Raw genomic sequence first — 57,671 nt, 5'->3', positions numbered from 1 at the left:
ATATCTCGGACAAAACGGTGAAGAAGCAGATCAACAACGCCCTAAAATACCTTCGGAGCGTTCTGGATGAAAAACATATGTGGACTACAATCCTGCTCTGTGCCACCGTTTTTAAGTGATAGTTTAAAAAAATAAAAAATATTTGAGGGACAGGTACTACCTGTCCCTTTCTTTTTGCACTTATAGGCAAAAGGGCCATCTGCCTGTAACAGAATAACACGCTTTTTCCGGCTCTTCAATAAATCAGCATGAATGAAAATGAATTAGAAAAACTTTTGCAGCGCTTTCGGGATGGCACCTGTACGCAGGAAGAAAAGGAGTTGCTGGAGCTATGGTTTGAAAAAACAGCTGGAGAGTCGGAATGGAACTGGGAAAGTAAGCTCCAAAGAGAACTGGTAAAACAGCAAATACTGGCTAACATCCATCAGGAAACCCAAAATGGCCTCAGCCAGCCAAGGCGATTATGGTCAATCATGCGTGTTGCGGCTTCTGTGGCAATCGTACTTTTTGCAGGCTGGTATTTCCTGATCCGTAGCACTTCGGACCTCCTGCAAAAGCAGGATTATCGGGAAGTTGCAGTTACTCCCGGCTCCAATCAGGCGATGCTGATCCTGAGTGACGGATCCTCTGTTCTCGTTGGAAGTGCCGCAAGTGGTGTATTGTCCAAAGATGGAAGCGCAGAGGTAGTTAAGACAGAGGAAGGTGGTCTGGAATATAAGAAATCAGGAATACCTGCTTCAGCAAACATAAGAAATACCCTCTTCATCCCTAAGGGAGGTACTTTCAACGTGACCTTACCTGATGGAAGCCGGGTGTGGATCAACTCCGCCACGCGCATAACCTACCCCGCTGATAACTCAGGTACCGAACGCCTCGTAGAATTGAGTGGAGAAGCCTATTTTGAAGTCAGGCCGGATAAGGAAAGACCATTCAAGGTACTATCCGGTAATACAGAGATTATCGTTACAGGTACCCACTTCAACGTCAGCGCTTATGAAGATGAGAAGATGGTAGCCACCACACTGGCCGAAGGGCAGGTAATCGTAAAAAAGGATGAGGCCAGTTTGATACTGCGCCCCGGCCAGCAGGCTTTGAGTAGTGCAGAAGCGCCTCTGGTAGCCAGAGAAGTTGACGTAGAGAGTATGCTTGCCTGGAAGGAAGGCTACTTTGTATTTGATGACATGGACCTCCACTCCGTCATGAAAGTAGTCGCGCGCTGGTACGATGTGGAAGTAGAATATGAAGCAGGACTGCCTTCCCGACGCTTTGGTGGGACATTTTCCAAGTCAAAAGACCTTGATGGCTTGCTCAGCTATCTGGAACAATTAGGTACTATTCACTTTAAAAGGCAAGGCAAAAAAGTTATGGTCACGAAATAACGACACTCCATCTCCTGGCCGAAAAAAGCCGGAAGTGGTGGAACACTTCCGGCGAGACAGCTTGGAAAGCTGTGCTAGGCCCATCAAAAATGCAGCGAACATTTTCAATTTCAAGGTAAACCTATAGCAAACAAATGTACAAAGAAAGGTTGTTACCCTGGCGCCGAAATGAGATTCCGGCGTGGAGGAAATTTATTTTCATAATGAAACTAGGTCTAATCGTGGTGCTGTGTGGGATTTTGGAAGTGACTGCCTCGGCTGTTTATGGACAAAGTGCCAGTATAAAGGTTAGAAATGCTCCGATGAAAGAGGTCTTCAGGCTTTTGAAAAAACAGACCGGAGTTGATTTCTTATACGTTTCAGATGACCTGAAAGACACCAAACCTGTGACGATCAGCCTGAATAATGCGCCACTTGTGAAGATTCTCGATGCCTGCATGGAAGGCCAGCCGCTGTACTATACCATTGATAACTCTACGGTACTGATCCGTAAGAAACAGACCGTACAGCGTCAGCCAGAAAAACAGGCGTCTGCGGTAGAAATCATACGCACACCAGTGACCGGAAAAGTGTTTGACCAGGAGGGAGGCCCGCTCGTGGGAGCATCAGTCGTAGTAAAAAACAGCAAGGGTATCGGCACGACCACGGATGCCAGCGGTTCATTTTCGGTACAGGCAGAAAAGGGGGATGTACTGGTGATTTCTTTTATAGGTTATGTGTCAAAAGAGGTGGTTGTAAAAGAGCAGGATAACTTACGGGTCACGCTGGATGTGGAGAATAATCTGCTTAATGATGTGATTGTTCTGGGTTACGGCTCTACGACAAAGCAGAGTATTGTTTCGTCAGTGGCTCAGGTGAGTTCGGCTGAGTTAAAAACAGCTCCTACGGCTAATCTTTCTTCCATGCTTCAGGGCCGCCTGCCGGGTCTTGTAACGCGTCAGTCCAGCGGTCAGCCCGGATCGGATGGGGCTTCGCTGCTTGTCCGCGGGATCAATACGTTGAGTGGTAGCAGTCCGCTGGTCATCGTAGATGGCATCGAACGTGAATTTCCGAACATTAATCCCGACGAAGTAGAGACCATTACCGTTCTGAAAGATGCCGCTTCGGCTGCAGTTTACGGTGCCCGCGCCGCGAATGGGGTTATCCTGATTACTACCAAAAAGGGGACTATCCAGAAGCCGACAATTACCTTTAACTCATCCCTTGGGATCAGCTCCAACACCCGTTTCCCAGAGTTTTTGAACGGACCTGAATACGCTTACTGGTATAATAAAGCGCAGGAAATGGATGGGGTGGCCGAAAATGCACGACGCTTTACCCCCGAAGAAATCAACCGAATAAACAATGGAGATCCGGAAGGTACTTTCGGAAATACCGACTGGTTCGATCTGCTCTTCAGGAAATCAGCACCAATCTATATCAATAATCTGTCGTTGAACGGTGGCTCTGATAAGTTTAAATATTTTGTATCGCTAGGATCCTACAACCAGCAGGGCATTATCGCCAGGACCAGTAATACTCGTTATAATTTCAGGGCTAATATTGATGCACAGGTTTCCGAAAACTTCAAAGCCTCGTTTGGTCTGGCTGCACGTGACGAAACTACGGAGCAGCCTGGCCTATCAGCCGGTCTGGGCAACTCCTATGCTTCTATATTCAGTCAGGCCATGATGTCGTACCCATTTCTGCGGCCCTTCAATAGCGAAGGCAAGCCAGTTGGTAGCTTTAATACGGGTAACGGAAACCAAAATCCACTGGCGGCCCGAGATCTATCCGGCACACATGATACCCGCTCCACCGCTATGCAGGGCAATATATCGCTGCAATATGACTTTTACTTCCTGGAAGGGCTGAATGTAAAGGTAAACGGGGCTTACGATAAAGGGTATAGCATGCGTAAAGCTGCGGTTCTTCCTTATCTGCTTTCAGTCTATAACAATGCCAACCGCACCTTCACTGAAACCTACGCCCGACACGCGCTAAATGGTAATGCCACCATTAATCAGTGGTTTGCCGACACCTGGCAGACTACACTTCAGCCCTCCATCAACTTCAACCGGACAATCGGTGCTCACAAAGTGGGAGGGATGCTATTATACGAATACATCCGTAATAGTGGAACATCCATGTCCGCCGGCCGACGCGGTTTCCCCATCACTGAGATCATGGATTTGAATTACGGAGAGGAAGTAATCAATGATCTGGTGAGAGGGGGGCATTCGATGTTCCACCGGGCCGGCTACGTTTCCCGATTGACCTACGATTACAAAGGTAAGTACCTGGCCGAATTCACAGGTCGCTACGATGGATCCACACGGCTACCTTCCCATACCAGATGGGGCCTTTTTCCCGCGGTTGCACTGGGATGGCGGGTATCTGAGGAAGACTTCTTCAAGCAGAATGTTGGCTTTGTCAATGATCTGAAAATACGCCTTTCTTCCGGACGCCTTGGTAATGACGCAGTGGGTAATTATTCCTATCTGAGAACTCTTTCGATGGGAGCTAACCCAGTTGCTATAATTGGCGACAGACTGGTAAGGTCTCTGAGTGTAAGCAACGTTCCTAATAAGGATATCAAATGGGAAACTACTACGACCTATAACGCTGGTTTCGAAAGTACCATGTGGAATGGCCTACTGGGTGTTGAAGCTGATGTTTTTTATAACGTAACCAAAGATATACTGCAATCCCAAAGCGGCCTGATGCCCCCTTCCATTGGTGGATACTTCCCGCAGATTGTTAACTCCGGTATTGTAGATAACCGCGGCTTTGAGCTCATCCTTACCCATCGCAGGAGCCTCGGCGACTTTTATTACAACGTACGGGGTAATGTAAGCTGGGCTCGCAACCGGATCATCCAAACTACTGAGAATGTGAATGTACCGGATTATCTCCGACGCACTGGTCAGCGAATTGGAATGAAATATGGCTTTGTGGCGGATGGTCTTTTCCAGAGTGAGGAGGAGATTGCAAATAGTGCCTTATTCGGACCATCCAAAGTAGGTGAGGTGAAGCTCAAAGACCTCAACGGCGACGGCCGCATCACCTGGGATCAGGACTGGACGGCTATCGGGCGCAGCAGCACGCCGGAGATGATCTTTGGGATGAACGTAAGTGCCGGGTACAAAGCCTTCGACTTTAACCTGTTCTTTCAGGGAGCAGCTATAACCGATGTGGCACTCTCAGGCCTGTATGCTTCGAGTGGCGTGTATGACAATACATTCTACACCATGGCCTTCTACCAGGATGGGAATTCTCCGAAATACCTGGCAGAGGGTGCCTGGACACCCGAGAACCCCAATGCCCTATATCCACGATTGAGTACCATGTCGGCTCAGAGTGGCGGCAAGTTTTCGTCCTGGTGGATTCGGGATGCCTCCTATGTACGACTAAAAAGCGCGCAGATTGGATACACCTTGCCGCCCATGCTCACCCGAAGGCTGAACATTGATAATCTGCGGCTCCACATTTCCGGCAGTAACCTGTTCACCTGGACGGGCCTCGAGTACCTGGATCCGGAAATGCCCGATGTGAACCAGGGGTACTATCCTCAGCAAAAGCTTTTTGAAGCGGGTTTAAGCCTGTCGTTCTAGATAGCTCTTGTCTAACCACAAAATGTAATCATCATGAAATACTATACAAAATTAACCTTTCTTATCTCTTGCTGCGTAGCAATGCTCTGGAGCTGTAATATTGATCCGGAACTCACCGATGTATACGGCGAGGAGATAGCCTGGTCCAGCGAGGCCAATCTGGAGCTCTCGCTGAATAAGTTTTACCCACTGATCGGTCATACGTATTATACACCTCATGTAAATCAGGATGCATTCTCAGATATCCTGAAAATGAATACTCCTTCTGCCAACGCTAACCTGTTCACCTTGGGATCATCAGTAATCAGTCCAGGAGAAAACCCTCTAGGAAACTGGGAGTGGGGCTACACCTGGATACGTACCTGTAACGAGTTCCTGGATGGCATGCAGAATTACGGCAGCAAGCTTCCCGAAGCCACTCGCCTAAGGGCAGAAGCAGAAGTACGTTTCTTTAGGGCCTACGTCAATTTCGAACTGGCCAAGCGCTATGGGGCCAGTATTATACTCTTTGATAAACTACCCGATGGTTCGCAGCGGGCACGAAGTACTCCCGAAGAAGTGTGGAACTTTATAGCCGCCGATCTGGATTTTGCTGCTCAGCATCTGCCCGTGACTGTTCCGGCTACACGTACCGGTAAGCTTACCAAAGGAGCTGCGTATGGCCTGAAAGCCCGTGCCATGCTGTACGCTCAGCGCTGGAAGGAAGCTACCGATGCAGTAGCTTCCCTGGATGCACTGGGCTTGTATGATCTGTATTCGGATTATGATAAGCTTTTTCAGATGAAGCGTAAACAACAGGTTGTTAATAAAGAAAGCATCCTTGAATTCGGCTATTCATCTCCCAACTTTGGCTATTCATTTGATTATTTCTTCAGTCCTCCCGGTGATAAAGGCTACTCCCAGATCAGTCCCACAGAAAACCTGGTATCTGCGTATCAGATGGCCGATGGTACTGACTTTAGCTGGTCCAATCCAACGCATGCGGCTAAGCCCTACGTAGGCCGTGAGCCCAGGTTTTATGCCTCAATACTCTATCACGGAGCCCCCTGGAAGGGACGTACCATTGATACACGTGAAGGTGGTGTAGACGGGTATGCCATTGGCGGAGGTACTACCTCCACGGGCTACTACATGAGAAAGTTTTTTGATGGTTCTGTCAAAACGCAGGATGAAGGATTCCAGCCCGGAGAGCTTACTTTTTACTTTATGCGGTATGCCGAAGTACTGCTTATCAAAGCGGAGGCCATGGCCGAGCAGGGCAATCTGTCCGAAGCCCTGGCAGCATTAAATCGGGTACGAAAAAGAGCCGGTTTTACGGAGGAGGTTACCGCAGGCAGCAAGGAGGACTTTATGAAGCTCCTACGCCATGAACGGATGATTGAACTGGCGTTCGAAGGCCACAGATTCTGGGACCTGCGACGCTGGGATCTGGCCCGAACGGTCCTGAATGGAACCAGCGTAAAGGGGCGGGTGCCGGTTATGGTTGCGGATACGGTGGCCAGCTACCGGGAAGTGGACGCAGATAATAACCGAAAGCGGGTATACCTGCCTAAATACAACCGCTTTCCTATTCCTTCGGTGGAGATACAGCGTAATGCACTGATCGAGCAATTCGATGAATGGAAGTAAAACAACAAGCCAGTCGAACATCATTAATGTACTGAAAAATGAAATTATCATATCTATATCGATTGACGTGCTGGCTCCTGATGCTGGCGCTTACAGTAGCCTGTGAGAAGGTGGATCTGGACAAAGGGGTAGTAACACGTCAGGGCCTTCTCAACTTCGCCGTTTCCATACCGGGTCAATCCATCGAATATGCGGCCACAAGTGCAGGGCCTTATCGCGAAGGAGACACCATCATCATCAAAGTACCTTCTACCGAAGAGAGTCCATTGAACCTGAGCCAGCTAAAGCCCTTTGCCAGCCTGGGACATAATAGTGTGATCGAACCGGCGTTGGGTAAAATAATGGATTTTAGTAAGCCAGTTACCGTTACAGTGACCGATGGAGCGGGCAAAGTCACCACGCATATTGTCAAAGTAGTACCCACCTTGCCAAAGACCGTCTTTTCCAAGCTGTGGTTCAAGACCTCAGAAGCCATAGGCATCAAGCGAACAAATATTTCAGGTCTCGCTGTTGTGGGAGAACATTTGTTGGTAGCTGACTTTAACGGAGGAAATGTAGGAATTGACAACGGGGTCAGGGTGCTGGACAAAAATACCGGTGAACTGGTTCGTTCGATCGCACCACCTACCACCTTCTGTATGCAGGTCGTAGCGGATGACGCCAACCACTTCATTATTAATCGCTATAATGTCTACTCGGCTGGTTTCGTCGTATATTACTACGATAATATTGACAGCGAGCCTAAAATGATTCTGAATTATACGGCTGCCGCGGGATGTCCGGTTAACCTGGGAAGAAAGGTAAGTGTGATCGGAAATCTTAAGTCAGGAAAGGCATTTATCTATGCTACTACCAACGGTAATAACAACGTATACTACTGGGAGTTCATGGATGGCGTACCCCTGAAGGAGGAGCCAACCATCATCCGTTATGCTGCTGCTGAGCCCTGGACATTTGCCCATATCCAGCGTAAGTCGCTCGATCCGCTTTCGGAGCATTACTTTACCTATTGCAATTACAATGCTTCTGACCCTAATCTTACCCAGGGCAGCCGGTTTGTATCCTTCAACAACGACATGGAAATTACCAACATTGCCAGACAGAACCACTACTACAAGGTATTGGGCTTTGACGTGTTCCGTGTCAATGGAGAAGAGTTTACTACGATGCTTACCCAGGGATATTACGCCTGGGATGCCACGCATGTAAAAGTTCTGGAGACGACAGACCCCTCAAAGTTCAACCTTACTCCAGGCGCAGCGGGTCATAAGGACTTTATGCTTTTTGAATCAGATGCCTACGGCGGTATAAATTATAACCGCTATGGCGATATAGTAGCCGATGTGCGAGGCAACGAAGTATATCTGTACGCTACCATGGCTACCAACGCGGCCAATACTTCGGGTATCATGGTCTATAAAATGAAGTACAACAAGCAGTAAACTACACTACTACCCTGGTTGACTCTTTGGGCCAGGGTAGTAGATACTCTCAACATTGGCCTGATGAAATTCAATCTATCATCAGGTATTCTTCCTGGACAGGCTGTGGTTTGATCAGTATCCAGACCTTTCCTGATTGCTAACCTTAACTTCAATGATTTTGAAAGCATACCAACTATGGGCAGTTGGGCTACTAACTCTGAATGCCTTACTTTTCATCCCCGAGTCAAAAGACTACCACCTGCCTGCCAGTACTCCCGACAGCACGCGCTTTACGTATACTACTCTGGCGTCAGGGTTCGACGAGCCGATGCAGATGGCTATTCTGCCGGATTTCAACGTAATTGTAGCCGAGCGCAAAGGGGCACTCAAACTTTATAATGTCAAAGAAAAAAAGCTATCGACAATGGCGCACCTGAATGTATTCAGCGGAATAGAAGATGGCTTGCTGGGTGTGGCTATAGACCCCAACTTTGAAGCTAATCACTGGATATACCTATATTATGGACTGGGTGGCGATAAAAATGTGAGTGAGCTTGCCCGCTTTGTGTACCAGAATGGTGTACTGGATATGTCCAGTAAAAAAGTACTACTGGAAGTACCCACCCAAAGAACGTACTGTTGCCATTCGGCCGGTTACCTTACATTCGATACAAAAGGTTTACTATACCTTTCCATCGGGGATAATACCAATGCGGAAGAAATTGAGGGGCATAACCCCACCGATGAGCGTCCCGGCAGAACACTTTCAGATGGTCAGGCTACTTCGGCCAACACCAATGATCTTCGTGGTAAGATTATCCGGATCAAACCCGAAGCCGACGGCAGCTATAGCATACCCGACGGCAACCTTTTTGCAAAAGACGGCTCTGAGGGAAGACCCGAAATCTACGTAATGGGCTGTCGTAATCCGTTCCGGGTATCCGTGGACCCTAAAACAGGCTTTGTATACTGGGGTGATGTTGGACCGGACACAGAAGTTCCGGCCTCCGAAGGAAAGCTTAGTTATGACGAGATCAATCAGGCCCGAAAGCCTGGTTTCTTTGGATATCCCTACTTTTTAGGAGCCAATGAGGCATTTCCCAAATATGATTTTGCTACCAAAAAAGAAGGTCCCGGGCAAGATCCTGCCGCCCCGGTCAATCTATCCCCAAATAATACCGGCCTGAAAAAACTGCCACCTGCACAGCCCGCTTATATCTGGTATGGTAAGGGCCCTTCTAAGCGCTGGCCTGAAGTAGGTACGGGTGGGGCGAGTGCAATGGCAGGGCCTGTATATTATAGCGACCTTTACCCCAACGCCCCCTATAAATTGCCGGACTATTACAATGGCAAACTGCTGATCTACGACTGGATCCGTAAGTGGATGATGGCCGTTACCATGGACCAGCAGGGTAACTTTGTTAGTATGGAGCGGTTCCTGCCCCAGTTACAGGTGGTTGCTCCCATGGACATGCAAATCGCCAAAGATGGAGCCATTTATATTCTGGCTTACGGTACCAACTGGTTTGCCAAAAACACCGATTCGGGTATCATTCGGGTAGAATACAGCGAGGGGAACAGGCGGCCTATGGCAGTGGCGACGATCAGTAAAACAGTCGGTGCAGCCCCCCTTAAGGTGTCTCTTTCGGCCGCCCAGTCCAGTGATTTTGATCCCGGTGATCAATTGCGATACGAGTGGAGCATTGGAAAAGAGAAGATCAGGGGAAAAGAAATTAGCTATTCATTTACCAAACCCGGTGTTCATGATGTGCTACTGACTGTTACCGACTCTCATGGGGCCGAAGGGACTACTACCACACAGGTTCGGGTTGGAAACGAGCCACCCCAGGTTGCAATCAAAAGTCGTTCAAACCAGAGTTTTTACTGGGACAATGGCAGCTTTGATTATCAGGTCATCATCTCAGATAAGGAAGATAAACCTATATCAAAAGAGCGTACCAGCGTACATTTTGACTATTTACCCTTTGGGAAAGATCTGGCCAGTGTTCTGTCGACTGGTAAAGGTGAGGATGTGAAGTACCTACAAACCCGAAAGCTTTACGAAACCCTGAACTGTAAAGCCTGTCATACTCTGGAGACTAAATCCATTGGTCCGGCCCTCAAAGAAGTGGCTAAAAAATATGCTACTCAAAAGAATGCCCAAACGCTGCTGGCTGATAAGATCATCGCGGGAGGCAGTGGTACCTGGGGATCATATCCAATGCCTCCTCACCCGGACCTTTCGAGAGAACAGTCCTTAGAAATCACTGAGTATATCCTTAGTCTCAATACAGAACATCGTACATTACCTCTAACAGGTAGTCTTTCCCTAAATAAACATGTCGTCGGTAAGGGCAAAGAGGGTGCTTATGTATTAATGGCCAGATATAAAGACGGCGGTACAAAAATGATGGAGCCCTTAGACGCCAGCATGCATGTAGTGCTACGGAACCCCCAGGTTGAGATGGAAGATTATTCAGAGGGTAATGTAAGTGTGGCGATAGCGACAGCGAACACAGGTTACGTATCGTATATCACCAACATCAGAAACGGAAAGTATACTGCATTTGACGACATAGATCTCACTGGAATACAGGCGGTGAAGGTAAGATGGAGGGAGCACGGAGCAGGAGGTACCATCTCTGTACACCTTAACTCTGTGGATGGGCCTGAAGTAGGAAGTGTTTCTCTGCCCGCAGGTCAATTGAAAGATCCCAAGGGGGAATGGCACGAGTCAGACATCATCTTCAAACCTACCAGCAGCAAGCAAAAGCTCTATTTCGTCTTCAAAAACCCAGGCTCTAATCAACCTTTATTCGATGTAGATAGAGTGACTTTTGTGCCTGCCCGCTAAACTTAGAACTATTCCTAACCTTTACACTTTACTATAACAAGTATGTTGACCTACATAAAACTCAGCCTGATATTGTCACTATGGCTGAGTAGCTCGGTACCGACAGGACCCGGATTGGCGCAAGTCAAGCCAGGTAAAGAAAAAGATAAGTATTTATCTATATCCAAGCAGGAGCTACTTGATAAGATCAAAGGTGGCTGGGCTGGTCAGACTATCGGTGTGACTTTTGGCTGGCCCACCGAATTTGTGTATCAGGGTACTTTTATACAGGATTATCAGCCGATTAAGTGGCATGATGACTATGTCTCTGAGGCCATGCGTACTTTCCCCGGCTTATTTGACGACATATATATGGACTTAACCTTTGTAGAGGTATTCGAACGGCATGGACTTCAGGCACCCGTTGATTCTTTTGCTCAGGCCTATGCGAACGCAGGATACGAGCTCTGGCATGCCAATCAGGCAGGCCGTTATAATATATTGCAGGGAATGAAAGCTCCACAATCCGGCCATTGGCTACATAATCCGCATGCAGATGACATTGACTTTCAGATTGAGGCTGATTTTGCCGGACTCATGAGCCCGGCCATGCCGAATGTGGCTTCATCCATATCTGATAAAATAGGGCATATCATGAATTATGGTGACGGATGGTATGGGGGAGTATTTGTAGCCAATATGTATGCACAAGCTTTTAGGAGTAAGGATATTAACTTCATAGTAACTGAGGCGTTAAAAGCCATACCCTCCCAGAGTACCTTCTATCAATGCATTGCTGATGTCATCAAATGGCATCAACTTTATCCTACCGACTGGAAAAGGACCTGGTTTGAAATTCAGAAAAAATGGACCGAGGAAGTAGGCTGTCCCGACGGGGTTTTTCATCCGCTTAATATTGATGCCAAGCTAAATGCCGCTTATGTGGTTCTGGGGCTTCTATATGGGAAGGGAGATTTTACGAAAACAATGGAAATATCAACGCGGGCCGGACAGGATTCAGATTGTAATCCTTCTACCGCGGGCGGAGTATTAGGTACAATGCTTGGTTACAGTGCCATTCCCGCGTACTGGCTTGACCCGCTAAAAAAAGCGGAGCACCTAAACTTCAGCCATACTTCCCTCTCGCTTAGTAAGGTCTACGAACTGGGATTTAAACATGCGTTGGAAAATATATTATTCCACAAAGGTAAAGTGAGTAATACCAGAGTTGACATACCCCTGGAACCGGTTAGAACGGTGGCATTGGAACAGAGTTTTACCGGCCACCATCCCCGGTCAAAGCAGGCTATCAAACAAAGCAGCAGTACTGGTATCAGTTTCAAAACTAAAGGAATCGGATTTGTACTGCGCGGTTATGTACAAAAAATGAATAAGGAAGCCCCTAACAATCCCATTCAGGTTGAACTGTATGTTGATAACAAATTAGTGGAAGTAGCCAATCTGCCGGTGATATCTGCTCACCGTCGAACAGAACTGTGCTGGAGATACCAACTCTCGGACAAAGAACATGATGTACAGCTCAAAGTAGTCAATCCTGATAAAGATTATGAGATTGTTGCCATTGAGGTAGTAGAATACGCCGGTTCTAAATAAGAATAGATATATACACACCGCATGGAGAGGTTTCGTAGAATGTTTGATTACAAACTGCGGAACCTCTTCTTTGACTTTCAGCACTTTATCACTCAAGAAGAAATCTTTTTGAAGCTCATCCTATCTACTTCCGATAACTCTTAATTATCAGAAGTGATATTTTAAATAGATTCTGCTTAGTTGCCCTTCGGCTGATATAAAGAAATTGGCCCAATGGGGAGGTGAAAGTCTGTTTCTGTTGCTAACCAGTAGCCTCTGTAAGAGCTTTAGGGATTACAAGGGAAGGGCAAATACCGAGGTTACAAGATTTTTTTGTTTAACTCTTCCTGATTTTAGTTTACAAGCCAACGCTCTCTGCTTATCCACCGGCTTACTCCAAGATTTCAAAGTGATCCGGCTGATTATGCATCGGACATATTTTAGATTTCACAGTAAGTGCTGCCAGGCCATACATCCGAAAGATATATTTATAGCTTTTTCGGCATTCGGTTAATTTCCGCTTCTGCTATGAGCAAATTCTTTAGAATCATAACCCACTAATCCACTCTCTATTAATGATGGCATCATGCCCTCGCTTTCAGGGCTAGTTGAATCATCTAATTTTAACAAAAATTTGTTTACCCAAAAGATATTTAGCCTTATATACGCCTTATAGATAGATAAATTATTCTTAATAATGTTACCTGGTAGATTTTTATATCCTATTTTATAGCTTTGTGTAATTATTTGACTATTGATAGGTTTTGTATATCATCAATTAAAAGATAGCTTTTCGATGAAAATCGGAAGTAAAGGGAATCTAGCCATAATTCAAACACATCATGTTTCTACAAAAGATTAAATCGGCAGAATCTGGCGTGATGCTTTACGGCATTACGCCTCCTAAGGCGGGTACCAGCCCCGAAAAGGTCGCAGAAATTGCACAGAGAACCGTTGAACGTTTGTCAACTCTCGATATTGATGCACTGGTCGTTTATGATGTGCAGGATGAGTCGGCGCGGACCTCAGAGGAAAGACCTTTTCCATTCATCAATGCCCTGGATCCTTTTCAGTTTGCTTCGCAGTATCTGACGGGGTTGGATATTCCGAAAGTCATTTATCGACCCGCGGGAAAGTTCACTGCTACTGAGCTTTCTGAGTGGCTGGAAGCACTGCACAATCATAAATTCTATCCGGTCTTTGTTGGTGTGCCTGCGCCGGATTTTCCGGTTAAAACCAGCCTTCCCGAAGCATACCGAATTTGGGAGCAGCATAAGGAAACATCGGTGATCGGTGCGGTGACCATCCCGGAGCGGCATGAGGTTTTGAGAGATGAAGATGTCAGGATACTCGACAAGATGAGCTGCGGCGTATCCTATTTCATTTCGCAATGCATTTTTAATATTGATTATGCCAAACAGGTTATTGAAGACCTAGCAGCCACTTGTCAACGCAAGAAGATGGTCCCGCCAACGATCATTTTTACAATCACGGCCTGTGGTTCAGCCAAAACGCTGGATTTTATGGAGTGGCTGGGTATACACATTCCAGAAAAAACAAAAGAAGACCTGAGAGCGGCGGAAGACATGCTGGAAAGATCGGTCAATATATGTCTTGAAATTGCTTCACAGCTTACTGCATTTTGTATGGAGCGTTCCATTAAATTCGGCTTCAACGTCGAAAGCGTTGCCATTCGCAAAGCAGAGATCGAAGCATCGATCAATCTGGCGCATTCGATTGGACAGATGCTGAAAGATAAAGGGGTGAGAAAATCATCTGAGGGTGTTATTGTGGAAGCAGCGAATACCTGATATAGATCGGCACAACTACAGCCCGAGATGCAATGGCAGCTTTACCTGCTGCACGGGTGATGTGATTAATTGTCAATTTTACCCGGTGCTTTAAAATATCCATGGGCTTCTTCCCGGACGCCAGATGGCCAGTACCATCCAGCTTCCATACCACAAGGGTATAAACCGGTCGGACATACATAGTAGCTTTTCAAAGCGGATAGAGTATGTCTGACCAGTACAAAAAGCAGATCAACTTTATCCAGTCTTTTACTGCAAGTTCAGTACGTGCCACTCTGCATAGTAGGAGTGACACGTACTTTTATACTCAATTTAGGTTAGGACGAAAAATCTGGCCAAGATGTGATCCAGTAATCACTCCCATCCACCACCCAGTGCCCGGTAGATATTCACCACGGCATTCAGCTGCTGCATTTTGGTTTCTACCAGTTGAAATCTGGATTCCTGCGCATCCCGCTGGGTCAGCAGTACCTCCATGTAGTCGGCCCGCGCGGAATTGAACAAGCTGTTGGAGATCGTAATTGACAGCGTAAGTGCCTGTACCTCCCTTGACTTGACATCGTAGCTCCTTTCCAGGTTACTGATCTTCGCCAGCTGATTAGCCACCTCAATATAGGCGTTCAGGATGGTACGCTCGTAGTTATAAACGGCCTGGATCTGGCTGGAGTTGGCATTGAAGTACGCGGCGGTGATCGCGTTCTTGTTGATCAGGGGAGCCGCTACATCACCCGCCAGGGAAAAGATCAGCGACTGAGGCGTCTTGAGCAGGTAGGCCGGATTGAAAGCCTGGTACCCCAGCCCCGCCGATATACCCAATGAAGGATAAAACCGCGCTTTGGCTACCTGGACATCCAGCTTAGCCGCTGCCAGCTCCTGCTCGGCCTGCCGGATATCCGGACGGTTGGCCAGCAACTGCGACGGAATACCCGTCTGAACGGTAGCCGGTACCAGATTATTGAAATTCTGAGAGTTTCTAACAATAGTCTGCGGATAGCGACCTACCAGGAAGTTGATCCGGTTTTCGGTTTCGGTGATCTGCTGCTGAATGCCGTACTGCAGGTTCTGGGTATTCAGTACCTGGGCCTCAAACCGCTGTACGGCCAGTTCGGTCACGCGGGTAGCTTCTTTCTGCAGCCGCACCACTTTCAGCGCATTGTTCTGAATCTCAATGTTCTGCCGTACTATTTCCAGCTCATTATCCAGCGCCAGTAGTTCATAGTATGAGGTAGCGATCTCGGCGATCAGATTGGTGGTCGTGAAGTTTCTTCCTTCCACACTCGACAGATACCGGTGTACCGCTGCCTTTTTAGCATTACGCAGCTTATGCCAGATATCCACCTCCCAGGTAGCCACGGCTCCCCCCACAAAATTAGGTAGCGGCTCAGGTATTTCCTTGCCCGGCTTCATTTCAGACGAGGCCTCCGTAGCCCCCAGCAGCGTGTAGCGGCCTACCTTATCCACACCCACTCCACCACGCAGCCCTACCGAGGGCAGGTACTCCCCTTGTCTGACCCGGATCTCGTTGCGGGCAATCTCTATCTCCTGTCTGGTGATATTCAGCTCCTGGTTATTGGTCAGCGCGGTATCAATCAGAGCCACCAGATTGGGATCAGTAAAAAATTCCCTCCATCGGATCCGGGCTGAGTTGGTGGTGTCCTGCGAGCCGTTGAAGCTCGCAGATACTACCCTATTCTCTGTTTTGGTAACGATAGCCGGGGTTTTACAAGCCGCAAAAGCGAACGTCAAACCGGCTACTACCAGGCATCTGTTTATGATCTTTTTATACATGATTATTGCTACTTTCTTCGGTTACAGGAAATGCGTCCGCACGGCGGTCTGACAATTGGTGAACCAGACCTTCGGTCAGCGATTCATCCTCTTCATCTTTGATCATCTTGCGCCCATCGGCCAGGTGGGCGAATATGTAGTACAACCCTGGGATGATGATCACCCCGAAGATGGTACCGAATAGCATACCTCCAAGGGCGGACGCACCGATGGTACGGTTACCGATAGCCCCGGCACCGCTAGCAATGATCAACGGGATCAGCCCGGCAATGAAGGCGAATGAGGTCATCAGGATGGGACGGAAACGTACCCTGGCTCCTTCAATGGCGGCGTTCAGAATGGTTTCGCCCTCGTGGCGCTTAAGAACCGCAAATTCTACGATCAGTACGGCATTCTTACCCAGCAGACCGACCAGCATGATGAGCCCGATCTGGGCATAGATGTTGTTCTCCAGCCCCATGAGCTGGAGCACCAGGAACGAACCGAATACCCCAACCGGCAGCGAAAACACAACCGCCAATGGAATGATGAAGCTCTCGTACTGGGCAGCTAACACAAAGTAGACGAAAGCCAGTACGATCGCGAACACGTACAGCGACTCGTTGCCACGGGTAGACTCGTCGTACGATAGACCTTCCCAGGCAATGTCATACCCTTTGGGCAGGGTTGTGGCGGCTACTTCCTGAATGGCCTTGATGGCATCAGCCGTGGTATATCCCTTGGCCGGAAGTCCCTGAATGGCAGACGAATTATACATATTGAAACGGGTAATCTCGTTAGGCCCCTGCGACTTTTTGAGCCTCATGAAGGCGGAGTAAGGTACCATCTCGCCGGCGTCGTTCTTGACATACAGGTTCAGCAGGTCAGAGGGGAGTCTTCTGAATTTAGGATCCGACTGCACATACACCTTAAAGAACTGGTTGAACTTTGTGAAGCCTTGCTCATAGGTACTACCAATCATAATGTTGAGGTTATCCATCGCCTTGCCGATCGACACGCCCTTCTGCATCGCCAGATTATTGTCTATCTCCAGTTCGTACTGCGGATAGTTGGCCGCGAAGAAGGTGAACAGCCCCGTGAGCTCTTTGCGCTTGGTCAGGTTGTCCATGAACTCCTGATTGATCTTGTCAAACTCGTGGTAGTCGGTCTCGGAGTTCTTATCCAGTAAGCGCATCGAGAAACCACCCGAGGTCCCAAAGCCCGGAATAGCCGGTGGCTCAAAGAACTCTACAACCGCCCCAAGACCTTTAGACTTCTCTTCCAGCTCTTCCATGATTTCCTTTACGGTATGGTGGCGATCCGACCAGTCTTTCAGGTTGATCAGACAGGTACCTGCATTGGACCCCCGTCCTTCGGTCATGATCTCGTAACCGGCCAGCGATGATACTGATTCTACTCCATCAATCTCTTCGCATATTTTCTGGAGCCGTTGGGATACCTGGTTGGTTTTTTCCAGGGTCGAACCCGGAGGCGTCTGGATAATGGCGTAAATGGTACTCTGGTCTTCGTTAGGGATAAATCCGGAAGGCACGATCAGGTTTTCGTAGAATATACCCGCACCAAAGGCCAGTAGTACCCCGAAGGTAAGCCATCTGCGGCTGACGATGGATGTTAACAGGCGTACGTACCGGCCGGTCAGTCTGTCAAAACCACGGTTAAAGCTATCGAGCGAGCGGGTCAGTATATTAGACTTCCTTGCGTGTCCGTGGTGGCCATGTCCATGGTGGTTTTTTAACAACATGGCGCACAGTACCGGCGTAAGCGTAAGGGCGATAATGGCCGAGATCACGATGGAGCTAGCCATGGTAATGGAGAACTGACGATAAAAAGTACCTACCGGACCCGACATAAACGAGATGGGCAGGAACACCGACACCATGACAGCCGTGATGGCGATGATAGCACCACTGATTTCACCAAGTACTTTCTTGACTGCACTGTAAGGCGACAGGTGCGGCTCTTCCTCCATCTTGGCGTGCACGGCCTCCACCACCACAATCGCGTCGTCCACCACAATACCAATCGCCAGTACCAGGGCAAACAGTGTAACCAGGTTAATAGAGAGTCCAAAGAACTGGATTACGAAGAATGCTCCGATCAGCGATACCGGCACCGCCAGGATCGGGATCAGGGTAGAGCGCCAGTCGCCCAGGAATATGAATACCACCAGAGCTACCAGAATGAACGCATCGCGTAGCGTATGGATCACCTGCTCGATGGAAGCGTCCAGGAACTTGGAAACGTCGTAGCTGATCTTGTAATCCATGCCCGGAGGGAAGAAAGGCCGCATTTCCTCGAGCTGCGCTTTCACATCGGCAATTACATCGCTGGCATTACTACCGTAGTTCTGCTTCAGTACTATAGCCGCCGACGGTCGGCCATCCAGATTGGAATAGATGTCAAAGAATTCACTGCCCAGCTCTACCGTGGCGATATCCTTCAGGTGGATGCTTTCCCCCTCGGAATTGGCCCGGATGATAATCCCCTCGTACTCTTCGGGCTTGTTGTACCGGCCTTTGTAAGTAAGCACGTATTCCAGCGACTGGGCCGCAATACCCGAGCTTTGACCCAGGCGGCCCGGACGACCGATGATACTCTGCTCTCCCAGCGCCTTCATGACTTCCTCGGTCGAGATGTTGTAGGCCCGCATGCGGTCGGGATTCAGCCATACGCGCATGGCGTACCGGCGGCTACCTAGTATCTGCGCCCGGGCTACCCCTTTGATCCGCTGGATTTCGGGGATCATCTTCACGGTGGCGTAGTTGAACAGGAACTTCTCGTCCATGCTCTTATTCTTAGAGAAGAGGTTGACGTACATCAACATACTGGGCTGGATGGGCGTAATCACCACCCCCTCGCGCTGCACCAGTTCGGGTAAGAGCGGCATTACCTGATCCACCCGCGTTTTTACCCGGATCACCGCGTCGTTGGGGTCAGTACCCGGCTCGAAGATCACCCTCAGGGTAGCCTCACCGGCACTGGTGGCATCCGTAGCGATATAGCGCATATCCTGTACCCCGTTGATCGCGTTTTCGAGGGTGATCAGCGTTGACTTTACCAGTACATCGGCACTGGCACCAGGGTAGGCAATGAAGATATTTACGGTAGTAGGGGCAATTTCGGGGAATTGCGAAATGGGCAGCTTTTTGATCGCTAACGTACCCACGAAAACGATCATGACCGATATTACAATAGCGAATACAGGTCGGCGTATGAACTTATTGAACATGTCTAATGACGTTTAGGATACCTGATTATTCTGCGTACAGATCCAGTTGGGACAGGACAGTACCAGGCTCCACGAATTTTGAGTGTATCTTTTCATTTTCCCGCACCAGGCGCAAGCCTTCCAGCAGGATCTTATCCTCTTTACTCAGACCCTCCTGAACCACAAAGATGTGTGGCAGTTCGGCGGCTATGGTGATCTCCCTTGAGCGTATTACATTGTCCTTGTCCACCACGTACACATACTTCTTATCAAGTACCTCAAAGGTGGCTTTCTGCGGGATGATCAGGGCATTACTCAGCGGTACCTTCATCTGTACGTTACCCGTTTCGCCATGCCTCAACAGTTTATCGGGGTTGGGGAAAGTGGCCCGGAAGGCAATGTTTCCGGTCTCGTTGTTGAAGTCCGCTTCGATCGTTTCTACGACACCTCCCTGGTTGAACAACTTGTTATTGGCCAGGAGCAGATCAACTTTTGTTTGTCTTTCATTTTTAACCTGCGCTTTATAATCCAGGTACTCTGCTTCGGGTACATTGTAGTACACCCACATTTTGCTGTTGTCCGATAGCGTGGTCAGCAGGTCTCCCTCATCCACGAGGCTTCCCAGCCGTACCTGGAAGTGGTCCATAATGCCCGAAAAAGGCGCTCTGATCTGGGTGAACTGCAGATGGGTTTCGGCCAGGGCCAACTCTGCCTTGGCTTTGTCAAGCTTGGCCTTGGCCAGCGCCAGCTCATTTTTGGATACGACGTTTTCATCGGCCAGCTTCTTGGTGTTCTGGTACTCAATATCTACGAAGTTCACCTCTGCCTCCGCTTTTTGGCGTTCGGCCTGGTAGAGCATAGGCATGATCTGAAACATGAGCTGCCCTTTCTGTACATACTGTCCTTCGTCCACGTAGATCTTCTGCAGGTAGCCTTTTTCCAGCGCTCTGAGCTCAATATGCTGTATGGACCGTACCTGAGCTACGTATTCTTTGATAACGGTGGTGTCTTTCTGCAGGGGGCTGGTCACCAGGAAGCTGGTTTTTTCTTCCTTGTGTGCTTCCTCCTCTTTGCCGGCATAGCTCGAGCAGCCCAGCATAGCACACAAGCCCATAAACATGAGTATTTGCTTCATAATAACTTTATTTTTGACAAGAGTTTATAGTGACGATTTGTAGTGTCAGGCCTGCGCCTGGGTGATCTGCGGCCGGGGCTAGTCTACCTTTTCCGGCGGTGCATGAGAGACCTGCTCCAGGTGACGAATCAGACTATCTTTCTGCCCGATAGCCCATTTGCAATCCGAAAGTTGCTGTTGAAAAGCCTTATTATCCGCCTGCTGGTGTGAGATCCGTAGTCCAGCGACATAGAGGCTCCGCTGACGGATCAGGTTATAGAGCAGGTACCCGTTGAACACCAGTGAAAGAGCCAGTGCCAGCCCAAAGCCATAGAGCAGTATAGAAGCGGAAGAATGACGACGTTGCATAGCCTGTGTCTGTAATGAGTGACACAAAGCAACCACCGTAACATTAAAACGGTATGAGAAGGAAATTAGAAGATATTAGAAGCTCTTAGGCCTGACGGGGTAAGCGTATGATTACCGTGGTACCCTGGTTGAGGCTGGAATTGATCTGGAGGGTACCCTGGTGCAGGTCAATGATCTTCTGCGTGACGGCCAGACCAATGCCATAGCCAGGTACCCCCTCCACATTGGTACCCCGGTAGAGCGGATCCAATATGTGCGTGGCATCATTCTCAGCAATACCGCGCCCCCGGTCGGCTACTGTCACTGTGACTTGGTCGTCCTTTGCCTGCAACTCTACCGACACCGGCTCGCCCGAGTACTTGCAGGCGTTATCCAGCACGTTCAGCAAAGCCGTGGTGAGTAAAGTAGGGCTGCCCTTTACCGTAAAGGATGCTTCCTCCGTGGTCATGAACTGGAGCGGCAGGCTCCGGCCCGGGTACTTGGCCTGCACCTGCTCAATAGCCGTCAGCAGGCAATCATCCACTTGTACGGCGGTGAGGGTAACGGCTCCGTCGGTAACCTTGGCTAAGCCCAGCAGGCCATTGGTCAGGGCGATTACTTTCTTGAGCTCTTCCACGGCTACTTCCATACTTTCGCGCCAGTCGGCGGGGTCTCTATCGTACCGTAGCGATGTTTCCAGGGTGCCCAGGGTATTGGTAAGCGGGGTGCGCAGCTCGTGCGAGGCGTGGGAAACAAAGCTGCGCTGGGAGACAAAGGCATCTTCCAGCCGGAAAAGCATCTGGTTAAAGGTCATGGCCAGTTGAGCAATTTCATCCCGTCGGTTGCCTTCGTGGACCCGCTTGTGCAGATCCACGGCTGTGATCTGCTCCACTTCGTGCACGATCTGGGAAATGGGCTTCAGTACCCGCCCCGAAAAGTACCAGCCCGCCAGCACTGTCAGGGAAAATCCCAGCAGATTGGCCAGCAGCAGTATCTGTTGCAGAGTACCCTGCTTGGCAAAGCCAATGCGGTCGTAGCCGGAAGCAAATATGTAAAACAGCTGCCCCCGGTCCCGGTAAGGTAGTACGATCGACTCCAGATGCCCACTCCTAAACTCGAACAGGGACTCATTAGTAAGCTTCGGTATCTTTTCTTTGAAATAGTCCGATTCTTTGAGGTTACGGTTGGTAAACAACAGGTTGTGCCGGTTGTCATAAATGTTGATCTGCTCCTCCACAATGGTAAGCAGGTCGGTGCGTACCATATTCTCGAAGAAATTATCGTGCAGATGCCGCTGGGAAATCAGGATCCGACCGGCCAGCCGCGCTTTTCCTTCCAACATACTGTAAAACTCCTCCTGCCGGTACAGCGAGTAGAAGTACCACACCAGCAGCGACAGCGTGACCTGAATGGCCATGGTCAGCAGCGTAAAAGTAAGCGTCAGTCGGTTTCGGATCAGCATGGAGGTAGTAAGTACAAGGCCGGGGATGTGAGAGATAATCTATTACTAACCTTTGGGAAGCTTAGCTCTCACGAAGTACGTACCCCATGCCCACGATGGTATGCAACAGTTTTGGCGAAAAATCCTTGTCGATCTTCTTGCGCAGGTAGCTGATGTACACGTCGATCACGTTGGTATTGCTGTCAAAGTTGAGGTTCCAGACGCGTTCGCTGATGTCCACCCTTGAGATGATCTTTCCTTTGTTGAGCATCATGTATTCCATCAGGGAGTACTCCCGGGTAGTGAGGTCGATGCGCTGGCCGGCCCGGGTTACGGTCTTGGTGTCCAGGTTCAGTTCCAGGTCGGCCAGCCGGAGTACCTGCTTATGCTTGGGGCTGTTGCGGCGCGTCAGAGCCCGGATGCGCAGCAGCAACTCCTGAAATTCAAAGGGCTTGGCCAGGTAATCGTCCGCTCCGGCATTAAAGCCATCGGCCTTGTCGGCCAGGCTGTCGAGCGCGGTGAGCATCAGCACGGGTACCGTCTCATTTTCCTGACGGATCAGCCTGCACAGCTCGAAGCCATTGATCTGCGGCAGGTTCACATCCAGTATGATAATGTCGTAGGGATCTTTTCGAAACAGCGACAGACCGATACGTCCATCGAAAGCAACGTCAACTTCGTACCCCTCGGCAGATATCCCTTTGCGGATAAAAGAAACCATCCGCTCTTCGTCTTCAACTAAAAGTACTTTCATGAAACACTATGGGTTGCTTATGGGCCTAACGCTTGCAATAGCTTAGACTAGTATATCCAAATATTGTTTTATCCGGTAGAGACTTTGGTCGGCACAGATCATATTAGCTTCGATTATGACTTGTCTTTACCTGGCCAGCATGCAAATGTACGCAGTATTTGCCTTCTGCCCGATTTGACACCATAACAAGCGCTTTGAGACGTACGCGCCTTCTGCCTGAATCGTTGATTAAAATACCTAACCTGCTAGCTGACTGGCCTTGATAGTAAAACACAAGCCAGCACCTGAAAAATCTAAGATCTTGTAGAGCGTCGGCTGGCTTTGATCTGAAATATCTCCCGGAGGGCCACTGTGCTACAAGTGTTACGCTCATACACTTGCAGTACTTCTGGTGAAACCTTCTGGTATCTTTAGCGGCTTCTGTTGATTTCCGCTTGTCCATTGAGCGATCCCGGTAGAATTAGTATGTGCTAAACCTACCATTTATGTATATATCGAACTGTACAGGAGGTAATACACCATTGTCTGAGGATACAACTTAGCCTGTTAAGTAGCCAGGGCTATCAAGCACTCGCCGGTAGTAGGATAGCAAGGAGCCATAGAAGCAGATCTCAACAAAAACGCTCCCTACTATCAAACATACTGATTTGCAGGAGAAGCAAAGCTTGTAGAGTTTCAAAAATAATATTTATAAAATATAATTATATATTAGTTTTAATTATATATTATTTGTATTCTTGGTAGGATCATTCTCTTACGCCTTCTATACTTTCCTACTATGAAAAAGCTACTACTACTGATATGGACCAGTACATGCCTGAGCACCCTGACCCTGGGCCAAAGTAAATCTACCCAATTCGACAGCCTTTTCACTCAGCTGCATCGTCAGGGTTCTTTTAATGGTAATGTACTCATTGCCGAACATGGAACTCCCATCTTTGAGAAAAGCTACGGTAAAGCGGATGAGCAGTCTCATCGAATGCTGAACCCGGAGTCCGTTTTTGAGCTGGCCTCTATATCCAAACAATTCACAGCCATGGCTATTGTACTCCTGCAGAAGCAGGGTAAGTTAGCCTATGATGATCCCATGGCTAAATACCTGCCAGAACTTGCCAACTATGATAAAATATCCATACGGCATTTGCTCCATCATACCAGCGGTTTACCCGATTATACGGATTACTTCATTGCTCATTGGGATAAAAGCAAGTTTGCTACCAATGCGGACGTAATCAAAGCTTTCGGCAAAGTGCAGCCCCCGTTGCTTTTTCAGCCTAATGGCAAGTTCAAATACAGCAATACGAACTATGTGCTACTGGGGAGTATCATTGAGCGGGTATCCGGCCAATCGTACGCTGCCTTTCTGGATCAGGCTATTTTCAAACCTTTGGGTATGAAGCATACGCTGGTTTACCAAAGCAGATATAAGCCACAAAAGGTAGAAAATTATGCCTTGGGGTACATGCTGGATAGTTTAGGCCATAAAGTATTACTGGATAGCTACGGAAAAGAATTCTTTACCTATTTTCTGGATGGCATTGTGGGGGATCGTATGGTTAACTCCACGGCCAGAGACCTGCTCACCTGGGACCAAGCCTTATATACTGACAAGTTAATCGGCCCTCAGGATAGAGAGCAGCTATTTACTGTTATGAAAACGTTGGACGGCCGAGATACAAACTATGGCTTCGGATGGATCATAAAGCAGGATGAGAAGTATGGAAAGCTAACCAGTCACTCTGGTAGCTGGGCTGGCTATATTCATTACTTCGACCGGCATATAGATACCCATAAAACCATCATAGTTCTTCAGAATATAGATACCTATAAGAATAGGATTGCCATTGAGCAGGTACGAAAGATCCTATACCCCTAAATGTCATCTCTAATGTTCTATATACTCTATATACCGTTAGGTATCATTAAGTATAAGTAGAGGTTTCACTTACTGTATTTGGTACTAATCTTGCTCGATTTAGACAGTTATCCTACTATACCCTATACGAAGAGTTTTGCCTTATCCTAAATAGTTTTATACTATTCTTTACGTCTCTTCAGCCAATTCACAAGTCAAACTTGGAGATGGTTCCACAGAACCTATTCCCTCCGCAGTAGTAGAATTGGGGTGTATCAATATAGGATTCCTGCTTCCACGCATAACTACCCAGCAGCGTGATACGATCACTAACCTGGGTAACGGTATGGTGGTCATCAATACAACCCTGAATTGCCTGCTAATCTACAAGTATGGTAGTTGGACTTGCATTGGTAAAATACCCGCAAATCGAGTTTCTGTCATTTCTTGAGTGCGACTACTCTATAAAAAGCAGGTTTAGGCTGGTTATTCCGGTCGAACAGCAGCGGATAGCTGGTCCGGCCACGAATGGGCCAGTTGTTCAGCCAGCTTTGGGCGTCATTCACGCCCCAGAACGTGACGCGGGTAACTTTGTCTTTGTGCTTCAGAAAGAGCTTGAACAGGGCTTCGTAATCAGCGGCCAGTTGTTGCTGTACTGAGTCAGGCAGGCCGTTGACGTAGGGGTTCGACTGTTCGTTGGCGGTCATCCGCTGACTTACTTCGGCCCCCTGAAAATTGCGGGGCAAGACCTCGATGTCTACTTCGGTGAACATTACCTGTAGGCCCAGTGCCGCGTATTGCAGAATACTTTCTTCAATCTCTTTGAACGGTACCCGCCCCACGTGCCAGTGTCCCTGAATGCCCACGCCATCGATACGTACACCAGCCGCCTGGATTTTTTTTATCAGGGCTAGGCAGCCCGCCCGCTTGGCCGGTTGTTCGTTGTTGTAGTCATTGTAATACAGCTCCGTGTTGGGAGATGCCTGTTGCGCCAGCCGGAACGCCTCGGTTACGTAGTCCTCGCCGAGGTAATCCAGGAATACGGTCTTTCGCATAGTACCATCCTCATTGAGCGCTTCGTTGACAACATCCCACGAAAAGATTTTTCCATCATAGCGTCCGGCCACCGTTTTGATATGGTCGTTGAAGAACGTTCGTACTGAATCCGCACTCCTGATTCCGCGCATAAACGGCGGTAACTGGCTATGCCAGATCAGCGTGTGCCCGTTGATCTTGATGTTGTGCTTTTTCCCGAACTGGACCAGTTTATCCGACGGTTCAAAGTTGTAGTTGCTCCAGGTCGGATGAATCAGCGCCGATTTCATGCTATTCTCGGGCGTGGCCATGTTGAACTGATGCACGATGAACTGGGTCATCTTTGGGTCCCGCTCTTCAAACTGGGCGTTGTTCAGCGCGGTTCCTATCCCAAAATCATTTTTGAAGGTATCTTTTAACGAAGGAATGGATTGCCCGAATGTAACACCCGGCAGCAGTAAGCCGGCTAGTATGAATCCGGCAATACGAGTGCCAACTGTTTGTTCTATCTGAATCATGGTTTTTGGGTTTTGGGGTAAGAATGATTTACTTAAACAGCAACTGGCTAAACATCATCAGGTCGTGCCGCCAGACCGGCCAGGTATGCCCACCGGGGTACTCGCTGTAGCTGTACCTGATGCCCATCTCATCGAACTTCTTCATCATGACCTGGCAGTTCTGGTAGGCTATGTCTTCCTTGCCACCCATTGATATCCAGAAGTTTTTCAGGTTGCTGTTGATGGCAGTTGCATTCTCCTTCATGAAGGCATACTGCGGGTCCGACAGCTTGGTGTTATTGGCAAACCAGCCCGAGCTGAATACGCCCAGGGATGAGAACATATCCGTGTTCCGGATGCCTGCATGGAGCGTCTGCAAGCCACCCATCGATAAGCCCGCCAAAGCCCGGTTCTTCGCGTCGGTTTCCACCCGGAAATGGTTCTCCACAAAGGGAATTGCTCCCTGTTTAAGCTCATTCTCAAAGGCCCGCAGTACGTTCTCATTGAAACCGGCGGGGCCGCCGGTAGTACCCATATTGCCGTCCAGCATCACTACCACCATAGGTTTAGCCTTGCTTTCGGCAATCAGGTTGTCCAGAATCAGGTCGGTACGTCCCTGAGTGGCCCAGCCGCGCTGGTCTTCGCCTCCACCGTGCAGCAGGTACAGCACGGGGTACTTCCCGGTGGATTTGTCGTAGCCTGGTGGGGTGTAGACGTACATTTCCCGCCAGGTGTTCAAGGCTTTGGAGAAGTAGCGTTTAATGCGGATGTCGCCGTGAGGTACGTCTTTCAGGGTGTAATAGCTACCTTCCCGGTCCGGAATCTCAATGCCGCTGGCCATACGTCCCATGCCGTAGAAGGTCTCGCTGGCCGGGTCAGCAACGGGTAAGCCATCAATCAACAGGGAGTAATAATGAAAGCCGCGACTGATCGAATCAGTAGTGACGGTCCAGAATCCCGCCGTGTCTTTCACCATGTCGTATTTTTTACCCAGGTCTATCTGCACCTTCTGAGCTTGCGGAGCCTTGACCCGAAACACGACCCGATTGTCAGGCAGAATCTGCGGGTACTTGGCCGAGCGCACGTTGGTAGTCGCCGGCGTTCCCAGCACAGTGTACCTGGTCAGCGATGCGTTATCCACCGGCTTGAACAGGAACTGCGAGAACATGTACAGCCCGTTTTTCCATACCTTGAAATCGTGTCCACCGGGTTCGATGTAATAAACGTGCGGCACATTGTTCTGGTATAGGTAGTCGTGCGTGCGCTTGCTGAAGGAGATCAGGCCGTCGGCATCCCCGCACGAAATCCAGAGCAGCTTCAGCTTCTTTTTAGCTTCGGCCGGGTTAGGTACCAGTTCTTCGGGCCGTTTGGTGTTCGGGGCCGACGAAAAGCCACCCACCCAGGCAAATTTGTCCAGATTGCCCAGGCCAAAATTCAGCGACTGTCCGCCGCCCATCGACAGCCCGGCAATGGCCCGGTGTTCGCGGTCAGTCAGGGTCGGGTATTTCTTCTCGATAAACGGAATCAGGTCGTTGAGCAGGTCTTTTTCAAAGGTAGCAAAGGCTTCCACTTTTTCCCGGTCGAAGACATTGCCCACGGCGCGGTCGTCTTTCATGGCCCGGCCGTTGGGCATTACCACGATCATAGGCTGCAGCTTCTGGTCGGCATAGAGGTTGTCCAGAATCACCTGCGGGTTACCACCTCTGAGCCATTCCTTTTCGTCGCCTCCAATACCGTGCAGCAGGTACAGCACCGGGTATTTAGTCTTCTTGTTAAAACCGGGCGTCGCCACGCCGGGCGGAGTGTACACCAGCGCCTTGCGCGTGGTACCTACCGTTTTGGACTCGTATCGAACGGTATCAAGCTTGCCCGTAGCAATCCCGCTACGAACCTGATCGAAGCCCTTGGGGGCTTCCTTGTCACTGGGTTGGGCATAGGCCGCTGTCCCCACCACCATAGCAGCGAAAATGGCGCAAAGCGTCCTTTTAAAAAAAGTAGTGGTTTTCATGGATTAGATAGGTAGTTAGGCTACTTCTTAGTTTTTAAACAGTAGCGGTGCCAGCTCATGCAGACTGCGGCGCCAGGTCTGGAACTCATGGGCAGTCCCCTCCGACACGTACGAAACGGCGTTGTAGCCGGAGGCTTTCAGGTCGGCGGCGGCTTTCTTTACCCCATCAGGGCGCTCCTTGCTGCCGCAGCTCAGGAAAACCAGCTTTGGCTTGGCCTTGCCGTTGAGGTCGTCCGGGGTGTACAGGCCCCCGCTGAGCAGACCGTAATACCCAAAAATGTCTGGCTTATTGAGAGTTATCATTTTGGTTTCCATACCACCCATCGACAGCCCGGCCATGGCCCGGTTGTCCCGGTTAGGGAGCGTGCGGAAGTGGGTATCCACGTACGGAATCAGCTCCTCGGTCAGTACCGTCTGGAAGGGGTCTATTTTAAAATCCCGGATGCGACCCCACTTCACCTCGTTGGTCATGCCGTAGGTCATCACGATGATGAAGGGTTTAATCTTGCCTTCGGCAATCAGGTTGTCCATGATAAGGTTGGCGTGCCCCTGGTTGCTCCAGGCGGTTTCGTCCTCACCCCAGCCGTGCTGCAGGTAGAGTACCGGGTATTTCTTCGAGTGTTCCTTCTCGTAGCCGGGCGGGGTGTACACAAACGCCCGGCGAGAGGTACCCGTGCTTTTGGAAGGAAACAGCACCTGCTGCACATGGCCGTGGGGTACGTCTCTCAGAGCGTAGAAGTCCTGGTCGTGGGCGGGTATCTCAATGCCGCTCTCCCACCGCACCGAACCATAGTAGTTCCTGGCTCCAGGGTCGTTGAACTTGCCACCGTCAATGGTGACGTTGTAGTAATGAAAGCCTTCATCCAATGGCCCCGCCGTGGTACCGGTCCAGTAGCCGTTGGCGTCTTTGGTAAGGATGGTGCCGCCCCGGCCGCCCAGCCCCAGGCTCACCCGGACACTGTCGGCTTTGGGCGCGTGGATGCGAAAGCGGGCGTACCCCTGAGAATTGACCTGTGGGTATTCCTGCCCCGGCTGATTCAGGGTTGAGGGTTTGAAATCCTCCGCGATGGCCGGTTGGCTGGCCTGTGCCAGGCAAGTTGCCGTGGTGAGAGCGACGGCGAAGAGGATCGCTACTGCGTGACGAATCATGGGGGTAAGAGGTTGAGGTGTTGACTGATGTTATTGAAATAGCTCCTGCAGGGTGGTAGCCAGGTACTGCTTGCAGTTCATCCAGGTATGGCCACCCGGCACGATGTAGCTTTTCACCGCCAGCTTCTTATCCTGGAATAGGGCGATGTTCTGCTTCACGGGCTCGTACAGAAAATCTTCGGTCCCAACGCTGATGGTAAACAGCTTCAACTGCTTGTTCATCTGCTCGGCATTAGGTGACCAGTCAGTGAAGTTCTTTTTAAACTCGTCGGTAGCCGTATAGGGCGCATACGAGCATACATAGGCAAACTTGTCCGGATTGGTGAGGCCAATGTTCAGCGTTTGTCCACCACCAACCGAGAAACCCGCCACGGCCCGGCCCTTGCTTTCTTTGATGACCGGGTAGTTGGCTTCGATGAAGGGTACAATGTCATTCACCATGTCTTTGGTAAAGTCAGCCATGGGAGCCGGACGCACGTTGCCATAGGGCATCACAATCAGCATGGGCTTGGCTTTCCCCTGCGCGATGAGGTTGTCGGCAATCAGGTTGGCCCGGCCTACCTTGGTCCAGGTCTCTTCCGTGTCGGAGCCGCCGTGAATCAGGTACAACACCGGGTATTTGGTTTTGCCGTTCGGGTTGAAGCCAGGTGGGGTGTACACCAGTACCTGTCGGGTGGTGCCCAGCGTAGCTGACTGGTAGTAGCGGTAGCCCACTTTGCCGTGCGGAACGTTCTGGAGCGAATGCACCAGCGGCTGGTCGCCGGGCACGTCGACGATGCTGCGCTTAAACCGTTCGTTGGCAAAAATGTAGGTATTATTTGGATCGGCTACCTGTACGCTATCCACCCAGAAGCTGTACGGATAAATATCCGGTTTGACGGGTGGTACGGTCACGCTCCAGATGCCCGACGTATCTTTGCTCATAGATAGGGGCGCTTTCAGAAACTCACCACTGAGTGTTACTTTTTTCGCATTCCGTGAGAAATACCGGAACGTGATGGTATGGTCAGCATGCACCTGGGGCGAACTAATAGCCGGCGGACGTTGCTGCGCACGCGCCGATAGCGAGGCTACCGTCAGCATGGTTAGAAGATATAGAATGGGGTTCATGGGCTAAGGTGTTTGTGGTTGGAATAGCAGCGGGGCGGTTTGGGCAACGTACATTTTCACGTTCATCCAGGTGTGACCGCCGTCGGTCACAAGGCTCTTGTAGTTCACCTGTTTGGCCTTCAGGTAGTCCATGAACTCCAGGGTACCCTTGTACAGAAAATCATCGCTCCCCACACTCACCCACAGCAGTTTGAGTTGCTTGTTGGTGTTGGCCGGATTGCTTACGATAGCCGGATAGCTGCGCTCCATTTCCTGAGGCGACAGGTAAGAGCTGTAGGCACACACCCACGCAAACTTGTCCATGTGGCTAAACGCCGTCCTGAGCGTTTGCCCACCCCCGCGTGAGAAACCACCAATCGCCCGGTTGTCGCGACCCGGAATAGCCCGGTAATTCTTCTCGATGTAGGGAATGACGTTGTTCACCAAATCAGCCGTGAAATCATTGGCCCGTTTCACCGCGTCGGCTCCATCCCTCACGGTCGGATCGGCGGGTTTGGCTCCTCCTTTCTGCTCGGCTACCCGCGCAGCTATATTGCCGTAGGGCATCACGATAATCATCGGTTTGGCTTTGCCTTCGGCGATAAGATTATCCAGGATCAGGTTGGTTTTGCCCACTTTGAAGAAAGTCTCTTCGGTATCGGTCGTGCCGCTGATGAGGTAGTAAACGGGATATTTTTTGTTGGGTGACTGGTCATATCCCGGTGGAGTATAGACCACCAGCGAACCCGTTGTGCCTTCCATCGATGGGTAGTACTCGTAATTGACAGAGCCGTGGGGTACCTCGCGCAGGGCATGAATCAGGGGCGCATCGCCGGGTACATCCACCAGGCTGGCTTTGAAGCGCTCGTTGGGGAAGAACGCCACGTTGGCCGGGTCCATGGTTGTGACGCCATCGACCTGGAAACTGTACGGGTAGATATCAGGCTTGACCGGCCCCACGGTTACGCTCCAGAGGCCCTGCGCATCTTTGGTCATAGCCATGGGTGCTCTCAGAAACTGTCCGCTCAGCTTCACCTCGTTTGCCAACGGAGCGAGGTACCGGAACGTGACGGTCTTATCGGCGTTCACCTGCGGAGATACTACCAGCGGGCCACGGGGCGGCTGGGCCAGTACCAGACTGCCAAGGCCGAGCAGCAGCCCTGCCAGCCAGCATCGAAGGAGTAAGGTTTTAGGCATAGTCGATCAATGGTTAGGGATTAAAGAGTTAGTTAGCTTAATATAGATACACCCTGTCGGGATAGGTCAACAGCTTATTCGTTTTTAATCCAGCTATTCACTTTCATCCAAGCAAACAGAGGCTCCATCCAGCCGGGGTGACGGAAGATAAAACCATGGTCCCCCTTAGGGTAGATGTGCATTTCGACGGGTACTTTCTGGCGTCGAAGCTGTTCGAAGTAGGCAATGCTGTTGTCTACGTCCACCAGTTTATCGTCAGCCGCGTGGGTCAGGTACGTTGGTGGCGTATTGGCCCGTACCTGAAGCTCATTGGAAAACAGATCAATGTCCTGTCGCGACGGAGTTTTGCCCAACAGGTTATCCCGCGAGCCGCCGTGCGTCAGGCTATCGCGCATGCTGATGACCGGGTAAACCAGAATCTGGAAGTCAGGCCGCAGACTGGTGTTAGGGGTATTGTCGATGTAGGCTTTTTCAAAATGCGTAGCCGCCGTTGCCGCCAGGTGTCCACCCGCCGAAAAGCCCATAATGCCGATTTTATTGGCGTCGATACCCCATTGGGTGGCATTCTCCCGCACCCGTTTAATCGCCTGTTGGGCATCCTGCAACGGGCCAATCTTCTTGTCAGCCATAATGGCATCGCTGGGAAGCCGGTACTTCAGCACGAAAGCCGCCACACCCTGTTCGGCCAGCGCTTTCGCTGTGCTGATGCCTTCGCCTTTATAAACCACAACACCGTAACCACCGCCGGCGATGACAATGACAGCCGCCCCGGACGCTTTGCCTGGGGCAGGTTTATAATACTCCAGTGTGGGTTTGGTAATGCCCTTCAGCACGCCCGACTCCGCCCCCGACTCCTGTACATCAGCAGGTTTTGAATTCGGAACCGCAGCGGGGTATAATGGAATGATTTCCTGTGATTGTGCGGTAAAAGAAAGAAACAAAAAGACCGCCAGTGCGCTTGCTCCAGACACCCTCCACATGCAATTCATCATAGTCGAACAGATAAAAGTTGATCTAACAGCCATTACTTTTTGAATAGGTTTCGCCTGCTTACTCAAGTGGCCCGATCAGTTCAATGAATGTGCCGTCGGGGTCCTGTACCAGCACAAAGTGCGTTTTACCGTTCAGGGGCGTGGGGGTACTGCCCAGCAGAGGCACCTTCATCTGCTTCAATCGCTCGATGATCGGGTTCAGGGCTTTCACGTTGATGGTGATGTACTGCATGCCCGTATCGTCCTGGATGAATTTGGGCGTAGGGTGCGATGCATTTTTGCCAAAGCTCATCAGCTTCCAGTCGGTAGCCTCGGGACTGTTTTCCAGCTTCAGAATGGTAACGGCAGCGGCTGCCCCGTTGGCCAGGCCAGAGCGTTTCGAAAATTCTTCGTTGATGGTAAAATTTCCGGTTTTGACCATACCAATGCCATTGACATAAAAGTCCAGGGAGCGTTCGAGGTCGGCCACCACCACGCCTACCCCAATCACTTTGCTGCTGAAATTGGACTGGGCGTGAGCAATGCCGCTGACCAGGAGGGAAGAAATTAGTAGAGAGAATGTTAAAGCGACTGTTTTCATAGGTTCAGAATATCAAAAATGAAATATAAAAAAGGGGTAATCTATGTTACTTGTACATGGGGTCATCTCCCCCGTATTTCAGGTAGCTGAACGAAGCTGTATTTGTCGATGGCTCACCCGACGACGTGGCGTAGAGGCCGTACACACAGCCGATGAACCCGCCCGCTACTTTAGTGCTCAGGAATCTGGCGTCCACATTGTCTTTCAACAGAGTCCAGTTTTTTCCGTCGGTGGCTACGTGAAAGCTGTACGTATCGCCTTTTGAGGTAATGCGAAGACCCGTTTTACCCGAGGAGTTGGCCAGCGGCAGCTCAGCCAGCAGTTCCATGTCCTTTTCCTTGGGTTTGCTCTTATAAAGCTGAAGCACGGCCTTCCCCTGGGCCATTGATTTGGCTAAAAAATAGAAGTGTCCTTCGTCCTGGAAAATAACTAGTCCCGCTTTTTCTTTCTCTGACTTAGGTGTAAAATCCAGCTCCGTTTCGGCCGTGCTGTAGAGGTGCTGCTGGCGTTTGCCGATGAAGGCCGGGTTGCCCATCTCCATGACCGTTTCAGGCTTCAGTTTGAGGGTTAACCCCTGCTTTTTGGAGAGCGAGAACCAGCTCCTATCAAGGGTGCGCATGAACAGCAGGGCGGGGTCAAGCGCCTTATCGAAGGTTAGCGTGTAACTGAAGTTTCCGGATTGCGGGAGCGCTCCCTTGGGCTTTACCTCCTTATAGCCGACGGGGTACCCGTACTTTATTTCTTTACTATCCGGGTTAATGATTGGCCAGTCGTTTTTCCACTCCACCGGCGCAATAAAGGTTTCGCGGCCCGTGTTGTAGTAGTCGCCTTCGTAGGGACGTACAGCCAGGAAAATGGCGTACCACTTTCCGTCGGGGCCTTCTACCAGCTGCGCGTGGCCCGCCGAGGTAACGGGGTTTTTGCGGTCTTCGGGCAGGTCTTTCTGCCTCAGAATCGGATTATGTTCATAAGGCACATACGGTCCCCAGACGTCTTTGCTGCGTAGCACGACTTCCGTGTGGTTGACCGACGTACCGCCCTCGGCCGCGTACAGGTAATACCAGCCGTTGCGTTTCAGGATGTGCGGGGCCTCAATCCAGACCGGCTTTTTGGACAGGTCTACCCCGCCGTTGACCAGTTGTTTTTCGTCACCCTTCACCTTCAGGTTCCGGTAATCGAACTCGTACATCCGGATGGTCCGGTGACCCGAGTACAGGGGCTTGCGGTCAGGGGCGTCGCTGTTGTAGAGGATGTAGGCCTTGTCCGTTTCTTCGTCGAAGTAGATGGAGGGGTCGATCCCTCGCACCTGGGGGAGTTTAACCGGATTGCTCCAAGGTCCGGCGGGATTGGTGGCCGTTACCACAAAGTTGCCGTCATGGTCGATGTCGGTGCAGGTCACGTAGTAGGTCCCCTTGTAGTAGCTGATGGCGGGTGCAAAGAGTCCACGCGTCATCGGCTCGCCCATAAAATCCATCTGCTCGGGCCGGTCGATGACGTTACCGATCTGCTTCCAGTTTTTTAAGTCCTGGCTGTGGAAGACCGGTATGCCGGGAAAATAGGAGAAGGTGGAATTGACCAGGTAGTAGTCCGTCCCCACCCTTACTACGCTCGGGTCGGGGTAAAAGCCGGTCAGGATGGGATTTACCAGGGTCGTCTGCGCAATACTGGCCGAACCCATAACGCAGCTAAATACTGCAAATGCAATTAGATTCAGGTACTTTCTCATCAGTATACTTGGAACAATATCAGGTTAATTGATCTGCCATTGAGTTATCGGGCTACCAGGGTATATACCTTTCCGGCCTGCGTAGGCATATCGTACAGCAGCGTTTCTTTTAGGGTCAGCGCTGACTTACTGGCTTTTGGTGATACAACGGGAGCCGGAGTATCGTCGGTGTGATAAAACAGGTTTGGGTTTTGGCCCGACGCGGTCGCCAGTGCCCCTCCTCCGTTAGTTTTCAGGGCATTGGGTACCCGCAGACGTAGGTTTCCGCCCAGGTTGGATTTGACTGCTAGCTTCGTCAGCTTACCGTCTTTCCACTGCATGTCAACTACCTCGAAACCACCCAGCGCCCGAAGTCCCGTTACGCTGCCGGTTGGCCAGACGTCAGGCAAGGCCGGCAGGATATGAACGGCGCCATCGGCGCTTTGCAGCAGCATTTCGGTGATGCCCGACGTGCAGCCGAAGTTGCCGTCAATCTGAAACGGCGGGTGGGCATCAAACAGGTTATTGTACGTACCGCCCCCTTCCCTGTTGACTCCTAGGGGCGTAAGCTGATTCTGAATTAAGGTATACGCATGGTTTCCGTCCTGCAGGCGAGCCCACCAGTTGACTTTCCAGCCCATACTCCAGCCGGTTGATACATCACCCCGGTGAATGAGGGAGGTTTTGGCCGCACTGTACAGCTCGGGTGTGCGGTAGGGGGAGATTTGATTGGACGGAAACAGGCCGTACAGGTGCGAAATGTGCCGGTGTTTATCGTTGGGGTCGTCGATGTCTTCCAGCCATTCCTGCAATTGACCGTGCTGACCAATGTGCATGGGCGGTAGCTTGCTGCGCATCTGCCTCAGCGTATCCACAAAAGCCGCATCTTTTTTCAGAATTCCGGCCGCCCGGATGGCAGTACTGAATACATCGTAGGCAATCTGATTATCCATGGTGGTACCCGCATCCAGTGATGAGCCGCCGTGGGCCTGGGGCGCGTTTTCGGGAGAGGTACCCGGATTGACGACCAGCCAGTGGTACCTGGGGTGTTCGATCAGGTAATCTACGTAGAACAGGGCGGCCCCTTTAAGAATGGGATACACCGATGCCAGATAAGCTTTGTCGCCGTTGTAGAGGTAATGCTCCCAGAGGTGCTGGGCCGTCCAGCCGCCACCGGCCACCCACATACCCCAGGTGGCTCCGTCAATGGCGCCGGTAGCCCGCCAGATGTCGGTATTATGGTGAGCCATCCAGCCTCTGGCGCCGTACATCACACGGGCCGTTTCCTGCCCCGTTTCCGACAGCTCTCTGACCATCCGCAGGAAGGGCTCGTGCAGCTCCGCCAGATTCGTTCTTTCGGCGGGCCAGTAATTCATCTGGGCGTTGATATTGATGGTGTACTTGCTGTCCCAGGGCGGCCGCATTCGGTGGTTCCAGATGCCCTGCAGGTTGGCAGGTTGACCCGGTTCCGCATCGGCGTACCGTCCGGCGCGGGCTGGCTGCGAGGACGAAATCAGCAGGTAGCGTCCGTACTGATAATAGAGCGCGGCAAACTGCGGGTCGTTGACAGTCCGGAAGTTCTTGAGTCGCTCGTCGGTGGGGAGCTTGGCCACGTCAACGGGAGTGGTCCCAAGGTTTAGCCGGACCCGGTTGAAGTAGCGCTGATAAGCGGCTATATGCTCTTTCAACATAGTCGCATAGGCTTTGAGGTAGGCTTTGTTCAGGTATGCGGCCGCCCGCTCATTCTCGTTTCCGCCAAGGTCTTTATACGAATTGAAATTGGTGGCAATGGAGATATAAATTGTCGCGGCATTGGCCCCGTTGACGGTGAGGGTGGTATCCGTTGCCGAGAGCATTCCGCCCTCCGTTTTAATGCGGGCAATGCTTTTGAATCGCACCATGCCTTTTACACCTTCGTGGTCTGATGTAGTACCCGTCAGCGTCAGGTCCTTGGCCGGGGTAGTTTGTATGGAAGACGCAGGCTGTGGTGTGGTATACGACGCTTTGAAGGCCAGCCGGCCCGGCTGGCTGGCGGACAGTCGCATCACCAGTACCCGGTCGGGCAGCGAAGCCAATACCTCACGGGTGTAGGTCACCCCGTCGACCGTGTACGACGTTTTGGCAACGGCCCTTTCTATATCCAGGTCCCGGTAGTAATTGGTGTAGTTATCATGCCCCTCGAAGGTCAGGTGCAGGTTACCTACGGGCTGGAACATCTGTCCGTGCGACTTTTTGGTGATGATCGATTTGTTGGCCAGTTGCTCGGCTTCTTTCTGCTTCCCGTCAAAGATCAGCTTCCGGACTTCAGGCAGGGCAGCTAACGCATCGGGGTTATCATTCCGGTTGGGGCTACCGCTCCAGACGGTATGTTCGTTCAACTGGATGGTTTCCCTGGCTACGTTGCCGTAGACCATGGCTCCCTGCCGACCGTTACCAATAGGTAAGGCATTTTCCCAGATGTTTCCGGCGGGTGTAGTATACCAGAGTTTTAATGCCGATTGGTCCTGCGAAAAAGCCGTAATTGATAAGCTTGTTAGAGCTAAACAAATGAGCATACAGCTCCACCGGGGATTGGTATAATGGTTGTAGAGGTAACGGATCATGCCGACCTTAACCTTGTCGGTGATGCCCCTGGTTTGGCTTCGGGCTAATGCAGTCAACACCGGGAATGTAAGGGTGAAGAATAGTAAATGGATTTTCATGAGATTACATAGGTACAGGCTGTTTCAATTCAGCGCAATGGGTTGATAGATAACTGAAACTTTGTGATGCATACCGGTGGTTCTCCTTTTTTTAGCCAATTGTGTTTTTCTGACACAATTTTAGATAAGCATTTAGGGTAGTTAAGTTTTCTAATCCTCAGCCATAATGAGTTCGGGCATAAAGCCGAAGTTGCCTTTTTGTTGCCGGATGTACTCCGGGGCATTAAGGGTATAAAGCTGGCCTTTTTTGGTCTGGGAGCCCATGTCTTTTTCCCCGGTTCCCACTAACAGCTTTGTCGACAGGACCTTCCGGCTAAAATTCCGGCGATCGAGCTTGGTGTCATAAATGGCTTCGTATAGTTTCTGAAGCTGAGGAATAGTAAACTTTACTGGTAATAGTTCAAAGCCGACTGGATTAAGGGCTGCTTTTGTGCGCAGCCTATTCAGAGCCTCCTCCACCATGCGATCGTGGTCAAAAATGAGCTTAGGTTTTTTGGAGAGACTAATCCAGGATGCATTGTGCGACCTGATTGCATTCAAATCCTGGTCTTCAATATTAACCAGGGCATAGTAGGCAACTGAAATCGTACGTTCTACCGGATCCCGGTTAATGGCCCCAAACGTCTGAAATTGCTCCAGGTAATTGTTGTCGAGTCCCGTCAGGTCATATACTATTCGGTGCGCAGCATCTTCCAGGTTTTCGCCCTCGTTGAGAAAGCCACCCATCAGCGACCACTTGCCAATTTCTGGTTCAAAGTTCCGCTTAACCAGCAGCAGATTGAGTCCTTCCCCGTCGAAACCAAAGATGATACAATCGAGTGCTACCAGAATTCTATGGGTATGTATATAGGGCATCAGTTAAAACCAGGTTATTCTCATAACATAAAGGCCAATCAATTGTGTAGCTACTACACAATTACATATTTTTTCTTATGACCCATTATTTAAACTAGTAATCATCGTTGGACTCAGCTGAATGGGACCTATTTTGTTGCATAACCTTTTACCTCTGAAGACAGGCTACCTTAGGAGGTATTAGACTGGCTATGATACAGCCGGTGACTGGCTCTAACCCAAAATGTTCCTATTAGCTATTATAGAGGGAGGAGCTTGAAGAGTAGGTTATATACTATTGCCTCAGGTAACACCTAAGCATGTTTCTGATAGATGGCTCCTATCTAAACCTTCCTGCACAAAATGGCCCCATCTATGGCCCCAAGCAAAAAAAGGCCCCGCTTATGGCCCCACTTTTCAAGCCTTTTTAGGACCATATTCATAGATATGATTGACTGAAATAATGGCTTTATTTTTATCAGACGAAGCTTATAGGAATAGCTAGTTAAGGCTTAACAAATTCTTCTTACCTTCAATTAATCCAGGCTCATCTACTCAAGATTTCCATCAGTTAACCCCTACTGCTTTTGTTATACAATTCCAAAAGTAGCGGCAATCAATGGTGTATAATTTTTTTATATTGCAATTGCAGATTTGTCAATCTACAACTGGATTTCAGCTTTGGCCGAGGAGGGTGACAGGTAGCCCTCTTTCAGCCGGGCCTGGATGACGTAAGTATGTTTGGCATCTTTGTGCAGCTGATCATCCACGCACGCCCCTTCACTGGCATCCACCACCTGCCAGGTCGATAGCTCTTCGCCCGGGTACTCCCTCATCACCACAAACTCCTCAATCGCCTCCAGCTGGTCGGCTTTCCAGGTGAGTACTACCTGCTGCTTCTCCTCGTCGTAGACCGCTTTCACCTCAGTAAAACGGATGCGGGTCAATTCTTCGGCCGATTGGATAACCACCGGTACATAGGCCCCGGCGGTATTTCCACCCTGATCCTCCACGACCAGGTCGTACTCATACAGCGTATGGGAGGCTACGGTGGTATCTACGTAGGCCGTCAGCGCCTCTTTCGGACTGAACCGCCGGAGTGGTGTCCATTCGCCTCCCTGCTTGCGTCGCTGGAGGGTAGTGTGCAGGATATCATCGTCGGTAGGGTTTACCCATTCCAGTGCTACCCGTTTTTCGGCTACCTCATAATCCGTAAAATTAGGCTTTGTAGGGGGTACCAGATCGGGGCGCTTTACCACCGCAACCTCCGATAGCTCTGAGTGGTTGTAACGCTTGTCGATGGCCAGTACATAGTAGTACATCTTCTTATTGGCTACGTTCTTTACCGCTACCGAATCCCGATAGGCATGGGTAGTGATGTAGCTATCGGTAATGCGCGTGGGGGTACCCAGCGAGTCGTTGGCCGCGAATACGTAGTACCCCATGATGTCCTCTTCGGGGTTGGCCTTCCACTCGAGCGTCAGCAAGCCTTCCCTTGATATAGCACCTTTGACGGCTACCGGAGGCGCCGGGGGAATGCTGTCGACTAACTGGACCAGACGGGGCGCCGACGCCACCTCTACCCCCTGACTATCGGTATAGTGTACCCGCACATACACCGCCCGGCTCTTGGCCCGGAAGGTAGCCGATCGGGTCGCAGGCGAAAGGTTGTCAACGGCGGTATCATAGAACTGGTCGATGAAATTGGACTGCGACAGCCGGACCTTCTCAATGTACTTCTCCATCTCCTTCGGAAACTCCCACTGCACGGTGAGGCCTTTATCCTGGGTCATTTCGCCCGCCAGACCGGTGGGTAGCGGCAGCGCCGGAATAGCCATCACCTTGACCACATTGGAGGGCTCGGAGGGTTGCGTGAAGTAATCCACCCCACGGATACGGTAGTGGAACAGGGTATCTTTGCGGGGGATCAGCTCCCGGTAGCCCATGATACTGGTGGCTTCGGGGCTGCTGTTCATGTACGGGTTCTGGTTCAGACGCTTGTAGTTGACGCCATCGTCCGAACGCTCAATGACGTAGAAGGCAAAGCCGCTCCGGTAGGCCTTTTCATCCCAGGTCAGGTCCAGGGTCTGCTGCGTGGCCTTGCCGTTAAGGTTAAGGATGGGTGCGTACTGGGTAGGCTCGGCGGTATTGACCTTAATGGCTGCCGACTGGGCCGGATTGCCCACCAGCGATACGGTATAGGTATATACCTGCCCCGGCTCAGCGGTGGAGTCTTCCAGGCCGACGCCCGCTACTTTGGACGACTCGTAGTTCAATAAGCTACTCATCATAAAGAAGTCGTAGCTCTGCCGGAGTTGCGCTGCGGGCATCTTGTCTTTGACACCATCCTTATACAGCGCTACCGATACCAGGGTCATGTCCTGTTGTTTGGTACTGTCGTTGTAGTTCTCAATGGGCTCTACGTTGGGCAGTACAGGCCCTTCGGTAAGCCGGACCTTAGTACCACGCGCGTCGGTACGCTCAATGATATACCCCTTGTCAATGCCCTGCGCCCAGGTACTGTAGCTAAGGGGAATCCAGCGTAACAAGACCTTGCCGTTGGCTACCTTGGCGATCAGGCCCAGCTCCACGGTTTTGGGAGCTGGCCTGGGTGCCGTTTTAGTGGGTTGAGCAAGCAGCAAGCTGCCCGTCGAGAGGATATAGAGAAGGGTTAAAAATAAGGATCTATGTTTCATGTCTAACGAATAGCCGGGATGTTGTAACTGATTTCGTGGTTGTCGCGGTTGTAGAACTTCAGGCCGTCCTTACCAAATTGCAAATAACGGGCTTTATCATGGGTGCCCGAACCGGTTGGTACGCTTCCGTCCGCCCGCTTGAACACCAGGTTGCCCCGGCCTTCAAATTCAAATTTGGTGATGCCCTTGCCCCAGGTATTAGATGACCAGATGGCCGACGTACCATTGCGGTACACTACCAGGTTACCATCTGGCTGGAACTTGAGGCTATAGCGTTCGCCCCCTGACGTGATGGTCATTTCCTGATTCGGCGCCAGCGTAAAGGGCGGACGTATGATACCCCGCTGCTCTTCCTCTGCTTTCTCGTCGGCTTTGGGGAATTTGAAACCATAGGTACCCGTAGACCAGACCGCTTTTTCGTTGCTGTCGTAGATGACCAGGTTCCCATCGCCCTGCTGGATAAGCGCCTGTCCGTTCTTGTTGTAGGTATCTGACGACCACACCGCTTTGGTGTCGTTGTAGGCTACGATATTACCGTCCTTCTGGAAGGTCATCTTTGTAACCTGCTTTCCGTTGGTGCCCGAGGCCCAGAGAGGTACATTATCCCGGGTGTAGCTTACGAGGTTTCCGTCATTCTGATACACGATGTAGAAGTCTTTGTTCTTCGAGTATATCTTCTGCTCTTTCTTGAACTCGTGGCCCGCCCAGATAATGCCTTCCTCTATGTCAGCATCGCGTTTTTCGGCGGTGGGTGTGATGATGTTGGGCGTACACTCCTGACCCAGATTGATCTTAAAGAGGAATTCCTTATCGATGATCGTTCGTTCGTAGCCCAGCAGCTGCAGCTTCTTTATGTACTTACCATAGAGCAGACCATCGAGGTACATAGGAGCCGGTACCCCCGCCTTGCCAATAACCAATCCGTTCAGATCACCGACATCAAACCGCCAGGGGCCAAACCACTTCCATTTGGGTATTTCGACTCCGGCCGTCACATTGGCATAGAGGTAGAACTGACCCGATCCGTACATACCGTCGATACGGGCCCCGGATAGACAGAGGGCATTGTCGTAAGAGCCGACTACAATATCAAAACCAACCCCACCCCCGATGCGGGCATAGAAAGGATCGTAGCGGTACTCTTTGCCGTCAATGTTAAGCGATGCACCGATGAGCATCCCGTTTTTAGCGCTCATTTTGCCGGAGATATTGTCGGGCTGGAAGAGTTCAAACTTGGGATAGCCGCGCTCGACCGCTTTCTTGTTGGCTACCTCCAGCTGGCTGATCAGCCCATCGGGGTACTTGCGTACCATCTGGTCAGCGGGTGGCAGACGCCCCAGATCCAGATAAGCATCCCCCCTGATAACGGCACCTGCTCCCAAGTCGAACTGAGCCATCAGCGGCCTGGTAGGGGTACCCAGCCAGGAGTAGAAACCTTCCTTGCCGAGGTACATTGTAAGGTCCCCGACCTTGTTCTTCTCGTAGCCGCCCGTCAGTGCTCCCATGTCCAGGAAGGCAACACCATCGACAAATAAGCCGCCCCGCTCCAGGTCCAGTTCCGCACCGATATTGGCTACGAATGCCCCTGTTTTGGCATCTTTCTTTCCATCGGCTTCGTTTGCTTTGGCTTTGGTATCAGCCAGGGTTTTGGCACCACTCCCCTCCTCTACGCCTTTGGACGAAGAAGCAAAGCTGGCTTTCAAGCTTGCTTCGTTAGGTACTTCGTAGCTCTTGGCTTTTACACGGACATCTCCGTACGCCAGCACACTCGCAATACCGTACGAGCCGCCGATGTTTACGGTCAGTAGGGCATTGCCATCAAACAGATCGCCGGGCTTGGGCTTGATGTTGGAGAATGGCGCCCCTACGATCAGGGAGTACCGGCCCGACTGAGGGACAAATTTCTTCTTGAATACCGAAAACTCCGATGCTTCTTTGGTGGGAGCCATCTTAATTGCCAGTCCCGCGGCAATACCATTGATCTGGAGATTCTTATCTACAAACCGCTTTACGGGTGCATTAGGATTGGCGTAGGATCCATCAAGATAGAAGTAGCGGCCAACGGGTTCCTTTATTCCGTATATGGCGTTCATTTTTATGGTGGAAGGATCTTCTTTGCCTATCAGCATCGTCAGGCGCCCCATAAATCCATCACCATAATCAGGATCCTTCTTCATGCTTTTCAGTCCTCCCTCAAATTTGAAGGCACTGAAATCTCCTTTCAGCTCAATTTCTTTAATATTCACACTATTGTAAGCAAACCTGAACTTTTCGTTCTGCTCACCGTAGTCGAACACCAGGCCGATGTCGCCCTTCCCACTCAGCGACTTCTCCAGCAACGATACCCTGAACACTACGTTGACCGCTAATTGCTCCTGCTTGCTGCCTTCTGCTTTTGTATCCTTTTTGGCATCTTTCGCGTCAGCCTTTTTATCCTCTTTCTTATCTGCGTCCTTCTTATCCCCATCCTTTTTCTCGGCCAGCGTCTTTACCTCAAACTTTTCGATAAAGATGGGGTAGTTGTTGAATTTGCTGGATGTATCCGAATAGGCGAAGCTACCAATCCGGAAATAAGGCGCGGTGGTCATGAACTGGCAGTCAGTAAATGCCACATTACGGAAGCCTATAGCCTTGGTTGTATCTTTAGTAGGGCACCCCTCCGGCTGCTTGTCGATGTCTTTGGTTGTAGCGTCCTTGGGCTTGATAGCAAATGTCCAAGTACCATTCAGGGTAGCCTTTGCTTCAAATCTGGCGTTTTTACCTCTCTCTTTTGCCAGCATCAGTTCCACCGCCGAATTTGATTTCAGGGTAGCCTCTCCACCCAGGAATCCGAATTTACGATCCGAGGCAAATTTGACCGCCAGCGCGTAGCTATTCACTTTATCGCTTACACTCACCAGACCCGAATAGGCCAGCAGCATAGCTTTGCTCTTATCGGGCTTCGCAGCTGCGTCTTTCTTCTCTTCCTTCTTCTCCTCTTTTTTATCCCCCTCCCCATTTGTATCACACGTAGCGACGGTCTCGTCCTGAGGGATCTTGACCATGCCCTTCATGACGAACTTCTTGCAGGTGGAGTTGATAAAGTCGATCTGCACCGTATCAACCGACATATCCCACTTGGAGATAGGGCGGGCATCATCCAGCCTTACTACATTGAATCCTTTGAAAGAGCCCGTCAAACCCACATCCCCGATCACTACGTTGGAAGCCGAGAAACTCCGGAGCGGCTTATCTTCGCTGGCTTTATCGTCCGCCTTGGCTACCGCTTCTTTCTTGTCCGCTTTGGTGGAGTCACCCTTTTCTTTCCCACTCAGCTCTTCGGGCAGGTATACTTCCAGCTTTTCAATGTACAGTCCGGTCCATTGCTTGCCTTTCTTTGCGCTGTTGCTCTTGTAGAGGGTATCTACCTTACTGAGTGTCTCGATGACTCCTTCGGGAGTCACTGTTTCGCTCAGATCCAGTGTGACGTTATCTACCTTAAAGCCCACCTTATCCTTGTACGCTTTGAGGGCAAAGGGCGAAAAGCTTAACTTAACAATGAACTCGTCCAGCCTCTTGAACTTGTCGGACAGGTCGATGGTCGCATCCAGCTTGGTGATGACCCGCTCGGTCGAATCTTTCAGGGGCTTGCCTTTCTTATCCAGTGGTACAAAGTAGTCAGGGTTCAGCCACAGTTCGCCCCCCAATTTCAGGGTTTCGAGCTTGCCGCAATTGTAGTATACCGAAGTAGCATCGCCGAAGTTTCCGTTGTCTTTGATGTCTCCCCCTTTCAGGATGTACGAGTAGCTCTTGGTTTTGTAGGTGGCATCGCCGAGCAGTACCAGCCGGCCACTTTCAAAAAAGCCCCCTTCGCTGTTTTCACGGTACTTGAGCTTATCGGCCCCAAAGAAGAAGGTGTAGCTGCTAACCCGTATCTTCAGGAACATGGATATCTCGCTGTAGCCGGGGTAGATCTTTACGTCGTTGAAGCATATAGCGACCTGCCTGTTGCCCTCCGTAACGAGGTTGACCAGCAACGGGAACTCCACGGCCGCATCGGTCCGGTAGTCGGGCAGGTCTTTTTTCTCTTTCTGCAGCTTCTCAAACAGCTCCTTTGCTTTGGTCGCCGACCCAGAGTTCTGCCCCCCCTTCTTATCGTCCTTATCATCTTTCCGGATGCCAGCTTGCATTGGTGGACGGTGGCTGCTCAGGCTTGACACCTTAATGGAGGAAGCACCATACTGCCGTTTCAGATCGCCGATCAATGTGTTCACGATCCGCCGTTTCAGGGCCATCTGGCTGGCGGGCTCCTTGCCCCCGGCCAGAGCCGTCGACAGGCTCATTATAAAAATTACCGTTGCTACTAAATATGTCTTCATGAATGAGTACAGACAGAGGGATTAGTTGAAGTTGATTCTAGCTCCACCAATCGAGCCGTTGTAAAACTGGTTGAATATTTCTTTAAGGATTTTGAAGGACACCTCCTTAGGATTTTTGGAATAGATATCCTGAAACTTCTTAGGATAACTCGACAGGTACCCTTCTTTCTGTGCCTTCTTGGGGTCAAGTCCTTTCAGCTCCTCATTGATCCCATCGGAAGCTCCGTCCACCAGCTTTTTCAGTTTGTTGACGTGCTCTTTATCCTTCTTCGTATCCTTCAGTCGTACTTCCAGGGCTGCAATCTTTTCCTTCAGCTTCTCTTTGGCTTCGCGGGTTAGCTTCTCCTCCTTCTTTTCCTCCTTTTTGTCGGCCTTCTTCTCCTCTTTCTTTTCTTCTTTCTTCTCTTGTACTTTCTTTTCCTCTTTCTTGTCTTCCTTCATATCCGCTTTTTTATCGTCCTTCTTGTCGCCGTCTACTTTTTTCTTCAGGCTACTTATCCCCTTTGACAACAAGCTGTCCTTGACCATGTAGAGGTTGTTGAGCGTATCGAGGTTTTTCTTGTAGGCTCCCCATTTCTTCTCCATGTCCGAATAGGTGATCAGGGCCCGACCCAAGCTCTGGCCTTTGGTGATATGGTCGTTGATCTTTCGGCTGATGGAATCCAGCTGCTTACCGATGCCATCGGCCATCAGCGAGTCGTAGGGAATTTTGTCAGAGATACGCTTGAGATCTTTGAGCTTCTCGGCGTTGTAGGTTACTTTGATAGAGCCCTCTTTCAGCTGCTTATCGGCATTGAATTTGGCCTTATCGTCCATTTCGGCCCAGATATTTACCTTCTTGACGGGCAGCTTCAAATCTTCCGCGAAGGGAATACTCCACTGCAGTACGCCCTTCTTGTCGCCGGCATTGACGAACTTAAAATTTCCGGCAACCAGTACATCGGCCGGTTTGGGATCATAGGATGATCCGGCATCGATCGCCAGCCCCGGCTTTTCACAGGTAGGGTCCAGCTTTTTGAGTCCGGTACTATCGGTTTTGGCCTCTCCCTTATACTCACTGTTGTCTTTTTTGACGCCCTCTGCCTTTACAAAAGCAGCAATGTCATTGCTCTCCAGATTGATGACCTCCGAGACTATCTTCTCATTCTTCTCATTGATGCCATACACGCGCAACTGGTAGTTTCTGGACGGGTTCAGGCTGTTAAAGGCGAAAGAGCCGGTGCCTGCTGCGAGGGGCTGATTACTCTGCCAGCTGGCACTCCCCTTCTCGGCGTACTCCACCAGAAACGATTTATGCTCCGGCTCGCCTTTCCAGGAGAAGGTTGCCATCTTATTCGCCTCATCCCAGGCCGCTTTTAGTTGGGTGGGAGGCAGGAGCCGGCTGCCGTAGGTAAAGTACTGGATCTCGGAGAAGCCGTTGTTACGGAATACCCCTACGTCTTCGCGTCCGCGCTTGGCAACGGCCTGTACCCGGTACGCATAGACCCGACCGGGTATCAAAGGCGGAAAGGTCGCGTTGTAGTTGAGCGTAGTACCGCGGGTACGGGTGGTGTAGTAAGCAGGCTGGGCCAAAAACAGGTTCTGGATATTGGCATTGAAATGACCATTGACCAGCAGGTCCGTGATCGTAAACTCGTACTCCACATCGCTGACGTTGGTATGCCGGGGTGCCCACTGGAATGTGATATTCTGGGGAGCCATCGGCTCCATGAAGATCTGGTTTTGCGGCATTACCCACACCGGAGGCTCATTGATAGAGATCCATACAGGATTGGCCCACTGTATACCCGAGATGGGACGGTTGGTCTGGAAGTCGACGATCTCCACCCCAAACCGGAAAGCGCCTTCGTTGAACGGGCGACGGTACTGATCCGGGCTTACTTTGAGATTATACTGCTTGAAGTAGTTGGCTACCTGATCGGCCGGCAGGTTATACATCTGTCCGTAGCTAAGGGTCAGAGGCGGTTCGCCCTGCACCACATCCGTGCTCTGGATCATAAATCCCTGTCCTTCGATATAGATCCGGATCCGGAATGCGCGTGAGGCCATGGTACGGTCATTTTGCTGTACCTGGATGGATAGGTTAGTCTGTGAAGGGTTACTGAAATCGGCCAGGTAGATCGGATACGGTGGCAGCTGCGTGAAACGAGCCACTACTGGATAGTACTCCTGAGCCACGGCGGCGGGTACTCCGGCCAGCGTACCCAGCAGAATAGTCGTTATGGCGTATAGCTTACGAAGGGGTAATAGAGGGTAGATATTCACAATCAGACAGATCTAAAAAGTAAAGTTGTAACCTACATTGCCGTTGAGGTAGGTGTTGACACCCGTTCTTACTAATCCTGCATTGGCGCTGAAGTTGTGGCTTTTACCGACACGCATGTTTGCCATTACTTGAGCATTCAGGGCCAGGGAATTGTCCTGACTAGCCTCTCCCATCGTATTAGTGACCGAGATGGCAGACATATTGAACGTGGTATTGAACCCACTCGCAAAGGTCTTCTGCAGACCGACGGTCGGCCCTACCCCCTGGATAGTACCTGAGTACAACATATTCCTGAAATACGTAAGGCTGGCATTAACGGCCGCTTTCTGCTGGGGGAAGCCCAGCGTATAGGTCAGGGAGGAGTTCAGGATATTAGTAGTTCCGGTCGAATCAATGACATTGGCCCGGCGGTTATTTGAACCGATGTAGCTGGCCGAAAAGCTCAGCGATGATTCCTGAGTCTCTGTCTTGCGCAGTACTTTATTGGCATTGTAGCCCAGGGTCCTGGACACCATCGCGTAGGATAGCGTATCAATGATCTGCCCCGGTACCCGCACCAGTTGTGAATAGGTATCATTGAGGAAGCGGTACGATCTGAAATTGGAGAAGTTCAGACCCATATTAAAGTCTTCGCTGATGCGGGCGTTGGCATTTAGTGAACCAACCATCCGGCTCTGACTATTGGCCTTCCGTTTTAGTATATCATCCTTCTGGTAGCCCATATTACCCCCGATGCCTAGCCGCCCCTGTAGCAGTTGCTGGCTGAAGTTCAGGGTGTAGTTGGCAAGGTCATTCACGAAGTAGTAGCCCCCCAGGGTTGAGTACCCCGGATCTATCCGCTCATACCCCACCCCCACGATGGTATTGGTGGCGGCAATGTTGTAGTTGACATTACCCTTGAAAGCATTGTAAGACTGCGTAGTAGCATTACCCCGCATAAACAGACCAGCCAGGGTCCGCAGGGGTACCCGGGCATACTCGGTGGCCTGATCGTTGGTAATGACGCTGTTGGAGTACTCCGCGTTAACCTGCAGGGCGTGGAAAAGCGTGGTACCGAAGTTCAGGCTTACTACCATGTTATCCTTCGGGTTGATGACCTGGTTCTGGAACCGGCGGTTCAGCAGCGGCAGGGTATTGGCCACATCATACGCCTTAAACATGGTGAGCCCGATGGTATAACTGCCCGGGTTGTAGTCAGCCCGGAAGCCATAGCCCATCCGGCGGTAGGTGGGGCCGGTGTTGGTGGTGTCGGTATACTGCGACCGGAGCAGACGCCCGCCCATAAGCTGAATGCGCCACTTGTCGGGGGTAAGCTCGAGCCCGCCTCCCGTAAACTGGTGACCATTGAGCGTATAGGGCGAAAAGGTCATATAGTTGGTACCTATATAGGCCCGCGCCCACTTGTACGAAGGGCTGATGCTGAACTGGTTGAATGAATAGCCTTGTGAAAGCTCCACCCGCCGGTCAGAGTAATTGAAGTTGAGCGGCACAGAGACACTTCCGTACAAATTCAGGTTTAGGTTGCCACGTAAGAAGTAGTTCAGCGGACCAGCGACATCGGGAATTCCGCTCGTAAAGAGTGTAGTGGCTCCCACCCCACCGGTTACCACTAAGGGCTTGGCCTTAGCAACTGTTTCAAGATCGACTGACTGGGCAGTGACAGACCGCAGCCCGGCCCACAGAAGGAGAAGGAGGGCATACGTTTGCCAGGAGCGGCATGTATTATGCTGGCTCATGATGGATGTAATTAGTGCCAATGGGCTGGTCATTTTATCGGTTAATCAGCAGGATCTTGGATATTTTGGTCGTTGGCGTCACTACCGTAAGAATGTAGGTACCGCTTATCAATTGCATAGCAGGCAGATCCAGTGTGACGGGGTCTGACCCCGTGTTGGTGAAGCTCTTTCGTACTAGTACCCGATCGCCAGCGGATGAATGTACCATCACCGTAAAGTCTTCGTTGGCTTCATTTTCAACCGCCAGCTTCACCTGATTTCCGGTTACCGGATTACCCATTACTTCTACCTGGAAAGGCCTCATACCCACCGGGGCCGGGAAGCCTCCGTTGTTGATCTGGTCTCTGATCTCGATCGTTTTGGTAAGCGGGTACTCGCAGTTGTCCACGGTTACCGTTTCTACAATCTTATAGGTACCTACCTGTGGGAAGCGGATCTTAACGCTATAGGCATCCTGGCTTACCAGATTACCACCGATGTACTGCCAGCGAATGGCACTGGGTACCGGATTGGTAAGATCCACACATACGACCGGCTTATCTACAAGCGCTTCGCTAGGCAGCGTAAAGAGCTGCTTGACGTAGGTGAATGGTTTGACAGTCACCTGCTGCTTACCACCGCAACTGTTCTCATCCAGGGCCGTTAGCTCATAGATACCCAATGAATCGGCCTGTACGATTGCTCCCTGCCTGGTGGTACCATCGGGGTAGCTCCAGATAAAGCTTTTCCCCCAGCTTAGGGTTGAAGCATTAAGTGAGAAAGGTTGAGTAGGACATACTTCCAGTTCCTTGGCCAGGTCCAATGGTCTTGGCTCAGGTGAGGTCAGCGCTACGGGAGTCGATCTGAGTACACAGCCTTTATCATCCGTGATTGTCAGCATGGTCTGTCCGGTTCCACATACAGCCGTTAGTTGTGGCTGAGTGGCATTGATACCGCTCCATTCGTACCGGAAGGGCGCAGTTCCTCCTTTTACTTCGGAAGATAAGGTGGCATCGCAACGACCATAGCAACTTGGTGGGGTGTACTTAGTTCCTACGCTGAAGGCGGAGGTACTATCCGCGATGGCTACCTGACTGGTGGTCTGGCAACCTGACGCATCTGCCACTGTGATCGTGTGTGTCCCCGTGGGAAGCTTTGGGATGGTATTACTAGGTACGGTAGTACCATTCCAGGTGGCTGTGTAGGGAGAACGACCTCCGGTTATCGTTAAGGTAGCTTCTCCCAGCGGTTGGGACAAACAGTAGTTTGGAACTACTTTCGCTACCTTAGAAGTCAATAAGTCCGGCTCAACCACTTGTACTTTGGCCGATACTGAAATCTGATTAGCATCCGAAACCACCACTTCGTACAAGCCAGGAGCCAGGTTATCAACGGTGAAGCCTTCAGTATTCATCGCTTCCGTAGCGCCACTACCCGTCAGGCGCAGCCACTTGGTTTTGTATGGAGACTGTCCCGCGTACGCGACACCTCCGGTTACTGCAATAGCTATTTTCCCGTCCTTACGGCCAAAGCAACTGATTGAATCGACCTTAGCTACTATCTCGATCCGCTTAGGCGCAATCAGGCTCTGGCTAAGGGACTGCCCACACCCGTTCTTGTCTTTTACAACGACCCGGTAATTGCCTCCATCCAGATTGGATAGCTTACTGGTAATTCCGGTAGCCGTTGCCGTAATCTGACTTTTATGAGTAATATCTGCGCTATTGGCATCATACCAGTTTACAAAATAAGGGTTGATACCACCCGAAACACTGATTTCTACGGATCCATCCTTTGAGTCAAATGAGCGGGGATTCGTAGCCGTTACCAATTGAGTAACGACGGCCGACGGTTCGTTGATTGTAACTGAAGTAGGAGCCATTACCTCGCACCCTTTCCCATCTACTATACTAATAGAGTAGGTACCTATATCCAGGTTGGTGAGGGTAACTGATTCGCCCGAGAAGCTAACAGGGGTACCATTGTTAATCCTGTACGTAAAGTTGCCGTAGTCGCTCTTTGCATTCAGCAAGACCGTGCCATCGCGCTTTCCGAAACAAGTCACATCCTTAGCGCTTAGAGAAGCAGTAGGCTTTTGAGGCTGCGTAATTGACAGGTTGGAAGTAACCGAACAACCGATACGGTCTTTGACTGTAAACTCGTAGGTACCGATGCTCAACCCATTCAATGTATTCGCAGGACCTCCACTCTGATTAGTCCAGCTAACCGTGTACGGAGCGCCCGCCGAGCCGGAAGGAGTGATGCTGATCGAGCCATCCGCTCCTCCGAAACAGGTCACATTCTTTACGGAAGAAGTAAATTCTACCGCAGTATGTTGTACTACAGTAATGGCGTTACTTTTTGAAAGAGAGGTACAACCTGAGTTGGTACACGTAGTGGTATAGGTACCTGCACGCTGTGTGGTATACGTCACCCCAGTAGCGATCAGCTTATCATCAAGAAACCAGTTGACAGTACCGGCACAGCCCGTTGCCGTTAGCAAGGCCTGCTCACCAATGCACAGGCCGTCAGGCTTACTAGTTGATATGGTAGGAGGAGCAACGTACGTAACTGTAAGTTCAGCCACGCTGCTGAGCAGGTTACCGCAGGGGCCTTGTACCTCTACCGAATATTTTGCTCCATTCTGTACTGCAGCGGCTGCTGTAACTTCATAAGTGGAAGCCATGGCTCCCGTTATGGCCTGCCCATTGCGGTACCACTGGTAGCCAGTGACCGTACCGCTGGCCGTGACAGTGAAGCGGGCAGTACTGCCTTCGCATACCTGTTGGGCTACCGGTTGTATACTGATCCTGACGGGCTCATTGACGACCAACTGCGCAGCGCTGCTGGTGATGCTCTGCTGATCGCAAGCACCAGTACCGAATATTTTGACGGTATAGTTACCTGCGTCACAGGTGGAACAAAGCTCCGTCAGTGTCAATGTAGATGTGCGGCTGCCGCTCAGGCTCCCAGCTTCATCCACCAGATCCACCCCATTCTTCATCCACTGGAAACCACCGGCGTTGCTGGCTGTGATGGTAAAGGTATAGTTCTCACCAACACATTTAGTAGCTCCCACGGGCTGAACTGTGATGGTGGGTTTGGTATTGACCGTAAGCTGGACTTCACTACTGTTGAGTGTACCGCAGGGTCCCAGTACCTCGACGGAGTACTTAGTGCCGTTCTGCGCGGCACTGGCAGCTGCAACTTCGTAAGTGCTGCTAGTAGCTCCTGTTATAGCTTGGCCGTTGCGGTACCATTGGTAGCCAGTGACCGTACCGCTGGCTGTGACAGTGAAGCGGGCAGTACTGCCTTCGCATACCTGTTGGGCAGAAGGCTGGCTGCTGATCTGGACAGGCTCGTTGACGACTAGTTGCGCAGCGTTGCTGGTGACGCTCTGCTGATCGCAGCTTCCCGTGCCGAATATTTTGACTGTATAGCTGCCGGGATCACATCTGGCGCACAAGGAGGTAATGGTGAGTGAAGAAGTCTCGCTGCCGCTCAGCCCATCTTCATCCACCAGGTCTGCTCCGTTCTTCATCCATTGGAAAGCACCGGCGTTGCTGGCCGTGACGGTAAAGGTATACTCCTCGCCAGCACATTTAGTAGCTCCCACGGGCTGAACCGAAATGGTAGGCTTGGTATTGACGGTAAGGGTAGCTTCCTGGCTGCTCAGGTTACCGCAGGGGCCTAGTACTTCTACTGAGTACTTGGCTCCATTTTGTGCCGCACTGGTTGTAAACTCGTAGGTGGAAGATGTGGCTCCTGCTATGAGCTGGCCATTGCGGTACCACTGGTAGCCAGTGACCGTGCCGCTGGCCGTGACGGTGAAGCGGGCGGTAGCGCCTTCGCATACCAGCTGGTCGGCCGGCTGGCTGCTGATGCTGACAGGCTCGTTGACGACTAGCTGCGCCGCGCTGCTGGTGACGCTCTGCTGATCGCAGCTTCCTGTACCAAATACTTCTACGGTGTAACTGCCGGGGTCGCAGCTGGCGCACAGGGAGGTAATGGTAAGCGAAGAAGTAATGCTGCCGCTCAGGCCGGGTTCATCCACCAGGGCTACTCCGTTCTTCATCCACTGGAAGGCGTCGGCGTTGCTGGCGGTGACGGTAAAGGTATAGTTCTCGCCTACACACTTGGTAGCACCCAGAGGTTGCACCGTGACGGCAGGCTTAGTATTGACAGTGATTGCAGCTTCCTGACTGGTCAGGTTCCCGCAGGGGCCTAGTACCTCTACAGTGTACTTGTCGCCATTCTGTGCTGCATTAGCCGCAAACTCATAAGAGGAAGATGTGGCACCTACTATGAGCTGGCCGTTGCGGTACCACTGGTAGCCAGTGACCGTGCCGCTGGCCGTGACGGAAAAGACTGCCTTCTCGCCTTCGCATACCTGCCGGGCCACCGGCTGGCTGCTGATGCTGACGGGCTCGTTGATGACTAGTTGCGCGGCGCTGCTGGTGATGCTCTGCTGGTCACAGGCGCCTGTACCGAATACTTCTACTGTATAGCTACCCGGGTCGCAGCTGGCGCACAGGGAGGTAATGGTCAGCGAAGAAGTAGTGCTGCCGCTCAGACTAGGTTCATCCGCCAGGTCAGCTCCGTTCTTCATCCACTGGAAGGCACCTGCGTTGGTGGCATTGACGGTAAAGGTATGTTTCTCACCTACACACTTGATGGCACCCACAGGCTGCACTGTAATAGCGGGTTTGGTATTGACGGTAAGTGCTGCAACGCTACTCATAATGTTGCCGCAGGGGCCTTGCACCTCGACCTTGTACTCATCACCACGCTGCGATGAACTGGCTGAAAACTCATAGGTGCTGCCGTTGGCTCCCGCTATGGCCACACCATTGCGATACCATTGGTGGCCGCTGACGGTGCCACTGGCTGCTACAGTAAAGCGGGCGGTGCTGCCTTCGCATACCTGCTGAGCCACCGGCTGTGTACTGATGCTGACGGGCTCGTTGACGACTAGCTGCGCCGCAGAGCTGGTGACGCTCTGCTGGTCACAGGCGCCCGTACCGAACACTTCTACGGTATAGTTACCCGGGTCACAGCTGGCGCACAGGGAAGTAATAGTCAGCTGGGCGCTCTGGCTGCCGCTCAGCCCATCCTCATCCGCCAGGTCCACTCCATCTTTCATCCACTGGAAAGCACCTGCATTGGTGGCCGTTACGGTAAAAGTGTATTCATCACCAGCACATTTAGTAGCTCCCAGGGGTTGAACCATGATGGCGGATTTGGTATCCACCATAAGTTCAGCTTCCTGGCTGGTCAGAGTATCGCAGGGGCCTAGTACATCTACTGAGTACTGCTCCCCATCTTGTGCTGCACTCGCGACAAACTCGTAAATACTCCTGGTCGCCCCCGCTATGGGCTGACCGTTGCGGTACCACTGGTAGCCAGTGATCGTGCCGCTGGCCGTGATGGTGAAGCGGGCGGTACTGCCCTCGCACACCTGCTGGTCGGCCGGCTCATCATCGATGGCTAAGCAAGGATCATTAGCTGGTTTAGGGGTTCCGGCATCCAGCCCTGTCCTTGCCCTGTAAGTGGTGATCACAGCTAATCCCCCGTTATGGCCAGGGGCATCCGCACAGATGGATTTGGCGTTGGAAGAAATGTAGCCGCTGAATAACAGGAAGAGTATAGAGTTGATAATAGTCAGATACTGACCAGGTAGCTTACACTGGTAAGACCTAAACATTACATTACATAAATTATCAATCATCAAGGGTCTGTTTGGAGGATGATTAGGGGAGGTCAAAAAAGGATCTACCATAAAACCTGGAACCCACAGGCAACCCTGATCTGATATTGTTCAAGGTTGCCCTGGTCCGGTCGTGTGTATAGTAGTTGGCAAATGTATTTTTGACCTAACTCATTCATATCATCCTTTCGGGTAGTTTTTACAAAAAGAGGAGACTACCCAAAAGGGTAGTCTCCTCTTTTATAGTATTTATAATCAGCCTTTTAAACTCCCTTGTTCTATATTAGCGAACAAATAATTTTGGCCTCCATCAGCAGGCCAGCTTGACCAGGCGTCAATTTTTTTGACTTCTACAGGAGCTTTCAAAGTAACTTTATCTATTATTCATTAACTTTGATTCCTCGAAAAGCCCCCCTATACACCATCTGTTTATTTCGTTATTTATATATTTTATGAAATTATTATCTGGACGTACTCTTTGGAGCGTCTTGACTATTTTGCTACTGATTTCTCCTGCCTTTGGTCAAACAGATACCTTTCGCCAGCTTGAAGACAAAGTCTATCAATTAAATAATGCTTTAAAATACCGGGAATCCCAGGCACTGCTATTACCAGTTCTTGAAAGCACATCTCTCAGTGCTGAGGATAAGTACCAAGCTTCACTTCTGCTTTCCTATACCTACAAGAGGGTGCTGGATTATCCATCTACGCTGCAGTTTCTCGAAACAGCCCGGCAATTTGCCCGGCAGACTCCACGTAATGATCAATACCAGGCGGCTATCCTGGCTCAGGAGGCTTTTGTTTACTTTGATATACATGAGTACGAAAAGTCAGATCGAATAATGCGTGCCATCGAAAAGACAGGGTTCCGCCATATTGATCTGGAGAACAAAGCCAAAATAGTCATGCAGCAGGCATACCTGCTTTTCATGCGTAAGCAATACCAGGAGGCCGAAACCACCTACGACAAAGCTATTGAATGGCTACGTGCGTCCTCCCCGTGTGACTTACCCATGATTTATGTAAAAAAGATGCAACTCTACTCAGCCATGAATCAGATGGATAAAATGCAGGAGGCCCTGCGCCATTCCAGTACCTACGCTGATTCGTGTGCCATCATAAAATATGATATATATGCGTACAGTGAGCTGCTTACTATCTATAAGAATAAGAATGATATAGAAGGGATCGCTTTTGCAGCTAAAAAGTTGGATACCCTCAATAAGATTTTTGCCCAGGCCGAAAATATAGCGGCCCTCCATAACCAGAAGGAGGCCATGATGCTAAAAACGAAGGATCAGCACTTAGCCGCCCAAAAAGCCAGTCACCTCTATCTAACTCTCCTTATTATTGGTCTTTTAATCATAGTTGGAGCCTTAGGTGTGTGGTTATACTTATATCGCCGGCAAAAAGCTTTTATGGAGAAGGAAATAGTCCGAATGTCTGCTGAATTGCAATCCTATATCATTCAAAGTAAAACCAGCTCCCCCGATCTATCAACTACCTCGAATATAAACACCAACTTGCTGTCTGAACGTCAGAGACAGGTGCTGGATCATTTAGTAGCTGGCCTGGCTAATAAAGAAATTGCGGATAAGCTCTGCGTCTCTGAGAATACGGTTAAATATCATATAAAGAACATTTACCAACTGTTTGATTTGAAAGACAGAAAAGATCTATTCGCTAACCTGAACAAGAAAGTAGGTAACCACATGCATTTAGAGTAATTTGTGAAATAGTAATGGCACGAACGTGCCATGCAGCACATCTACCGCAGCAATTCCTTACACATGAGTTTCTTTGTAAATATTCTAACTTCATCTTTTTAGAAGAAAGAGGCAGTAAGCTTCTTACTCCTTCTTAGCTACCCCACCTTTTCCAGCTCAGCCTTGGCCACGTCCAGTCCATATAGATATACTGCACGGGCAACTCCGCTGATTTTTTAGCTTTCTCTTCAATTGGCATATATTTGGAGTAGGGTCATAAAAAGAGCCATGCCTACCAGAGCCTGTGAGATGCTATATCCTAATGGGGAGAAGACTACGACCTGGATTAGCGCGGTCTTATCAAAACTCTGGTTGAAACTGCTCACATAGCGCTTAGCATATATGTACGCGACAAAGATGTCGATAACATCCTGAAATCCATAAGGAAGGCGAAAGATGTCGAAGGCGAAGAAATACCTTGCTTATCCTACCATCATAAAGTTGTATCCTAATGCAGGTTTGTCGTTGAATATCTTTATTGATAGATGAATTAGTTTGTAAACTACTGTCAGGCTGATTTCTATGACAAATGCAAGTTGTTCTGGTAGGTTGTCTGATTTTTTATCAGGGCGAATATCAGGTGAATGATCTTGTTTCTGACCGCA

At 50.6% G+C, this 57,671-nt stretch carries 33 protein-coding genes (1 of these 33 running past the window's edge); 11 read left to right on the top strand and 22 right to left on the bottom strand.

The window, feature by feature from the left end:
• The 8 genes from JTN23_RS23850 to JTN23_RS23815 form a co-directional block, all read left to right on the top strand.
• Positions 1 to 119, top strand: partial view of an RNA polymerase sigma factor gene (locus JTN23_RS23850; RefSeq protein WP_247237598.1) — the end only. It extends 496 nt beyond the left edge of the window; only the last 119 of its 615 coding nucleotides appear in the window; the start codon falls outside the window, past its left edge; its stop codon occupies positions 117 to 119.
• Between the two features lie 129 nt (positions 120 to 248).
• Positions 249 to 1,379 (top strand): FecR family protein, encoded by a 1,131-nt coding sequence (locus JTN23_RS23845; RefSeq protein ID WP_247237597.1) that lies wholly within the window; start codon positions 249 to 251, stop codon positions 1,377 to 1,379.
• A gap of 323 nt (positions 1,380 to 1,702) precedes the next feature.
• Positions 1,703 to 4,972 carry a TonB-dependent receptor gene (locus tag JTN23_RS23840; RefSeq protein ID WP_247237596.1) on the top strand — a complete coding sequence of 1,090 codons (3,270 nt, stop codon included), beginning with the start codon at positions 1,703 to 1,705 and terminating at the stop codon, positions 4,970 to 4,972.
• A gap of 81 nt (positions 4,973 to 5,053) precedes the next feature.
• Entirely contained in the window at positions 5,054 to 6,601 is a 1,548-nt protein-coding gene (locus JTN23_RS23835) for a RagB/SusD family nutrient uptake outer membrane protein (protein WP_247237595.1), read from the top strand.
• Positions 6,602 to 6,639: 38 nt separating this feature from the next.
• Positions 6,640 to 8,043: a DUF5018 domain-containing protein gene (locus JTN23_RS23830; RefSeq protein WP_247237594.1), complete on the top strand. Its 1,404-nt coding sequence runs from the start codon at positions 6,640 to 6,642 to the stop codon at positions 8,041 to 8,043.
• Between the two features lie 160 nt (positions 8,044 to 8,203).
• Complete coding sequence (locus JTN23_RS23825; protein ID WP_247237593.1) at positions 8,204 to 10,879, top strand: PQQ-dependent sugar dehydrogenase; 2,676 nt, start codon at positions 8,204 to 8,206, stop codon at positions 10,877 to 10,879.
• 42 nt (positions 10,880 to 10,921) lie between these two features.
• Entirely contained in the window at positions 10,922 to 12,472 is a 1,551-nt protein-coding gene (locus tag JTN23_RS23820; protein ID WP_247237592.1) for an ADP-ribosylglycohydrolase family protein, read from the top strand.
• Positions 12,473 to 13,293: 821 nt separating this feature from the next.
• Positions 13,294 to 14,262, top strand: a complete 969-nt coding sequence (locus JTN23_RS23815) for a methylenetetrahydrofolate reductase (protein ID WP_247237591.1) — start codon at positions 13,294 to 13,296, stop codon at positions 14,260 to 14,262.
• A gap of 354 nt (positions 14,263 to 14,616) precedes the next feature.
• Here JTN23_RS23815 and JTN23_RS23810 read toward each other — a convergent pair whose 3' ends face one another.
• From JTN23_RS23810 to JTN23_RS23785, 6 genes are all read right to left on the bottom strand, one after another.
• Positions 14,617 to 16,050, bottom strand: a complete 1,434-nt coding sequence (locus JTN23_RS23810) for a TolC family protein (RefSeq protein ID WP_247237590.1) — start codon at positions 16,048 to 16,050, stop codon at positions 14,617 to 14,619.
• Positions 16,043 to 19,279, bottom strand: coding sequence for an efflux RND transporter permease subunit (locus tag JTN23_RS23805; RefSeq protein ID WP_247237589.1), 3,237 nt, complete (start codon positions 19,277 to 19,279; stop codon positions 16,043 to 16,045). Before JTN23_RS23805 ends, JTN23_RS23810 begins: the two co-directional genes overlap by 8 nt.
• A 25-nt stretch (positions 19,280 to 19,304) precedes the next feature.
• The gene (locus tag JTN23_RS23800) at positions 19,305 to 20,393 is read right to left on the bottom strand and encodes an efflux RND transporter periplasmic adaptor subunit (protein ID WP_247237588.1); all 1,089 of its coding nucleotides are present in this window, start codon (positions 20,391 to 20,393) and stop codon (positions 19,305 to 19,307) included.
• Positions 20,394 to 20,471: 78 nt separating this feature from the next.
• Positions 20,472 to 20,741, bottom strand: coding sequence for a hypothetical protein (locus JTN23_RS23795; RefSeq protein ID WP_247237586.1), 270 nt, complete (start codon positions 20,739 to 20,741; stop codon positions 20,472 to 20,474).
• An 85-nt stretch (positions 20,742 to 20,826) separates the two neighbouring features.
• On the bottom strand, positions 20,827 to 22,182 hold the full coding sequence (locus JTN23_RS23790; protein WP_247237585.1) for a sensor histidine kinase: 1,356 nt from the start codon (positions 22,180 to 22,182) through the stop codon (positions 20,827 to 20,829).
• Between the two features lie 61 nt (positions 22,183 to 22,243).
• The gene (locus tag JTN23_RS23785; protein ID WP_247237584.1) at positions 22,244 to 22,915 is read right to left on the bottom strand and encodes a response regulator; all 672 of its coding nucleotides are present in this window, start codon (positions 22,913 to 22,915) and stop codon (positions 22,244 to 22,246) included.
• Between the two features lie 778 nt (positions 22,916 to 23,693).
• On the opposite strand from JTN23_RS23785, the gene JTN23_RS23780 reads away from it, so the two are divergent.
• Complete coding sequence (locus JTN23_RS23780) at positions 23,694 to 24,791, top strand: serine hydrolase domain-containing protein (protein ID WP_247237583.1); 1,098 nt, start codon at positions 23,694 to 23,696, stop codon at positions 24,789 to 24,791.
• Between the two features lie 163 nt (positions 24,792 to 24,954).
• On the top strand, positions 24,955 to 25,221 hold the full coding sequence (locus JTN23_RS26095; protein ID WP_491630936.1) for a phage tail-like protein: 267 nt from the start codon (positions 24,955 to 24,957) through the stop codon (positions 25,219 to 25,221).
• On the opposite strand, the gene JTN23_RS23775 is transcribed toward JTN23_RS26095, so the two are convergent.
• From JTN23_RS23775 to JTN23_RS23705, 15 genes are all read right to left on the bottom strand, one after another.
• Positions 25,211 to 26,323 carry an endo-1,4-beta-xylanase gene (locus JTN23_RS23775; protein WP_247237582.1) on the bottom strand — a complete coding sequence of 371 codons (1,113 nt, stop codon included), beginning with the start codon at positions 26,321 to 26,323 and terminating at the stop codon, positions 25,211 to 25,213. The genes JTN23_RS26095 and JTN23_RS23775 overlap by 11 nt on opposite strands.
• A 28-nt stretch (positions 26,324 to 26,351) precedes the next feature.
• Positions 26,352 to 28,259 (bottom strand): alpha/beta hydrolase-fold protein, encoded by a 1,908-nt coding sequence (locus JTN23_RS23770; protein WP_247237625.1) that lies wholly within the window; start codon positions 28,257 to 28,259, stop codon positions 26,352 to 26,354.
• A 78-nt stretch (positions 28,260 to 28,337) separates the two neighbouring features.
• Positions 28,338 to 29,459, bottom strand: coding sequence for an alpha/beta hydrolase-fold protein (locus JTN23_RS23765; RefSeq protein ID WP_247237581.1), 1,122 nt, complete (start codon positions 29,457 to 29,459; stop codon positions 28,338 to 28,340).
• Between the two features lie 30 nt (positions 29,460 to 29,489).
• On the bottom strand, positions 29,490 to 30,569 hold the full coding sequence (locus tag JTN23_RS23760; protein ID WP_247237580.1) for an esterase: 1,080 nt from the start codon (positions 30,567 to 30,569) through the stop codon (positions 29,490 to 29,492).
• 3 nt (positions 30,570 to 30,572) lie between these two features.
• Entirely contained in the window at positions 30,573 to 31,745 is a 1,173-nt protein-coding gene (locus JTN23_RS23755) for an alpha/beta hydrolase (RefSeq protein WP_247237579.1), read from the bottom strand.
• 74 nt (positions 31,746 to 31,819) lie between these two features.
• Entirely contained in the window at positions 31,820 to 32,716 is an 897-nt protein-coding gene (locus JTN23_RS23750; RefSeq protein ID WP_247237578.1) for an alpha/beta hydrolase, read from the bottom strand.
• Positions 32,717 to 32,795: 79 nt separating this feature from the next.
• Entirely contained in the window at positions 32,796 to 33,317 is a 522-nt protein-coding gene (locus JTN23_RS23745; RefSeq protein ID WP_247237577.1) for a VOC family protein, read from the bottom strand.
• A gap of 46 nt (positions 33,318 to 33,363) precedes the next feature.
• Complete coding sequence (locus JTN23_RS23740) at positions 33,364 to 34,995, bottom strand: glycoside hydrolase family 43 protein (RefSeq protein ID WP_247237624.1); 1,632 nt, start codon at positions 34,993 to 34,995, stop codon at positions 33,364 to 33,366.
• Positions 34,996 to 35,087: 92 nt separating this feature from the next.
• Entirely contained in the window at positions 35,088 to 37,577 is a 2,490-nt protein-coding gene (locus JTN23_RS23735) for a glycoside hydrolase family 95 protein (RefSeq protein WP_247237622.1), read from the bottom strand.
• A gap of 297 nt (positions 37,578 to 37,874) precedes the next feature.
• Positions 37,875 to 38,579 (bottom strand): NUDIX hydrolase, encoded by a 705-nt coding sequence (locus tag JTN23_RS23730; protein WP_409049471.1) that lies wholly within the window; start codon positions 38,577 to 38,579, stop codon positions 37,875 to 37,877.
• A gap of 641 nt (positions 38,580 to 39,220) precedes the next feature.
• Entirely contained in the window at positions 39,221 to 41,254 is a 2,034-nt protein-coding gene (locus tag JTN23_RS23725) for a fibronectin type III domain-containing protein (RefSeq protein ID WP_247237576.1), read from the bottom strand.
• 2 nt (positions 41,255 to 41,256) lie between these two features.
• Positions 41,257 to 45,612, bottom strand: a complete 4,356-nt coding sequence (locus JTN23_RS23720; protein ID WP_247237575.1) for a hypothetical protein — start codon at positions 45,610 to 45,612, stop codon at positions 41,257 to 41,259.
• A 21-nt stretch (positions 45,613 to 45,633) separates the two neighbouring features.
• The gene (locus JTN23_RS25960) at positions 45,634 to 47,877 is read right to left on the bottom strand and encodes a fibronectin type III domain-containing protein (protein ID WP_247237574.1); all 2,244 of its coding nucleotides are present in this window, start codon (positions 47,875 to 47,877) and stop codon (positions 45,634 to 45,636) included.
• Between the two features lie 12 nt (positions 47,878 to 47,889).
• Positions 47,890 to 49,647, bottom strand: a complete 1,758-nt coding sequence (locus JTN23_RS23710; protein ID WP_247237572.1) for a hypothetical protein — start codon at positions 49,645 to 49,647, stop codon at positions 47,890 to 47,892.
• Position 49,648: 1 nt separating this feature from the next.
• Positions 49,649 to 55,321 (bottom strand): Ig-like domain-containing protein, encoded by a 5,673-nt coding sequence (locus JTN23_RS23705; RefSeq protein WP_247237571.1) that lies wholly within the window; start codon positions 55,319 to 55,321, stop codon positions 49,649 to 49,651.
• 431 nt (positions 55,322 to 55,752) lie between these two features.
• Between JTN23_RS23705 and JTN23_RS23700 the strand changes: the two genes are divergently transcribed.
• Positions 55,753 to 57,027: a response regulator transcription factor gene (locus JTN23_RS23700; RefSeq protein ID WP_247237570.1), complete on the top strand. Its 1,275-nt coding sequence runs from the start codon at positions 55,753 to 55,755 to the stop codon at positions 57,025 to 57,027.
• Positions 57,028 to 57,488: 461 nt separating this feature from the next.
• On the opposite strand, the gene JTN23_RS23695 is transcribed toward JTN23_RS23700, so the two are convergent.
• On the bottom strand, positions 57,489 to 57,671 hold a 183-nt coding region (locus JTN23_RS23695; RefSeq protein WP_247237569.1), incomplete at its 5' end, for a hypothetical protein.

Origin of the sequence: Telluribacter roseus (genome assembly GCF_017355915.2) — a bacterium.
GTDB lineage: Bacteria > Bacteroidota > Bacteroidia > Cytophagales > Spirosomataceae > Telluribacter.
This window is presented reverse-complemented; position numbering and strand designations above follow the sequence as displayed.

Coding starts and splice junctions, on each gene's coding strand:
- JTN23_RS23845 (WP_247237597.1), top strand. CDS start 249: ATGAATGAAAATGAATTAGAAAAACTTTTGCAGCGCTTTCGGGATGGC.
- JTN23_RS23835 (WP_247237595.1), top strand. CDS start 5,054: ATGCTCTGGAGCTGTAATATTGATCCGGAACTCACCGATGTATACGGC.
- JTN23_RS23830 (WP_247237594.1), top strand. CDS start 6,640: ATGAAATTATCATATCTATATCGATTGACGTGCTGGCTCCTGATGCTG.
- JTN23_RS23820 (WP_247237592.1), top strand. CDS start 10,922: ATGTTGACCTACATAAAACTCAGCCTGATATTGTCACTATGGCTGAGT.
- JTN23_RS23815 (WP_247237591.1), top strand. CDS start 13,294: ATGTTTCTACAAAAGATTAAATCGGCAGAATCTGGCGTGATGCTTTAC.
- JTN23_RS23810 (WP_247237590.1), bottom strand. CDS start 16,050: ATGTATAAAAAGATCATAAACAGATGCCTGGTAGTAGCCGGTTTGACG.
- JTN23_RS23805 (WP_247237589.1), bottom strand. CDS start 19,279: ATGTTCAATAAGTTCATACGCCGACCTGTATTCGCTATTGTAATATCG.
- JTN23_RS23800 (WP_247237588.1), bottom strand. CDS start 20,393: ATGAAGCAAATACTCATGTTTATGGGCTTGTGTGCTATGCTGGGCTGC.
- JTN23_RS23795 (WP_247237586.1), bottom strand. CDS start 20,741: ATGCAACGTCGTCATTCTTCCGCTTCTATACTGCTCTATGGCTTTGGG.
- JTN23_RS23790 (WP_247237585.1), bottom strand. CDS start 22,182: ATGCTGATCCGAAACCGACTGACGCTTACTTTTACGCTGCTGACCATG.
- JTN23_RS23785 (WP_247237584.1), bottom strand. CDS start 22,915: ATGAAAGTACTTTTAGTTGAAGACGAAGAGCGGATGGTTTCTTTTATC.
- JTN23_RS23780 (WP_247237583.1), top strand. CDS start 23,694: ATGAAAAAGCTACTACTACTGATATGGACCAGTACATGCCTGAGCACC.
- JTN23_RS23775 (WP_247237582.1), bottom strand. CDS start 26,323: ATGATTCAGATAGAACAAACAGTTGGCACTCGTATTGCCGGATTCATA.
- JTN23_RS23770 (WP_247237625.1), bottom strand. CDS start 28,259: ATGGTGGTGGGGACAGCGGCCTATGCCCAACCCAGTGACAAGGAAGCC.
- JTN23_RS23765 (WP_247237581.1), bottom strand. CDS start 29,459: ATGATTCGTCACGCAGTAGCGATCCTCTTCGCCGTCGCTCTCACCACG.
- JTN23_RS23760 (WP_247237580.1), bottom strand. CDS start 30,569: ATGAACCCCATTCTATATCTTCTAACCATGCTGACGGTAGCCTCGCTA.
- JTN23_RS23755 (WP_247237579.1), bottom strand. CDS start 31,745: ATGCCTAAAACCTTACTCCTTCGATGCTGGCTGGCAGGGCTGCTGCTC.
- JTN23_RS23745 (WP_247237577.1), bottom strand. CDS start 33,317: ATGAAAACAGTCGCTTTAACATTCTCTCTACTAATTTCTTCCCTCCTG.
- JTN23_RS23740 (WP_247237624.1), bottom strand. CDS start 34,995: ATGGGTTCGGCCAGTATTGCGCAGACGACCCTGGTAAATCCCATCCTG.
- JTN23_RS23735 (WP_247237622.1), bottom strand. CDS start 37,577: ATGCTCATTTGTTTAGCTCTAACAAGCTTATCAATTACGGCTTTTTCG.
- JTN23_RS23730 (WP_409049471.1), bottom strand. CDS start 38,579: ATGCCCTATATACATACCCATAGAATTCTGGTAGCACTCGATTGTATC.
- JTN23_RS23725 (WP_247237576.1), bottom strand. CDS start 41,254: ATGAAACATAGATCCTTATTTTTAACCCTTCTCTATATCCTCTCGACG.
- JTN23_RS23720 (WP_247237575.1), bottom strand. CDS start 45,612: ATGAAGACATATTTAGTAGCAACGGTAATTTTTATAATGAGCCTGTCG.
- JTN23_RS23710 (WP_247237572.1), bottom strand. CDS start 49,647: ATGACCAGCCCATTGGCACTAATTACATCCATCATGAGCCAGCATAAT.
- JTN23_RS23705 (WP_247237571.1), bottom strand. CDS start 55,321: ATGATTGATAATTTATGTAATGTAATGTTTAGGTCTTACCAGTGTAAG.
- JTN23_RS23700 (WP_247237570.1), top strand. CDS start 55,753: ATGAAATTATTATCTGGACGTACTCTTTGGAGCGTCTTGACTATTTTG.